The sequence below is a fragment of the Escherichia sp. 10290 genome (assembly GCF_030295155.1).
GTDB lineage: Bacteria > Pseudomonadota > Gammaproteobacteria > Enterobacterales > Enterobacteriaceae > Escherichia > Escherichia coli_F.
This window is the reverse complement of the sequence record NZ_AP025741.1, coordinates 173,015-230,685: the sequence shown is the minus strand read 5'-3', so window position 1 is coordinate 230,685 and position 57,671 is coordinate 173,015. Positions and strand designations below refer to the sequence as shown.

The 57,671-nt window shown below is 52.2% G+C and carries 54 protein-coding genes (2 of these 54 running past the window's edge); 19 read left to right on the top strand and 35 right to left on the bottom strand.

All coding sequences use genetic code 11. The features are described 5' to 3' along the window. The 8 genes from metN to QUE74_RS01005 form a co-directional block, all read left to right on the top strand. Window positions 1-191: the end of a methionine ABC transporter ATP-binding protein MetN gene (gene metN / locus QUE74_RS01040; protein ID WP_000593991.1), read on the top strand. It extends 841 nt beyond the left edge of the window; only the last 191 of its 1,032 coding nucleotides appear in the window; its start codon lies beyond the left edge, outside the window; its stop codon occupies window positions 189-191. After that, entirely contained in the window at window positions 184-837 is a 654-nt protein-coding gene (locus QUE74_RS01035; RefSeq protein ID WP_001294600.1) for a methionine ABC transporter permease MetI, read from the top strand. Before metN ends, QUE74_RS01035 begins: the two co-directional genes overlap by 8 nt. A gap of 39 nt (window positions 838-876) precedes the next feature. Continuing rightward, the gene (gene metQ, locus QUE74_RS01030) at window positions 877-1,692 is read left to right on the top strand and encodes a methionine ABC transporter substrate-binding lipoprotein MetQ (protein WP_000874226.1); all 816 of its coding nucleotides are present in this window, start codon (window positions 877-879) and stop codon (window positions 1,690-1,692) included. 117 nt (window positions 1,693-1,809) lie between these two features. Further along, complete coding sequence (gene rcsF, locus QUE74_RS01025) at window positions 1,810-2,214, top strand: envelope stress sensor lipoprotein RcsF (RefSeq protein ID WP_001202321.1); 405 nt, start codon at window positions 1,810-1,812, stop codon at window positions 2,212-2,214. After that, the gene (gene tsaA, locus QUE74_RS01020) at window positions 2,211-2,918 is read left to right on the top strand and encodes a tRNA (N6-threonylcarbamoyladenosine(37)-N6)-methyltransferase TrmO (protein ID WP_000094015.1); all 708 of its coding nucleotides are present in this window, start codon (window positions 2,211-2,213) and stop codon (window positions 2,916-2,918) included. Before rcsF ends, tsaA begins: the two co-directional genes overlap by 4 nt. A 110-nt stretch (window positions 2,919-3,028) precedes the next feature. Further along, on the top strand, window positions 3,029-4,747 hold the full coding sequence (gene proS / locus QUE74_RS01015; RefSeq protein ID WP_001260697.1) for a proline--tRNA ligase: 1,719 nt from the start codon (window positions 3,029-3,031) through the stop codon (window positions 4,745-4,747). 52 nt (window positions 4,748-4,799) lie between these two features. Further along, window positions 4,800-5,573 (top strand): YaeF family permuted papain-like enzyme, encoded by a 774-nt coding sequence (locus QUE74_RS01010; protein ID WP_286331885.1) that lies wholly within the window; start codon window positions 4,800-4,802, stop codon window positions 5,571-5,573. Between the two features lie 88 nt (window positions 5,574-5,661). Then, window positions 5,662-6,890 (top strand): IS3-like element IS2 family transposase gene (locus tag QUE74_RS01005; RefSeq protein ID WP_088895425.1). Its coding sequence is split into 2 segments (ribosomal slippage): window positions 5,662-5,977 and window positions 5,977-6,890, totalling 1,230 coding nucleotides; the frame shifts between segments, so codons are not numbered across the junction. A gap of 99 nt (window positions 6,891-6,989) precedes the next feature. Here QUE74_RS01005 and nlpE read toward each other — a convergent pair. From nlpE to QUE74_RS00990, 3 genes are read right to left on the bottom strand one after another with little or no spacing between them, the layout of a single operon-like run. After that, entirely contained in the window at window positions 6,990-7,700 is a 711-nt protein-coding gene (nlpE, locus tag QUE74_RS01000) for an envelope stress response activation lipoprotein NlpE (protein WP_000239158.1), read from the bottom strand. 13 nt (window positions 7,701-7,713) lie between these two features. Further along, complete coding sequence (arfB, locus tag QUE74_RS00995; RefSeq protein ID WP_000635561.1) at window positions 7,714-8,136, bottom strand: alternative ribosome rescue aminoacyl-tRNA hydrolase ArfB; 423 nt, start codon at window positions 8,134-8,136, stop codon at window positions 7,714-7,716. Then, window positions 8,133-8,678 (bottom strand): YaeQ family protein, encoded by a 546-nt coding sequence (locus tag QUE74_RS00990; RefSeq protein ID WP_001185283.1) that lies wholly within the window; start codon window positions 8,676-8,678, stop codon window positions 8,133-8,135. The genes arfB and QUE74_RS00990 overlap by 4 nt, the downstream gene beginning before the upstream one ends. Window positions 8,679-8,843: 165 nt before the next feature. On the opposite strand from QUE74_RS00990, the gene QUE74_RS00985 reads away from it, so the two are divergent. Then, the gene (locus QUE74_RS00985) at window positions 8,844-9,044 is read left to right on the top strand and encodes a YaeP family protein (RefSeq protein ID WP_000417058.1); all 201 of its coding nucleotides are present in this window, start codon (window positions 8,844-8,846) and stop codon (window positions 9,042-9,044) included. Then, entirely contained in the window at window positions 9,031-9,291 is a 261-nt protein-coding gene (gene rof / locus QUE74_RS00980) for a Rho-binding antiterminator (protein ID WP_000062315.1), read from the top strand. Before QUE74_RS00985 ends, rof begins: the two co-directional genes overlap by 14 nt. A gap of 52 nt (window positions 9,292-9,343) precedes the next feature. Here rof and tilS read toward each other — a convergent pair whose 3' ends face one another. The 20 genes from tilS to rpsB form a co-directional block, all read right to left on the bottom strand. Continuing rightward, window positions 9,344-10,639: a tRNA lysidine(34) synthetase TilS gene (gene tilS, locus QUE74_RS00975; protein ID WP_000176509.1), complete on the bottom strand. Its 1,296-nt coding sequence runs from the start codon at window positions 10,637-10,639 to the stop codon at window positions 9,344-9,346. Between the two features lie 64 nt (window positions 10,640-10,703). After that, the gene (locus QUE74_RS00970) at window positions 10,704-11,093 is read right to left on the bottom strand and encodes a VOC family protein (protein WP_000901098.1); all 390 of its coding nucleotides are present in this window, start codon (window positions 11,091-11,093) and stop codon (window positions 10,704-10,706) included. A gap of 56 nt (window positions 11,094-11,149) precedes the next feature. Beyond that, window positions 11,150-13,291, bottom strand: coding sequence for a lysine decarboxylase LdcC (gene ldcC / locus QUE74_RS00965; RefSeq protein WP_001021025.1), 2,142 nt, complete (start codon window positions 13,289-13,291; stop codon window positions 11,150-11,152). 97 nt (window positions 13,292-13,388) lie between these two features. Then, a complete protein-coding gene (gene accA, locus QUE74_RS00960) occupies window positions 13,389-14,348 on the bottom strand; it encodes an acetyl-CoA carboxylase carboxyl transferase subunit alpha (RefSeq protein WP_000055746.1) in 960 nt (319 codons plus the stop codon). Between the two features lie 12 nt (window positions 14,349-14,360). Continuing rightward, window positions 14,361-17,843, bottom strand: a complete 3,483-nt coding sequence (gene dnaE / locus QUE74_RS00955; protein WP_001294736.1) for a DNA polymerase III subunit alpha — start codon at window positions 17,841-17,843, stop codon at window positions 14,361-14,363. A gap of 36 nt (window positions 17,844-17,879) precedes the next feature. Next, window positions 17,880-18,476 (bottom strand): ribonuclease HII, encoded by a 597-nt coding sequence (gene rnhB, locus QUE74_RS00950; protein ID WP_000569442.1) that lies wholly within the window; start codon window positions 18,474-18,476, stop codon window positions 17,880-17,882. After that, on the bottom strand, window positions 18,473-19,621 hold the full coding sequence (gene lpxB, locus QUE74_RS00945) for a lipid-A-disaccharide synthase (RefSeq protein ID WP_000139668.1): 1,149 nt from the start codon (window positions 19,619-19,621) through the stop codon (window positions 18,473-18,475). The genes rnhB and lpxB overlap by 4 nt, the downstream gene beginning before the upstream one ends. After that, complete coding sequence (gene lpxA / locus QUE74_RS00940; protein ID WP_000565958.1) at window positions 19,621-20,409, bottom strand: acyl-ACP--UDP-N-acetylglucosamine O-acyltransferase; 789 nt, start codon at window positions 20,407-20,409, stop codon at window positions 19,621-19,623. Before lpxA ends, lpxB begins: the two co-directional genes overlap by 1 nt. Before the next feature lie 3 nt (window positions 20,410-20,412). Next, window positions 20,413-20,868 (bottom strand): 3-hydroxyacyl-ACP dehydratase FabZ, encoded by a 456-nt coding sequence (fabZ, locus tag QUE74_RS00935; RefSeq protein ID WP_000210739.1) that lies wholly within the window; start codon window positions 20,866-20,868, stop codon window positions 20,413-20,415. Between the two features lie 104 nt (window positions 20,869-20,972). After that, complete coding sequence (gene lpxD, locus QUE74_RS00930) at window positions 20,973-21,998, bottom strand: UDP-3-O-(3-hydroxymyristoyl)glucosamine N-acyltransferase (RefSeq protein WP_001139282.1); 1,026 nt, start codon at window positions 21,996-21,998, stop codon at window positions 20,973-20,975. 3 nt (window positions 21,999-22,001) lie between these two features. Continuing rightward, on the bottom strand, window positions 22,002-22,487 hold the full coding sequence (gene skp / locus QUE74_RS00925) for a molecular chaperone Skp (protein ID WP_000758956.1): 486 nt from the start codon (window positions 22,485-22,487) through the stop codon (window positions 22,002-22,004). 121 nt (window positions 22,488-22,608) lie between these two features. Beyond that, a complete protein-coding gene (bamA, locus tag QUE74_RS00920) occupies window positions 22,609-25,041 on the bottom strand; it encodes an outer membrane protein assembly factor BamA (protein WP_001240896.1) in 2,433 nt (810 codons plus the stop codon). 29 nt (window positions 25,042-25,070) lie between these two features. Then, the gene (gene rseP / locus QUE74_RS00915) at window positions 25,071-26,423 is read right to left on the bottom strand and encodes a sigma E protease regulator RseP (RefSeq protein WP_001295561.1); all 1,353 of its coding nucleotides are present in this window, start codon (window positions 26,421-26,423) and stop codon (window positions 25,071-25,073) included. A gap of 11 nt (window positions 26,424-26,434) precedes the next feature. Further along, the gene (gene cdsA, locus QUE74_RS00910; RefSeq protein WP_000922437.1) at window positions 26,435-27,292 is read right to left on the bottom strand and encodes a phosphatidate cytidylyltransferase; all 858 of its coding nucleotides are present in this window, start codon (window positions 27,290-27,292) and stop codon (window positions 26,435-26,437) included. 12 nt (window positions 27,293-27,304) lie between these two features. Further along, entirely contained in the window at window positions 27,305-28,063 is a 759-nt protein-coding gene (ispU, locus tag QUE74_RS00905) for a (2E,6E)-farnesyl-diphosphate-specific ditrans,polycis-undecaprenyl-diphosphate synthase (protein ID WP_001517776.1), read from the bottom strand. A 188-nt stretch (window positions 28,064-28,251) separates the two neighbouring features. After that, window positions 28,252-29,448 carry a 1-deoxy-D-xylulose-5-phosphate reductoisomerase gene (gene ispC / locus QUE74_RS00900; RefSeq protein WP_000811919.1) on the bottom strand — a complete coding sequence of 399 codons (1,197 nt, stop codon included), beginning with the start codon at window positions 29,446-29,448 and terminating at the stop codon, window positions 28,252-28,254. A gap of 92 nt (window positions 29,449-29,540) precedes the next feature. Further along, complete coding sequence (gene frr, locus QUE74_RS00895) at window positions 29,541-30,098, bottom strand: ribosome recycling factor (RefSeq protein WP_000622418.1); 558 nt, start codon at window positions 30,096-30,098, stop codon at window positions 29,541-29,543. Between the two features lie 291 nt (window positions 30,099-30,389). Then, the gene (gene pyrH / locus QUE74_RS00890; protein WP_000224573.1) at window positions 30,390-31,115 is read right to left on the bottom strand and encodes a UMP kinase; all 726 of its coding nucleotides are present in this window, start codon (window positions 31,113-31,115) and stop codon (window positions 30,390-30,392) included. Between the two features lie 146 nt (window positions 31,116-31,261). Then, the gene (tsf, locus tag QUE74_RS00885) at window positions 31,262-32,113 is read right to left on the bottom strand and encodes a translation elongation factor Ts (RefSeq protein WP_000818114.1); all 852 of its coding nucleotides are present in this window, start codon (window positions 32,111-32,113) and stop codon (window positions 31,262-31,264) included. A gap of 257 nt (window positions 32,114-32,370) precedes the next feature. Next, window positions 32,371-33,096: a 30S ribosomal protein S2 gene (rpsB, locus tag QUE74_RS00880; RefSeq protein WP_000246882.1), complete on the bottom strand. Its 726-nt coding sequence runs from the start codon at window positions 33,094-33,096 to the stop codon at window positions 32,371-32,373. A 367-nt stretch (window positions 33,097-33,463) separates the two neighbouring features. Between rpsB and map the strand changes: the two genes are divergently transcribed. From map to QUE74_RS00855, 5 genes are all read left to right on the top strand, one after another. Beyond that, window positions 33,464-34,258, top strand: coding sequence for a type I methionyl aminopeptidase (gene map / locus QUE74_RS00875; protein WP_001018199.1), 795 nt, complete (start codon window positions 33,464-33,466; stop codon window positions 34,256-34,258). Between the two features lie 61 nt (window positions 34,259-34,319). Then, entirely contained in the window at window positions 34,320-36,992 is a 2,673-nt protein-coding gene (gene glnD, locus QUE74_RS00870) for a bifunctional uridylyltransferase/uridylyl-removing protein GlnD (RefSeq protein WP_001094547.1), read from the top strand. Window positions 36,993-37,022: 30 nt separating this feature from the next. Next, entirely contained in the window at window positions 37,023-37,847 is an 825-nt protein-coding gene (dapD, locus tag QUE74_RS00865) for a 2,3,4,5-tetrahydropyridine-2,6-dicarboxylate N-succinyltransferase (protein ID WP_001186656.1), read from the top strand. 52 nt (window positions 37,848-37,899) lie between these two features. Next, window positions 37,900-38,712 carry a phosphodiesterase YaeI gene (gene yaeI / locus QUE74_RS00860; RefSeq protein WP_000633011.1) on the top strand — a complete coding sequence of 271 codons (813 nt, stop codon included), beginning with the start codon at window positions 37,900-37,902 and terminating at the stop codon, window positions 38,710-38,712. Between the two features lie 161 nt (window positions 38,713-38,873). Further along, window positions 38,874-39,260, top strand: a complete 387-nt coding sequence (locus QUE74_RS00855) for a DUF3461 family protein (protein ID WP_000272188.1) — start codon at window positions 38,874-38,876, stop codon at window positions 39,258-39,260. A 53-nt stretch (window positions 39,261-39,313) separates the two neighbouring features. Here QUE74_RS00855 and cdaR read toward each other — a convergent pair whose 3' ends face one another. The 3 genes from cdaR to dgt all read right to left on the bottom strand — a co-directional run bounded on the left by cdaR (window position 39,314) and on the right by dgt (window position 43,697). Then, window positions 39,314-40,471: a DNA-binding transcriptional regulator CdaR gene (gene cdaR / locus QUE74_RS00850; RefSeq protein WP_000929430.1), complete on the bottom strand. Its 1,158-nt coding sequence runs from the start codon at window positions 40,469-40,471 to the stop codon at window positions 39,314-39,316. A 154-nt stretch (window positions 40,472-40,625) separates the two neighbouring features. Further along, the gene (degP, locus tag QUE74_RS00845; RefSeq protein ID WP_000753942.1) at window positions 40,626-42,050 is read right to left on the bottom strand and encodes a serine endoprotease DegP; all 1,425 of its coding nucleotides are present in this window, start codon (window positions 42,048-42,050) and stop codon (window positions 40,626-40,628) included. 129 nt (window positions 42,051-42,179) lie between these two features. Then, complete coding sequence (gene dgt / locus QUE74_RS00840; protein WP_000057104.1) at window positions 42,180-43,697, bottom strand: dGTPase; 1,518 nt, start codon at window positions 43,695-43,697, stop codon at window positions 42,180-42,182. A gap of 83 nt (window positions 43,698-43,780) precedes the next feature. Here dgt and mtnN point away from each other — a divergent pair, with 83 nt between their 5' ends. Genes mtnN through QUE74_RS00825 form a run of 3 tightly spaced genes read left to right on the top strand, consistent with a single transcriptional unit; the run spans window position 43,781 to window position 45,933 of the window. Further along, on the top strand, window positions 43,781-44,479 hold the full coding sequence (gene mtnN, locus QUE74_RS00835) for a 5'-methylthioadenosine/S-adenosylhomocysteine nucleosidase (protein WP_000689844.1): 699 nt from the start codon (window positions 43,781-43,783) through the stop codon (window positions 44,477-44,479). Then, the gene (gene btuF, locus QUE74_RS00830) at window positions 44,472-45,272 is read left to right on the top strand and encodes a vitamin B12 ABC transporter substrate-binding protein BtuF (protein WP_001306218.1); all 801 of its coding nucleotides are present in this window, start codon (window positions 44,472-44,474) and stop codon (window positions 45,270-45,272) included. Before mtnN ends, btuF begins: the two co-directional genes overlap by 8 nt. A 37-nt stretch (window positions 45,273-45,309) precedes the next feature. Beyond that, window positions 45,310-45,933: a TRIC cation channel family protein gene (locus QUE74_RS00825; RefSeq protein ID WP_000964221.1), complete on the top strand. Its 624-nt coding sequence runs from the start codon at window positions 45,310-45,312 to the stop codon at window positions 45,931-45,933. 46 nt (window positions 45,934-45,979) lie between these two features. Here QUE74_RS00825 and erpA read toward each other — a convergent pair whose 3' ends face one another. Genes erpA through yadX form a run of 4 tightly spaced genes read right to left on the bottom strand, consistent with a single transcriptional unit; the run spans window position 45,980 to window position 47,886 of the window. Further along, the gene (gene erpA / locus QUE74_RS00820; protein ID WP_001295564.1) at window positions 45,980-46,324 is read right to left on the bottom strand and encodes an iron-sulfur cluster insertion protein ErpA; all 345 of its coding nucleotides are present in this window, start codon (window positions 46,322-46,324) and stop codon (window positions 45,980-45,982) included. After that, complete coding sequence (yadW, locus tag QUE74_RS00815; RefSeq protein WP_120795373.1) at window positions 46,317-46,382, bottom strand: small protein YadW; 66 nt, start codon at window positions 46,380-46,382, stop codon at window positions 46,317-46,319. The genes erpA and yadW overlap by 8 nt, the downstream gene beginning before the upstream one ends. Before the next feature lie 23 nt (window positions 46,383-46,405). Beyond that, window positions 46,406-47,827, bottom strand: a complete 1,422-nt coding sequence (gene clcA, locus QUE74_RS00810; protein WP_000845394.1) for a H(+)/Cl(-) exchange transporter ClcA — start codon at window positions 47,825-47,827, stop codon at window positions 46,406-46,408. Between the two features lie 11 nt (window positions 47,828-47,838). Further along, the gene (gene yadX / locus QUE74_RS00805) at window positions 47,839-47,886 is read right to left on the bottom strand and encodes a protein YadX (RefSeq protein WP_211180485.1); all 48 of its coding nucleotides are present in this window, start codon (window positions 47,884-47,886) and stop codon (window positions 47,839-47,841) included. A 165-nt stretch (window positions 47,887-48,051) separates the two neighbouring features. On the opposite strand from yadX, the gene hemL reads away from it, so the two are divergent. Further along, window positions 48,052-49,332 carry a glutamate-1-semialdehyde 2,1-aminomutase gene (hemL, locus tag QUE74_RS00800; RefSeq protein ID WP_000045287.1) on the top strand — a complete coding sequence of 427 codons (1,281 nt, stop codon included), beginning with the start codon at window positions 48,052-48,054 and terminating at the stop codon, window positions 49,330-49,332. 157 nt (window positions 49,333-49,489) lie between these two features. On the opposite strand, the gene fhuB is transcribed toward hemL, so the two are convergent. From fhuB to mrcB, 5 genes are all read right to left on the bottom strand, one after another. After that, complete coding sequence (fhuB, locus tag QUE74_RS00795) at window positions 49,490-51,472, bottom strand: Fe(3+)-hydroxamate ABC transporter permease FhuB (protein WP_000044020.1); 1,983 nt, start codon at window positions 51,470-51,472, stop codon at window positions 49,490-49,492. Beyond that, on the bottom strand, window positions 51,469-52,359 hold the full coding sequence (fhuD, locus tag QUE74_RS00790) for a Fe(3+)-hydroxamate ABC transporter substrate-binding protein FhuD (RefSeq protein WP_001355205.1): 891 nt from the start codon (window positions 52,357-52,359) through the stop codon (window positions 51,469-51,471). The genes fhuB and fhuD overlap by 4 nt, the downstream gene beginning before the upstream one ends. Beyond that, the gene (gene fhuC, locus QUE74_RS00785; protein ID WP_001158929.1) at window positions 52,359-53,156 is read right to left on the bottom strand and encodes a Fe3+-hydroxamate ABC transporter ATP-binding protein FhuC; all 798 of its coding nucleotides are present in this window, start codon (window positions 53,154-53,156) and stop codon (window positions 52,359-52,361) included. Before fhuC ends, fhuD begins: the two co-directional genes overlap by 1 nt. 50 nt (window positions 53,157-53,206) lie before the next feature. Further along, window positions 53,207-55,450 carry a ferrichrome porin FhuA gene (gene fhuA / locus QUE74_RS00780; RefSeq protein ID WP_000124406.1) on the bottom strand — a complete coding sequence of 748 codons (2,244 nt, stop codon included), beginning with the start codon at window positions 55,448-55,450 and terminating at the stop codon, window positions 53,207-53,209. A gap of 219 nt (window positions 55,451-55,669) precedes the next feature. Then, window positions 55,670-57,671 carry the 3' portion of a bifunctional glycosyl transferase/transpeptidase gene (mrcB, locus tag QUE74_RS00775; protein WP_000918155.1) on the bottom strand. The gene runs 533 nt beyond the window's last position, so only the last 2,002 of its 2,535 coding nucleotides appear in the window; its start codon lies off the right edge, out of view; its stop codon occupies window positions 55,670-55,672.

Below are 57,671 nucleotides of genomic sequence, written 5' to 3'. Positions count from 1 at the left end.
CGCTTCTTTCTGAAACCGCGCGTCGTTTCAACGTCAATAACAACATTATTAGCGCGCAGATGGATTACGCCGGTGGCGTTAAGTTCGGCATCATGCTGACTGAAATGCACGGCACACAACAAGATACGCAAGCCGCCATTGCCTGGCTGCAGGAACACCATGTAAAAGTAGAGGTACTGGGTTATGTCTGAGCCGATGATGTGGCTGCTGGTTCGTGGCGTATGGGAAACGCTGGCAATGACCTTCGTATCCGGTTTTTTTGGTTTTGTGATTGGTCTGCCGGTTGGCGTCCTGCTTTATGTCACGCGTCCGGGGCAAATTATTGCTAACGCGAAGCTGTATCGTACCGTTTCTGCGATTGTGAACATTTTCCGATCCATCCCGTTCATTATCTTGCTGGTATGGATGATTCCGTTTACTCGCGTTATTGTCGGTACATCGATTGGTTTGCAGGCAGCGATTGTTCCGCTGACAGTTGGTGCAGCACCGTTTATTGCCCGTATGGTCGAGAACGCTCTGCTGGAGATCCCAACCGGGTTAATTGAAGCTTCCCGCGCAATGGGTGCTACGCCGATGCAGATCGTGCGCAAAGTGCTGTTACCGGAGGCGTTGCCAGGTCTGGTGAATGCAGCAACTATCACCCTGATTACTCTGGTCGGTTATTCCGCAATGGGTGGCGCAGTCGGTGCCGGTGGTTTAGGTCAGATTGGCTATCAGTATGGCTACATCGGCTACAACGCGACGGTGATGAATACGGTACTGGTATTGCTGGTCATTCTGGTTTATTTAATTCAGTTCGCAGGCGACCGCATCGTCCGGGCTGTCACTCGCAAGTAACGTTCAACACAACATAAATAATTGAAGAAGGAATAAGGTATGGCGTTCAAATTCAAAACCTTTGCGGCAGTGGGAGCCCTGATTGGATCACTGGCACTGGTAGGCTGCGGTCAGGATGAAAAAGATCCAAACCACATTAAAGTCGGCGTGATTGTTGGTGCCGAACAGCAGGTTGCAGAAGTCGCGCAGAAAGTCGCGAAAGACAAATATGGCCTGGACGTTGAGCTGGTAACCTTCAACGACTATGTTCTGCCAAACGAAGCATTGAGCAAAGGCGATATCGACGCCAACGCCTTCCAGCATAAACCGTACCTTGATCAGCAACTGAAAGATCGTGGCTACAAACTGGTCGCAGTAGGCAACACTTTTGTTTATCCGATTGCTGGTTACTCCAAGAAAATCAAATCACTGGATGAACTGCAGGATGGTTCGCAGGTTGCCGTGCCAAACGACCCAACTAACCTTGGTCGTTCACTGCTGCTGCTGCAAAAAGTGGGCTTGATCAAACTGAAAGATGGCGTTGGCCTGTTGCCAACAGTTCTTGATGTTGTTGAGAACCCAAAAAACCTGAAAATTGTTGAGCTGGAAGCACCGCAGCTGCCGCGCTCTCTGGACGATGCGCAAATCGCTCTGGCGGTTATCAACACCACCTATGCCAGCCAGATTGGCCTGACTCCGGCGAAAGACGGTATCTTTGTCGAAGATAAAGAGTCTCCGTACGTAAACCTGATCGTGACGCGTGAAGATAATAAAGACGCAGAGAACGTGAAGAAATTCGTCCAGGCTTATCAGTCTGACGAAGTTTACGAAGCAGCGAACAAAGTGTTTAACGGTGGCGCTGTTAAAGGCTGGTAATTTTTAGGCTGTTTCCACAATTTGTAATATCATTCAGGACGGGCGCTTGCCCGTCTTGTCATTTTTACAAGCTCCTGATTCAATATTGACGTTTTGATCATACATTGAGGAAATACTATGCGTGCTTTACCGATCTGTTTAGTAGCACTCATGCTAAGCGGCTGTTCCATGTTAAGCAGATCCCCTGTCGAACCCGTTCAAAGCACTGCACCCCAGCCGAAAGCGGAGCCTGCAAAACCGAAAGCACCGCGCGCCGCGCCGGTCCGAATTTATACCAATGCAGAAGAATTAGTCGGCAAACCATTCCGCGATCTCGGTGAAGTCAGTGGCGATTCTTGCCAGGCCTCTAATCAGGACTCTCCGCCGAGCATTCCAACCGCGCGTAAGCGGATGCAAATCAATGCCTCTAAAATGAAAGCCAATGCGGTATTACTGCATAGCTGCGAAGTTACCAGCGGTACGCCAGGCTGCTATCGTCAGGCTGTATGTATCGGTTCTGCGCTTAACATTACGGCGAAATGAGCAGTTTCCAGTTCGAGCAAATAGGCGTTATTCGCTCGCCCTATAAAGAAAAATTCGCCGTTCCGCGCCAGCCAGGTCTGGTAAAAAGCGCCAACGGTGAACTGCATCTCATTGCTCCCTACAACCAGGCCGACGCCGTACGCGGCCTGGAGGCGTTCAGCCATTTATGGATACTTTTCGTCTTTCATCAAACGATGGAAGGCGGCTGGCGCCCAACTGTGCGTCCGCCTCGTCTTGGTGGTAATGCCAGAATGGGCGTTTTCGCCACACGCTCTACTTTCCGTCCTAATCCGATTGGTATGTCGCTGGTAGAGCTGAAAGAGGTTGTTTGCCATAAAGACAGCGTGATTCTGAAGCTTGGCAGTCTGGATCTGGTCGATGGGACGCCAGTGGTGGATATCAAACCGTATCTCCCCTTTGCCGAATCGCTTCCCGATGCCAGCGCCAGCTATGCGCAAAGTGCACCAGCGGCAGAGATGGCGGTGAGTTTTACCTTAGAGGTCGAAAAGCAGCTTTTGACACTGGAGAAGCGATATCCGCAGTTAACGCTGTTTATCCGCGAAGTACTGGCGCAGGACCCGCGTCCAGCCTATCGTAAAGGTGAGGATACGGGCAAAACCTATGCCGTCTGGCTGCATAATTTTAACGTTCGCTGGCGCGTCACCGACGCTGGTTTTGAAGTCTTTGCGCTGGAACCGCGTTAAATTCGCGCCCTTCTCTTTTGACATTTCTTTTGCACTGGTAAACTAAATCACTTTTTTTGTCCCAGGCTCGCCTTGAGCCTGCTCTACCTTCCAACTGGAACCGTAACAACATGCGTACTAGCCAATACCTGCTCTCCACTCTTAAGGAGACACCTGCCGACGCCGAGGTGATCAGCCATCAGCTGATGTTGCGCGCCGGGATGATCCGCAAGCTGGCCTCCGGGTTATACACCTGGCTGCCGACCGGCGTGCGCGTTCTGAAAAAAGTCGAAAACATCGTGCGTGAAGAGATGAACAACGCCGGTGCGATCGAGGTGTTAATGCCGGTGGTTCAGCCATCTGAACTGTGGCAAGAGAGTGGTCGTTGGGAACAGTATGGCCCGGAATTGCTGCGTATTGCTGACCGTGGTGACCGTCCGTTCGTACTTGGCCCAACTCATGAAGAAGTGATTACCGACCTGATTCGTAACGAGCTGAGCTCTTACAAACAGCTGCCGCTGAACTTCTATCAGATCCAGACCAAGTTCCGTGATGAAGTGCGCCCGCGTTTCGGCGTCATGCGTTCCCGCGAATTCCTGATGAAAGATGCTTACTCTTTCCATACCTCTCAGGAATCCCTGCAGGAAACCTACGATGCAATGTATGCGGCCTACAGCAAAATCTTCAGCCGCATGGGGCTGGATTTCCGCGCCGTACAGGCCGATACCGGTTCTATCGGCGGCAGCGCCTCTCACGAATTCCAGGTGCTGGCGCAGAGCGGTGAAGACGATGTGGTCTTCTCCGACACCTCTGACTATGCAGCGAACATTGAGCTGGCAGAAGCTATCGCGCCGAAAGAACCGCGCGCTGCTGCTACCCAGGAAATGACGCTGGTTGATACGCCGAACGCGAAAACCATCGCTGAACTGGTAGAACAATTCAATCTGCCGATTGAAAAAACGGTTAAGACTCTGCTGGTTAAAGCCGTTGAAGGCAGTAGCTTCCCGCTGGTTGCGCTGCTGGTTCGCGGTGACCACGAGCTGAACGAAGTTAAAGCTGAGAAACTGCCGCAGGTTGCAAGCCCGCTGACTTTCGCGACTGAAGAAGAAATTCGTGCCGTGGTTAAAGCCGGTCCGGGTTCACTGGGTCCGGTAAACATGCCGATTCCGGTAGTAATTGACCGTACTGTTGCGGCGATGAGTGATTTTGCTGCTGGTGCTAACATCGATGGCAAACACTACTTCGGTATCAACTGGGATCGCGATGTCGCAACCCCGGTAGTTGCGGATATCCGTAACGTAGTGGCTGGCGATCCAAGCCCGGATGGACAGGGTACGCTGCTGATCAAACGTGGTATCGAAGTCGGTCACATCTTCCAGCTGGGTACTAAGTACTCCGAAGCACTTAAAGCCTCCGTTCAGGGTGAAGATGGCCGTAATCAGATCCTGACTATGGGTTGCTACGGTATCGGCGTAACGCGCGTAGTAGCTGCGGCAATTGAGCAGAACTACGACGAACGCGGCATCGTATGGCCTGACGCTATCGCACCTTTCCAGGTGGCGATTCTGCCGATGAACATGCACAAATCCTTCCGCGTACAGGAGCTGGCTGAGAAACTGTATAGCGAACTGCGCGCACAGGGTATCGAAGTGCTGCTGGATGACCGCAAAGAACGTCCGGGCGTGATGTTTGCTGATATGGAACTGATCGGTATTCCGCACACTATCGTGTTGGGCGACCGTAACCTCGACAACGACGATATCGAATACAAATACCGTCGTAACGGTGAGAAACAGTTAATTAAGACCGGTGACATCGTCGATTATCTGGTGAAACAGATTAAAGGCTGATGCCAGAAAGGGTCCTGAATTTCAGGACCCTTTTTTACATGGATTGTATAAAATGGATAAACCAAAGGCGCACTGGTGCCTGCTTCTCCCCTGCTTTCTTTCACTTTCGGCCTGTACCGTTGACATCAGCCAGCCAGACTCATCAGCCACAGCGGTAGATGCCGCGGCAAAAACATGGGCAGTCAAATTCCAGCATCAAAGCTCTTTCACCGAACAATCAATAAAAGAAATAACAGAACCTGATCTCAAACCCGGCGATTTACTGTTCTCCTCAAGCCTTGGGGTAACCTCATTTGGTATCCGCGTCTTCAGCACTTCCTCTGTGAGCCACGTTGCAATCTTTTTGGGAGATAATAACGTTGCAGAAGCGACAGGAGATGGCGTCCAGATTGTTTCCCTTAAAAAAGCGATGAAGCATAGTGATAAGCTTTTCGTCTTACGAGTTCCGGATCTTACCCCGCAACAAGCCACAGAAATTACCGCGTTTGCCAATAAAATCAAAGATAGCGGTTATAACTATCGCGGCATTGTCGAATTTATTCCATTTATGGTGACTCGCCAGATGTGCTCACTGAATCCGTTCTCCGAGGATTTTCGCCAACAGTGCGTCAGCGGCCTGGCGAAAGCGCAGTTAAGCAGTGTGAGCGAAGGAGACAAAAAGTCGTGGTTTTGTTCGGAATTTGTCACTGATGCATTTGCCAAAGCCGGACATCCGCTTACGCTGGCACAGTCTGGCTGGATTAGCCCTGCCGATCTGATGCATATGCGTACTGGCGATGTCTCTGCGTTTAAGCCAGAAACGCAGTTAGAGTATGTCGGGCACTAGACTGGCCCCCTGAATCTCCAGACAACCAGTATCACTTAAATAAGTGATAGTCTTAATACTAGTTTTTAGACTAGTCATTGGAGAACAGATGATTGATGTCTTAGGGCCGGAGAAACGCAGACGGCGTACCACACAGGAAAAGATCGCAATTGTTCAGCAGAGCTTTGAACCGGGGATGACGGTCTCCCTCGTTGCCCGGCAACATGGTGTAGCAGCCAGCCAGTTATTTCTCTGGCGTAAGCAATACCAGGAAGGAAGTCTTACTGCTGTCGCCGCCGGAGAACAGGTTGTTCCTGCCTCTGAACTTGCTGCCGCCATGAAGCAGATTAAAGAACTCCAGCGCCTGCTCGGCAAGAAAACGATGGAAAATGAACTCCTCAAAGAAGCCGTTGAATATGGACGGGCAAAAAAGTGGATAGCGCACGCGCCCTTATTGCCCGGGGATGGGGAGTAAGCTTAGTCAGCCGTTGTCTCCGGGTGTCGCGTGCGCAGTTGCACGTCATTCTCAGACGAACCGATGACTGGATGGATGGCCGCCGCAGTCGTCACACTGATGATACGGATGTGCTTCTCCGTATACACCATGTTATCGGAGAGCTGCCCACGTATGGTTATCGTCGGGTATGGGCGCTGCTTCGCAGACAGGCAGAACTTGATGGTATGCCTGCGATCAATGCCAAACGTGTTTACCGGATCATGCGCCAGAATGCGCTGTTGCTTGAGCGAAAACCTGCTGTACCGCCATCGAAACGGGCACATACAGGCAGAGTGGCCGTGAAAGAAAGCAATCAGCGATGGTGCTCTGACGGGTTCGAGTTCTGCTGTGATAACGGAGAGAGACTGCGTGTCACGTTCGCGCTGGACTGCTGTGATCGTGAGGCACTGCACTGGGCGGTGACTACTGGCGGCTTCAACAGTGAAACAGTACAGGACGTCATGCTGGGAGCGGTGGAACGCCGCTTCGGCAACGATCTTCCGTCGTCTCCAGTGGAGTGGCTGACGGATAATGGTTCATGCTACCGGGCTAATGAAACACGCCAGTTCGCCCGGATGTTGGGACTTGAACCGAAGAACACGGCGGTGCGGAGTCCGGAGAGTAACGGAATAGCAGAGAGCTTCGTGAAAACGATAAAGCGTGACTACATCAGTATCATGCCCAAACCAGACGGGTTAACGGCAGCAAAGAACCTTGCAGAGGCGTTCGAGCATTATAACGAATGGCATCCGCATAGTGCGCTGGGTTATCGCTCGCCACGGGAATATCTGCGGCAGCGGGCTTGTAATGGGTTAAGTGATAACAGATGTCTGGAAATATAGGGGCAAATCCAGGCACTTGAAGCCAGGGATTTATATTAAAGCGAGTCGCTTTGTTGGTCTGACTCGGTGATAAAAGCCGGAGAATGCTCCGGCATTCAATTACTGCCCCAAACTACTGCAATCCTGGTTTGGGTAAAATTTACCTGCCGTATCGGGCGCTAATACTTTGGTTGGCGCACCGTTATCCGGATTAGTCTCAAGCGTAAAGTGACCTTCTACTGACAGTAACACCGGTTTTTCACTGTTACCGCGCGCAGCCAGGTAGCTACGCTCCAGCTCTGCATTATTCGCTACCATGAAACGTTTTCCGGTCGCACAATCAGTAAAGGTTGCCGCATCAGCCATATAAAAATACATGCCGCGTAGAGTCATCGGCGTCACTGGCAGGCTGGATTTTGCCGGTTCCAGTGTATAGTTGAACTGCGATTCGATCGGATTGCCTTCACGATCGAGCATCTCCAACGCATCTCCTTTCGCCCGATAATATGACTTTTCACCTTTACTGTCGGTTAATACCAGTTTGTCAGCGGTTCGCGCCCATGTACCGTAGGAGGCGAAAGAGAAAGGTTCTTCACGAGCCCCCAGATAACGCTCATTCATCACCCAGGTTCCATCTTTTTCGAGGAACAGAGAGGTTTCGATACCTTCGCAATCAGCACACGGCAGCACGCCGCGCCAGCTTTGCGGCATCGGCTTCAGTTCAGCGGCCTGCGCCGGAGAAAGCGTATCGACTTCGGCTCGATTATTACATCCCATCAGAGTAAAGAGGCTGATTACAGCCATCGCTGTCACTATCGCTTTTTTCACCATCCATTCCTTCTTTTTATTCCCGACCGCCGCGCACTTTGCCGCGCAACGCCTTCACGCTTGATTTTTGTGCTTTCGATACCAGCCTGCGCTCTTTTGATGCGCGGGTAGGTCGTGTCGGTCGTCGGGCTTTTTGTTCTGTTGTTAATTCTTTAATCACTGCCACCAACCGTGCCAGCGCCGCTTCGCGGTTCAGTTCCTGGCTACGGTATTCCTGTGCCTTGATGACTATCACTCCATCGCTGCTAATCAGATGATGGCTGGCAGCGAGCAGGCGCTCTTTGTAATACTCTGGCAGGCTGGACGCTCGAATGTCAAAACGCAGATGAATAGCCGTTGAGGTCTTATTAACATGCTGTCCGCCCGCGCCCTGTGCACGAATAGCAGTGATCTCAAACTCGCCATTGGGGATAGCAACATGTCGGGAAATCACAATCATGAAGGTTGTTGCCAGACGGTTAAGTTCACTTCCAGATTATTCTTGTCATCCGATAACCAGATCACGCCATCCTGAATCGTTGCCTGCAGCGTCATGGTACGATCGGCAAAGGCGCTCACTTTTGCCAGTTGCTCGTCGTCCAGATACCAGACGGAAAGATTGGCAAACTGCGCACATTTACTCTGATTTTGCTGCCACCAGATTTGCGCCGCCCGACTATTATAGGCAAACAGCGCCACTTCTGCGGCCTGGGTGCAGGCTTTCTTAATCCGCCGCTCATCCGGCAATCCCAGTTCAATCCACAAATCAATGCCCAGATGATCATTACGCAGCCACGCTTCCGGCTCATCATCGGCACACAAACCTCGGGTAAATTGCAGACGTTCATCAGCATATTTCAGCCACGCCAGCAGGCGCAGCATCATGCGCTCCTGGGTTTCTGAAGGATGGCGCGCCAGCGTCAGAGAGGCATCGAGAAACTGGTTGCGGTCGAGATCGGCCACATTAACCGTCGCTTTATAAATTGTCGCTTTAAGCGCCATAAGAAAACTCCTTTCGAATCAGGAGGCCATTGTAACGGAATACGTGCAGTTGCGACGCTGATATTGCAGAAATGAGTGTGGTATAGTCACCTTGCGAAACAGAGTTTATCTTCGTAGGCTTAGACTTGCATCCACGGTTAAGTCAGAGTGCTGACAGGAGGGCATGTGGAAAAATATTGTGAGTTAATACGCAAGCGGTACGCGGAAATCGCCAGCGGAGACTTAGGATACGTTCCGGACGCGCTGGGCTGCGTTTTGAAAGTGCTGAATGAAATGGCTGCCGACGATGCCCTTTCTGAGGCTGTCAGGGAAAAAGCAGCATACGCTGCGGCAAACTTACTGGTGAGCGATTATGTCAATGAATGATACGTATCAACCAATCAATTGTGATGATTACGATAATCTTGAGCTCGCCTGCCAGCATCATTTAATGCTGACACTTGAGCTGAAAGATGGCGAAAAATTGCAGGCGAAGGCCAGCGATTTAGTCTCCCGCAAAAATGTGGAGTATCTGGTCGTCGAGGCCGCTGGTACAACCCGCGAACTGCGTCTGGATAAAATTACCAGCTTTAGCCACCCGGAAATCGGTACGGTGGTGGTGAGCGAGTCCTGATTGACTTTCGCCGGATGCGACGTTTGATGCGTCTTATCCGGCTTTCACTTAACTAAGCGTTTCGCCGCCAGACAAAACTTACGCCATTCTCACCTTCAGCCACACCTTCTTGCGTCACAAATACCTCTGCCGCTGCAATCAGCGTTTCGCCATAAAACAGCAGTGGCGTGGTGTCACGCAACCACGGCGGTACGCCCAGTTCCTGCCAGATTTTCTTTAACTTACGCCCACCATTGCGCCCGACAATATGCAGCAATCCTGGCGCTTTGAAACGCACGCTGACCGCTTCGTCTGCACGCGGAGGGCGAATATCGCCTCCCGCAGTAAGCTGTACACTTCCCAGCGCCGCCGGTAATTCCAGCGGTTGTAACCACGTCTGCCACGGCACAATGGTTTCGCTTTGCCCAGTGACGGATTTAATCCACCACAGTTGCGATTGATAGCGGCGGATTTCAAACGCCCCCAAACGTAAACAGGGGGAAGCATCTTCTCGCGCCAGCGCCACTTCCTGCCAGATCCTCACCAACGCGTCGCGGGAAGGCATCGGTGCATTCTGCCCTGCAAGCCAGCGGCGAATAATCGCCGCGCGACGGGCATCACTCATCGCCAGCATTGGCGCAATCTGCAGCGTTCCCTGCGGCGTTTGACAGTGTGCTAAATCATCCACCAGCAGTTCATCCAACAGGCTCTCTTGCTCAGCACAAAGTGCGGCGCTGCGGGCCGTTGCTTCGGCAAAATGCGGCCAACGCTGCTGCAATAACGGCACAACGCGCAGGCGCAGGAAGTTACGATCGTATGAGTCGTCCTGATTACTTTCGTCTTCAATCCAACGTAAACCATGCGCCAACGCCCACTGCTCCAGTTCTCCCCGCGTGCGGGCGAGCAACGGGCGGATAAGCCGCGTTCCGGCAAACTCCGAGATTTCCGCCATAGCCGAAAGCCCTGCAGGACCGCTACCGCGTTTTAGCGCCAGCAGAAACGTTTCACATTGATCGTCGAGATGTTGCGCTGTAACCAGCACTTCACCAGGTAACAGGGTACGAGCAAATGCCTGATAACGTGCCTGCCGCGCCTGGGCCTCAATACCTAGCCCCTCTTGCGCAAGTTGCACACGCTCAACCACCAGCGGCACCTGCCACTGCTGGCAGATATTTTCACAATGTTTCACCCAAGCATCAGCGTTGGCACTTAAACCGTGATGCACATGAATAGCGCGCAGGATGACGCTCGGATTTTCCGTCCGCCACTGCACCAACTGATGCAGCAGAACGGTGGAGTCAAGCCCGCCGCTAAAGGCCACCAGAATCTGGCGTGAGATGAGAAGTTGTCTATTGAGAGTGAGTGTCATGATGGTGCGATTTTACAGTAGCAATGCCCGGCACGTTACCGGGCAAATATGGCGATGACAAGCCTTACTGCTCATACAGTTCCAACGGCAGTCCGTCCGGATCGTTAAAGAATGTGAAGCGCTTTTGCGTGTAGGGATCGACACGTATGGCTTCACATTTCACGTTATGGCTTTCAAGGTGCGCCACTGCCGCATCGATATCATCAACGCTAAAAGCCAGATGACGCAGGCCGCAAGCTTCCGGTCGGCTGGGGCGCTCCGGCGGGAACGGAAATGAGAAAAGCTCAATCACATATTGCCCATTAAGCGCCAAATCCCCTTTCCACGAATCGCGCGCTTCGCGATAGACTTCGCTTTGCAGCGTGAAACCGAGAATATCGCAGTAGAAAGCTTTGCTCACCGCATAATCCGTCGCAATAATCGCAATATGATGAACCTGTTTTAAACCCAGCATAACGTCTCCTTTATTTGTTAACAGCACGTTACTCGCCCGGAAGCCGCTCTGGCAAGTTATCCCGCCATTTTTAGGACTCGTACGCGGTAAACGCCATCTCCGTCCTGTTTCGCGCCGTGAATATCCGTTTCAAAGCCGGGGTAATGTTGCCCTACGGAACAAAGCATCAGTAGAAAATCGAGTACTGTGCGGCTCTCTTTGGTCAGCATTTCTCCAGGCATCAACAGCGGTACGCCCGGTGGATAAGGCAGGATCATATTTGCCGATACTCTACCGACCAGTTGTTCCAGCGCAATGGTTTCTACTTCACCTTTAATCTGCCGTTGCCATGCCTGATGTGGCGTCATGATCATCTCCGGCAAAGTATCAAATGCCCGCAACATCAAACCGGGAAGATCGTGTTTACGAATCAGCTTATGTATCCCTTGCGCGAGATCCTGAATACGCATATTGCGATAAAAATCGGGATCTTCTGCATAGAGATCGGGCAGCATATTTTTGATCCGCAGGTTGAGATCGTAAGAGCGCTTAAATTCCGTCAACCCACGCAATAATCCCATTGCTTTGGTTTTATCGATGCCAATACTAAAGAGAAACAGCAGGTTATAAGGGCCGGTTTTCTCTACTACGATCCCACGTTCGTCGAGGAATTTTGCCACCAGCGCCGCAGGGATCCCCTCATCGCTCATATTGCCCTGCTCGTCCATCCCCGGTGTCAAAATAGTGACTTTAACCGGATCGAGAAACATATGATCGGCATCCGCATCGTTAAAGCCGTGCCACTGTTCGCCAGGCGCAACGGGCCAGCATTCGGCTTCATCCACCTGCGGCGGTTGCCAGATATCGAAAAACCAGCCGTCAGACTCTTCCCGCAGCCGCTGGACCTCTTTGCGAAAATGCAGCGCTCGTTCTACTGAACGGTTAATCAGCCGTTTGCCCGGATTACCACGCAGCATCGCCGCCGCTGTCTCAACCGAAGCAACAATGGGATAACTGGGCGAAGTGGTGGTATGCATCATAAAGGCTTCATTAAACGCCTCTTCGTCGTACTCACCTTTAATGTGGATCAGTGATGCCTGCGACAACGCCGCCAGCATTTTGTGGGTCGATTGCGTTTCGAAGAAAACTTTTCCTGCCACCCGATCGCCACTCATACCACTTTTGCCCTGATAGATCGGATGAAAATGAGTATACGGGACCCAGGCGGAATCGAAGTGGATCGAGGGGACATCCAGCGTCTGTTTGATCCAGTCGGTGTTGTAGAGCAAGCCATCATAGGTGGAGTTGGTGATCACCGCATGAACCGGCCATTGTGCCTGCGTGGTAGCAGCGACTTTCTCTTCGATACTGTCGCGGGTAAATTCTCGTCGCGGGATCCCGCCCAGAATCCCCAACGCATTACGTGTTGGTTTTAGCCAGACCGGCACGACATCGTTCATCATCAACAGATGCGCCAGCGATTTATGACAATTGCGGTCAATTAACAGCGTACTGCCGGATGGCGCGGCGTACATACCCACAATTTTGTTCGACGTCGATGTTCCGTTGGTGACGATATAACTCTGTTCCGCGCCGAAAGTCCGTGAGATGTATTCTTCCGCTTCCAGATGTGGCCCGGTGTGGTCGAGCAACGAACCTAGCTCGGTTACCGAAATAGAGACGTCCGCCTTGAGGGTATTCCCGCCGAAAAAATCATAAAACAGACAGCCTACCGGGCTTTTCTGATACGCGGTGCCGCCCATATGCCCCGGCGTACAAAAGGTGTACTTCCGCTCTTTGACATAAGTAAACAAGGCTTTAGTGAATGGCGGGGTAATGTTATCGAGATATTCGTTGGTGTACTGACGCATACGAATGGCGATATCTTCTGCCTGCCCCAGCGCATATTCAAAGAACCAGAGCGCCATCCGCATATCCTGCACGCTGACATCCATCGTCGAGTGAGTATTGATGAAGGCATAAAGCGGGAGATATTCATTAAGTTGATTGATATCGCTACATAAATCGAGACTGTATTCATCCCAGTCAAAAATCACGCCGCATATTCGTGGGTTGTGTTCGATAAATTTCAGCAAATCAACGCTGTTTTGTGGCCAGATAATCTGAAAACCTTGCGCCACCAGCGCCGACTCCAGTTCTTTGATGGGCTCATCTTTATAAAAGACGCCATGCGGTCCCATAATGGCAATGATATTCATGTGTTCCTCCTGGAAAATCCTTCCTTAATCATAGCCCGCTCAAACCATGGCGATAAAAAAGGGCCACCGAAGTGACCCTTTTCAGAACATTTGCTGATTACGCGTAGCCGTAGCTCATCAGGCGCTGATAACGACGATTTTTTAAATCTTCAGTGCTTAACACGTCGAGATCGGCCAGATCCGCCAGCAGCTGCGCTTTCAGAGACGCCGCCATCGCTTCCGGGTTACGGTGAGCACCGCCCAGCGGTTCCGGGATGATGGAGTCAATCAGTTTCAGTTCTTTCAAACGCGGAGCGATGATCCCCATCGCTTCAGCCGCCAGCGGTGCTTTGTCGGCGCTCTTCCACAGAATGGACGCGCAACCTTCCGGCGAAATAACGGAATAGGTGCTGTATTGCAACATATTCACTTTATCGCCCACGCCAATCGCCAGTGCGCCGCCAGAACCACCTTCACCGATAACGGTACAAATAGTCGGTACGCTAAGGCGAGACATTTCACGCAGGTTGCGTGCAATGGCTTCAGACTGACCGCGCTCTTCTGCGCCCACGCCCGGATAAGCCCCCGGGGTGTCGATAAAGGTGATGATTGGCATCTTAAAGCGTTCAGCCATTTGCATCAGACGCAGTGCTTTGCGGTAACCTTCTGGCGCTGGCATACCAAAGTTACGGCGAATTTTTTCTTTGGTTTCACGACCTTTTTGATGACCAATGATCATCACCGGACGACCATCGAGACGGGCGATACCCCCGACGATAGCTTTATCGTCTGCATACGCGCGGTCGCCAGCCAGTTCGTCAAATTCATCAAAGGCCAGGCGAACGTAATCCAGGGTATAAGGACGCTGTGGATGGCGTGCCAGTTGCGCAATCTGCCATGCACCGAGATCGGCGAAGATTTTACGCGTCAGTTCTACGCTCTTTTCACGCAGACGATGCACTTCTTCATCGATATTAATATCCAGTTTCTCATCCTGGCGGCTAACCGCAGTCAGAGAATCGATTTTCGCTTCCAGCTCTGCAATCGGCTGTTCAAAATCAAGGAAATTCAGACTCATAGTATTCCTGTATTAGTCAAACTCCAGTTCCACCTGCTCCGAACCAATGAGGCCACGGAGATCGTTTAATAAACGATCGCTCGGAGAGACACGCCACGTCGCGCCAAAACGCAACCGCGCGCGTGCATCCGCCCTCTGATAGTAGAGATGTACTGGAATTGTCCCAGAGCGGTGGGGTTCCAGAGACTGACGGAGTCGGTTTAAAAGCTGGTCATCAATTTGCCTGTCCGTCAGCGAGATAGCAAGCCCGCGAGCATATTTTTCCCGGGCTTCGTCAATATCCATCACTTCGCGAGCGGTCATTTTAAGCCCACCGCTGAAGTCATCAAAGCTGACCTGTCCGCTGACGATAAGTATGCGGTCTTTTTCCAGCAATTGCTGGTATTTATCCAGGGCGTCAGTAAACAACATCACTTCCAGCCGCCCGGAACGGTCATCCAGCGTGCAGATACCGATACGATTGCCGCGCTTGGTGACCATAACCCGCGCAGCAACAACGAGCCCCGCAGCCGTGGTGACTTTACCACGTTCTGTCGGGTGCATGTCTTTCAGCCTTACGCCTCCGACATAACGCTCAATCTCTTTTAAATACTGGTTGATAGGGTGTCCCGTCAGGTACAGACCTAACGTTTCACGTTCCCCATCTAACACCACCTGCTCCGGCCACGGTTGGCAACTGGCGTAGGATTGTTCAATTTGTTCCGGCTCTTCTGCCAGCACGCCGAACATATCGGCCTGACCGATGGCTTCTGCTTTCGCGTGTTGATCAGCCGCCTTTAACGCATCGCCCAGCGAGTTCATCAGCGCCGCGCGGTGTGGCCCAAGACGGTCAAACGCCCCGGACATAATCAGTTTTTCCAGCACTCGCCGGTTTAACTTTTTGGTGTCTGTACGGGCGCAGAGATCAAACAATTCACGGAAATAGCCGCCTTTATTACGGGCTTCAATGATCGCCTCAATCGGACCTTCACCTACCCCTTTGATCGCGCCAATACCATACACGATTTCGCCGTCGTCGTTGACGTGGAAATGGTAAAGACCGGAGTTTATATCTGGTGGCAGGATTTTCAGCCCCATCCGCCAGCACTCATCCACCAGGCCCACCACCTTCTCGGTGTTGTCCATATCGGCGGTCATTACTGCCGCCATAAACTCCGCCGGATAGTGCGCTTTCAGCCATAACGTTTGATATGAAACCAAAGCATAGGCCGCAGAGTGCGATTTGTTAAATCCGTACCCAGCGAATTTCTCCACCAGGTCGAAGATTTTCATCGCCAGTTCGGCGTTGATCCCGTTCTTTTCTGCGCCTTCAGCAAATACAGAACGCTGCTTGGCCATCTCTTCCGGCTTTTTCTTACCCATCGCACGACGCAGCATATCCGCGCCACCGAGGGTATAACCAGAAAGCACCTGGGCAATCTGCATGACCTGTTCCTGATACAGGATGATGCCGTAGGTTGGCTCCAGTACCGGTTTCAGGCTTTCATGCTGCCACTGCACATCCGGATAGGAGATCTCTTCGCGACCATGTTTACGGTCGATAAAGTTATCCACCATCCCTGATTGCAACGGACCAGGGCGGAACAATGCCACCAGTGCGATCATATCTTCGAAGCAGTCAGGTTGCAGACGCTTGATCAGGTCCTTCATGCCGCGCGATTCAAGCTGGAATACCGCAGTGGTTTCCGAGCGTTGCAGCATGTCGAAACTTTTCTTGTCATCCAGCGGGATCGCGGCGATATCCAGCGGCGGCTCGCCATTCTTCGCCCGCCGCTTGTTGATCATCTCCAGCGCCCAGTTGATGATGGTGAGCGTACGCAAACCAAGGAAGTCGAACTTCACCAGCCCGGCGTATTCAACGTCGCTTTTATCAAACTGGGTAACCGGATGTTTGCCCTCTTCATCGCAATAAAGCGGCGCAAAATCGGTAATTTTGGTCGGCGCGATAACCACCCCACCGGCGTGCTTACCAGCGTTACGGGTGACCCCTTCCAGTTTGCGCGCCATGTCGATCAGCGCCTTAACTTCTTCGTCCGCTTCGTAGATTTCCGGCAGTTGCGGCTCGGCTTCAAACGCTTTCGCCAGCGTCATCCCCGGATCGGGCGGGATCAGTTTCGAGATACGATCGACAAAGCCGTACGGATGCCCCAGCACGCGGCCTACGTCGCGGATCACCGCTTTTGCCGCCATTGTACCGAAGGTGATGATCTGCGATACCGCATCACGGCCGTACATATCTGCCACGTGTTCGATAACCTGGTCGCGTTTTTCCATACAGAAGTCAACGTCGAAGTCAGGCATGGAGACACGTTCCGGGTTAAGGAAACGTTCGAACAGCAGGTCAAACTCCAGCGGATCGAGGTCGGTGATTTTTAACGCGTAAGCCACCAGTGACCCTGCACCAGAACCACGGCCTGGCCCTACCGGTACGCCGTTATCTTTCGACCACTGGATAAATTCCATAACGATGAGGAAGTAACCCGGGAAGCCCATCTGGTTGATAACCTGAAGTTCAGTATCCAGACGCTCGTCATACTCCGGGCGACGCTTAAGACGTTCTTCCTCGTCAGGGAATAAAAATGCCAGACGCTCTTCCAGGCCTTCTTTTGCACGCTTGACCAGATAATCTTCGGTGCTCATGTCCCCGGTCGGGAACTGCGGCAGGAAGTATTCACCCAGACGCACAGTCACGTTACAGCGTTTGGCGATCTCAACAGTGTTGGCAAGGGCTTCGGGGATGTCGGCAAACAGCTCGCACATCTCCTCTTCGCTGCGCATATATTGCTGCGGCGAATAATTACGCGGGCGTTTGGGATCGTCGAGAGTAAAGCCGTCATGGATCGCGACGCGGATTTCGTGCGCGTCAAAGTCGCTGCTGTCGATAAAGCGCACGTCATTGGTCGCCACGACGGGCAAACCGCGCGCTTCCGCCAGTTCCACTGCCGCGTGCAGATAACTTTCTTCGTCCGGCCTGCCGGTTCGGATCAGTTCGAGAAAATAGCGATCCGGGAAGTGCTCTTCATAAAACGCAACGCACTCATCTACCAGCGCGCTGTTACCACGCAAAAGACTGCGCCCGACGTCGCCCATGCGCCCGCCGGAAAGGAGGATCAGCCCTTCGTTTAATTCGATAAGCCAGTCGCGATCGATGATAGGCCCGGCGGCACCGTACCCGCGCTGATACGCTTTTGAGATCAGCAACGTCAGATTCTGATAGCCGATATTGTTCGCCGCCAGCACCGTCAGGTGGGTTAACTCATCACCCAGCAGGTCGCACTGGACATTAAAATCTGCCCCGACGATGGGCTTAATCCCTGCGCCATGTCCCGCTCCGTAGAACTTCACCAGACCGCAAAGGTTGGTGAAATCGGTGATCGCCAGTGCTGGCATACCCAACGCCGCCGCCTTTTTTACCAGCGGTGCGGTTTTGGCCAGGCCATCGATCATCGAGTAGTCGCTGTGCACCCGCAGGTGTACGAAACGTGGTTCAGACATCTTCAGATTCCGGTTTACTTAATCTCGACACAAGAATCAGGACGCAAGTCCCAGTGCGCGTTTGACAGGCCCAAAGCTGCGACGATGATGTTCAGTCGCGCCATATTCAGCCAGTTTTTCCAGATGAAAAGCGGTTGGATACCCTTTGTGCTGGGCAAAACCATATTGCGGGAAAACAATATCCAGCGCCGCCATTTCAGCGTCGCGCGTCACTTTCGCCAGGATAGACGCAGCACTGATTTCCGGTACGCGGCTATCGCCTTTCACCACTGCCATCGAAGGCATCGGTAATTTTGGGCAGCGGTTACCATCAATCAACACATATTCCGGCGCAATATGCAGCCCCGCGACGGCGCGCTGCATCGCCAGCATGGTCGCGTGTAAAATATTCAGTTCGTCGATTTCGTGGGGTTCCGCGCGGCCCAGACTCCAGCTTAACGCTTTCTCTTTGATCTCTTCACAGAGCGCCAGACGGCGTTTTTCGCTCAGCTTTTTGGAATCATTCAGCCCGGCAATCGGGCGCGTCGGGTCAAGGATTACAGCAGCGGTAACCACCGCGCCAACCAACGGCCCGCGTCCAACTTCATCCACACCCGCAACCAGCTGCGTGTGTGGATAAACAAATTCGATCATTGTGCTAACTCCAGAACGGCTTGTGCCGCCTGCTCATCGGCATTGCAGCGGATCTGCTGATGCAGCTCGCGGAAGGTGTCGTGCATCGCGTGGCTGGTTTTCCCGTTCGCCAACAGCGGTAACAGCGCCGCAGCCAGTTTTTGCGGCTCACACTCTTCCTGCAATAACTCTTTGACTAACTCTCTGCCCGCCAGCAAATTTGGCAGCGAGACATACTCGGTTTTCACCAGCCTCTTCGCCAGCCAGAAGGTAAAAGGCTTCATGCGATATCCCACCACCATCGGGCATTTCGCCAGCATGCACTCCAGGGCTGCCGTACCCGACGCCAGTAGCGCCGCATCACTGGCGACCATCGCCTCACGGCCCATTCCATCCAGCAGATGAACCGACAGGTCTGGCGCAACTTCAGCTTTGATACGCTCAAACTGCTCGCGGCGTTTGGCATTCACCAGCGGCACCACGATCTCGAGATCGGGATACGTCTGACGCAAAAGCTGGGCCGTTTTCAGGAAATCGGCACTCAGCATCTCCACTTCCGCACCACGACTTCCCGGCAGCAACGCAAGACAGTGAGCATCGTGAGGGATCCCCAGCACATCACGGGCGGCATTTTTATCTGGATCTAACGGCATGGCATCAGCCATGGTGTGACCGATAAAACGGCACGGCACGTTGTATTTGTCATAAAACGCTTTTTCGAAAGGCAGAAATGCGAGCACCAGATCGGTGGCTCTGCCTATTTTGAAAACGCGTTTCTGTCGCCACGCCCAGACGGACGGACTGACGTAATGAATGGTTTTGATACCCTGCTTTTTAAGATTACCTTCGAGGGTAATATTGAAGTCAGGTGCATCAATGCCGACAAAAACATCTGGCTTCAGTTCGCCAAAACGCTTTGTCAGATCGGCACGAATATGCAGTAAGCGACGCAGACGACCGAGCACTTCAACAATGCCCATCACCGCCAACTCTTCCATTTCGTACCAGGCTTCGCAGCCTTCGGCCTGCATTCGTGGCCCGGCAACGCCAACAAAGCGGGCGTTGGGCACTCGTTCTTTCAGAGCACGGATTAAACCGGCCCCCAGGATATCGCCGGAGGTTTCTCCGGCGACCAGGGCAATCGTTAATGGACGCTGTTCAGTCATTAACGAATCAGACCGCGCGTTGAGCGTGCAAAGAAATCGGTAAAGGCTTTTACTTCCGGATATGTTTCCGCCAGTTCGGCAATTTCCGGTTTCACTTCATCGAGCGTTTTACCGCTGCGATAAATCAGCTTATACGCATTGCGGATAGCGGTAATCGCCTCACGGCTGAATCCGCGGCGCTTCAGCCCTTCGATGTTGACACCGAACGGCGTTGCGTGGTTACCCTGCGCAATGACATAAGGAGGGACGTCCTGCGCCACACCGGAACAGCCGCCAACCATCACGTGCGCACCAATGATGCAGAACTGATGGACTGCGGTCATGCCGCCGATGATCGCGAAGTCGTCTACCGATACATGACCCGCCAGCGTTGCGTTGTTGGCGAGGATGCAGCGGTTACCTACCGTACAATCGTGCGCAATGTGCGCGTTGATCATCAGTAAGTTGTCGCTGCCCACCTTCGTCAATCCACCGCCCTGGACTGTGCCACGATGAATGGTGACGCTTTCGCGAATGCGGTTACGATCGCCGATTTCCACACGGGTCGGTTCGCCAGCATATTTAAGATCCTGGTTGACTTCGCCGATGGAGGCGAACTGATAAATCTCATTGTCGCGGCCAATTTTAGTATGACCATTCACAACAACGTGAGATTTCAGTACGGTACCCTCACCAATTTCGACATGGGGTCCAACGATACAAAAAGGACCAATGTGAGCGTTGGCGGCAATCGATGCGCCCTCTTCCACAATGGCGGTTGGATGCACAAAGGCGGATTTATCAATCACGTATCAGGCCTCCCGGCTACGAGCACACATCATCGTTGCTTCGCAAACTACTTTACCGTCGACCAGAGCAACCCCTTTAAAACGGGTCAGGCCGCGGCGCGTTTTTTCGAAAGTGACTTCCATGATCATTTGATCGCCAGGCACGACCGGGCGCTTGAAGCGCGCTTCGTCAATACCAGCGAAATAGTACAGCTCACCCGGTTCCAGTTTTCCTACGCTTTTAAACGCCAGAATACCTGTTGCCTGTGCCATTGCTTCCAGAATAAGCACACCCGGGAAAATCGGTTTTCCAGGGAAATGGCCCTGGAAGAATGGCTCATTGACAGAGACATTTTTTACTGCGCGCAGAAAACGACCTTCTTCAAAATCCAGCACGCGATCCACCAGTAAGAACGGGAAACGGTGCGGCAGAAGTTCTAAAATCTCTTCAATCTGCAGAGTATGAGTGTTAGTAGTCAAGATACTCTTCCTGTCAAAATATAAGAAACGACAATAATAACACGGCCTGCCGCAATCGTAAGAATGAGACAGGCCGTAAAGTTTGGCGAACAAAAGATGGAACGTTAGTCTTGTTGATTAACCTTGCGCTCAAGCGATTTCAAACGCTTGCTCATGTCATCAATGTTCATCACCAGTGCAGCGGTTTTGCGCCAGACTTTGTTGGGTTGCAGCGGAATGCCTGAGGAATAGACGCCTGGTTCAGTGATGGGACGCATCACCATACCCATGCCCGTAACCGTCACTTTGTCGCATATTTCCATATGCCCGTTGATTACGCTGGCTCCGCCGATCATGCAGTAACGACCAATTTTCAGGCTTCCCGCCATAATGACGCCACCGGCAACCGCCGTATTGTCACCAATCACGACGTTATGTGCAATCTGGCACTGGTTATCAATGATCACACCATTGCCAATAACAGTGTCATCCAGCGCGCCGCGATCGATGGTAGTACATGCGCCGATCTCCACGCGATCGCCAATAATTACGCGACCAATCTGCGGGATCTTCACCCAGTTACCCCGATCGTTGGCATAACCAAAGCCGTCTGCGCCTACCACTGTTCCAGACTGGATCAGGCAATTCTGACCGATCTGGATCTCATGGTAAATGGTTACGTTCGCCCAGAGACGCGAACCTGCACCTATTTTGCTGTTTTTACCTACGAAGCAACCGGCACCGATAATCACGTTATCGCCCAGTTCAACGCCGGACTCAATCACCGCGTTAGCGCCAATCGATACGTTGTTACCCAGCTTCGCCGTCGCGTCAATCACTGCACTGGGTGCAATGTTCTGCGCAGGCTGCGGCGTGGTATCTAAAATTTGCGCCATGCGCGCGTAAGTCAGGTAGGGGTTCTTCACTACCAGCGCGGCACTTTTCGCGAAAGGAAGATCGTCCTGGGTCATGACAACCGCGGACGCCTGGCACAAGCCTAAATGCTCACGGTATTTTGGGTTAACCATGAACGTGATGTGACCTGTTTGTGCAGATTGCATGGACGCAACGCCGGTGATGACGATATCGCCATCACCGTGTAGTTCTGCATCCAACTGCTGCGCTAAATCAGCCAGTCGAATTGAAGGCATTACTTATTTAACCTGTTTCAGTACGTCAGCAGTGATGTCTTTTACATCGCTGCTGTTGTAAGCAACGGCGTTTGCATCAACAACCAGATCGATATCCTGGCTGTTGGCAACGGATTTCACAGCAGTCTGGATACGAGTAACCAGTTTGCCGCGTTCTTCGTTGGAACGACGAGCGCGATCCTGCTCAAAAGCCTGCGCTTTCTGAGCAAAAGTCTGGCGCTGAGCCATCACGTCTTTTTCCAGTTTGGTACGATCGCTGCCCGCTTTCATGGACTGCAGCTTTTTCATTTTAGCCTGCAGATCGGTTTCCATACGCTGCAGTTCGCTGGCACGGCCTTTGAACTCATTTTCCAGCGTGTTAGAAACACCGGTTTTCTGCGCTACCTGCTGGAACAGGCTGCCCATATTGACGATTGCAATTTTGTCAGCCGCCTGAGCAGAAGTTGCCAGTGCTAAACCGAGACCTGCAGCTAATAACCACTTTTTCACAATAAACTCCTTACCATCCCATTTGCACCGGAGGGTGCAGTTCTTTGCGTGGCCCGGCGATCTTATATTGATCGCCTAAAGTCATCGCTACACTACCACTACATTCCTTTGTGGAGAACACTTACCAGGTTTTACCGATGTTAAACTGGAACTGTTCTGCCTTGTCTCCATCGTACTTTTTGAACGGCTGGGCGTAGGAGAACACCAACGGCCCCAATGGGGACATCCATTGTAATGCGATACCCGCAGACATACGGATATTGCTTGGATCACTATAGTCCGGATATCCAGAATATTGGCTGGAATCCCAGTTTGTATCCCAAACGGTACCCATATCCCAGAAGAAGGAAGTACGAACCGAGTTAGCATACTTGTCGCTAATGAACGGCGTCGGGGTGATGAACTCGAGGCTGGCAACCGCCATAGCGTTACCGCCTACAGCATCATCCGATTTACACAGGTCTTTCGCGCCGTCCTGAGTCGCACATTCGTAATCATAGTCCGGATCATAATTACTAGCCTGATGCGGGAAGTAAACTGCTTTCGGACCAATGGTATTGGACTGGAAGCCACGCACGGTGCTGGAACCACCGGCATAGAAGTTCTCGTAGAACGGCATCTCTTTGCCGCCTAAACCATCACCATAACCCCAGCGGGTACGACCCAGAACAACCCATTTGTGATCGTCATCGATCGGCACATAAGTCGCCGTGTCTAACGTCACTTTGTAGTATTCGTTATCCGATCCCGGAATGGTCACTTTACCGGTCAGGTTGACACGTGAACCATCTGTCGGGAAGTAACCACGGTCAAGCTTGTTATAGGTCCAACCATAGTTGAACGTGAAGTCGTCCGTTTTGAAGCTGTTATCCTGATCAGAGGTACTCGGATGTTCACCCATAGAGTACAGATAACGCCACATCGCAACCTGAGGCTGCATGTTGGACAGGGAGTTATGTACATAACCCAGACCTGCACGCAGCGAGTTATATTCGTTAATCGGGAAGCCCAACGTCACGTCTGTACCATAACTCTTGTTGGTATAGTCGGACAGGTCGGCGTCATCTGCCTGGAAGTCATTATAGAAGAGACGACCACCGAGGCTTACGCCATCTACGGTGAAGTACGGGTTGGTTACCGACAGTTCAGCATAGGTCTGGTAATCGTTTTTGGTCCCGTTGATACCAACAGCATAACCTGTACCTAACCAGTTATCCTGTTGCACACCAGCCTGGAAGCTCACGCCACTTTCAGTACCGTAACCAATCCCGAAGTTGAAGCTACCGGTATTACGTTCTTTCACCTTGTAGACTACATCAACCTGGTCCGGGCTACCCGGAACACGTTGGGTATCGGTATCGACAGTTTCAAAGAAGCCCAGACGATTCAGACGCTCCTTACCCTGATCGACCAGATCGCTCCCCAGCCATGCACCTTCCATCTGACGCATTTCGCGACGCAGAACGGCATCTTTCGAGGTATCGTTACCTTCAAAACGGATCTTACGCACGTAGAAACGGTTACCCGCATCAACGTTCACGCGTAATTTAACGGTTTTGTCGGCATCGTTAATTTCAGGCATCGACTGTACGCGCGGATAGGCATAACCATAGCGACCAAGAAGCTTTTTAATGTCATCTTCCATTTTGGTCACTTTGGTGCCGTTATACAGCTCGCCCGGCTCGATCTTAGTCAGCTGCTCAATTTCAGCGGAGTGCCCGGCAAGGTTGCCGCTCACTTCAACGCCAGAAAGCTTGTACTGATCGCCTTCGGTGATGTTCACCGTGACGTAAATACCTTTTTTATCTGGCGTCAGACTGACCTGGGTAGAGTCAATGTTGAAACGAGCATAACCGCGATCCAGATAGTAGCTGCGCAGGGTTTCAAGGTCGCCTGCCAGTTTCTGTTTCTGGTATTTACGATCGCCTACCACGTTCCACCACGGCACTTCGTCACGCAGTTGGAAATGAGAGATCAGTTCGTCGGTGGTGAAAGCATGGTTACCAACAATGTTAATTTGCTGGATTTCAGCTGATACACCTTCCTGGAACACTAGTTTGAGGTCAACACGGTTGCGCGGCAGCGGGGTCACGACAGCTTTAACGCTGGCGCTATATTTACCGACGCTGTAGTAGAAGTCTTCCAGACCTTTCTCGATATCGGCAATGGTGGTGCGATCGAGGGATTCGCCCACACGCACGCCAGAAGCCTCGAGGTTTTGCTTCAGCATGTCATCTTTCACCGATTTGTTACCGGAGAAAGTAATGCTGGCAATGGTCGGACGTTCTTTTACCTGAACCAGAAGGGTATCACCATCACGAAGGACGCGAACATCCTCAAAGTTGCCGGTAGCAAACAGAGCGCGAATGGTATTACTGATATCTTCATCATTAACCGTGTCGCCTGTGCGCACCGGCATACTGAGGAGGGCCGCACCAACGGCGACACGCTGAAGGCCTTCGAAATGAATATCTTTCACTACGAATCCTTCAGCACCGTATACGGTGGCGCTGCTAAACAGCAGCGACGCTATGAGCAACTTTTTCATCGCCATCGTTATTATGCGTTCTTCCTAACTAACTCTCATAACCGAGAGAAATCATTGAAAAGTGCAAGCCCCATTAACAGCACCAGCAAAATCGAGCCAATGCGATAACAAAAGTCTTGAACCCGCTCGGATACCGGTCCGCCCTTGATCTTTTCGATCGCAAGGAACAGCAGATGCCCCCCGTCAAGTACGGGCAACGGAAACAGGTTAATTATCCCTAAGTTCACGCTAATGAGCGCAAGAAACGGCAGGTAATAAACAACCCCGAGTTCCGCTGTCATCCCAGCCCCCTTGGCGATAGAGATCGGCCCACTGAGGTTGTTCAGTTTCACATCACCGGTGATCAATTTTCCCAGCATACTGACCGTCAGCTTCATCAGCTGCCACGTTTTGTCCGTGGCTTCGACGATAGCGTTGAACGGCCCATACTGGCGTACAACTTTATACTCATCTGGCAAAGGAATGACTTTCGGCTCAATACCGACAAAACCAATCGCTTTACCATTACCCGGTTTACTCTCCGGGATTAATGTCAAAGACAAGGGACTCCCCTGTCTTTCGATTTCTAACGCTAAGGATTTACCCGGGTTATCCCGGACAAGCATCACAAAGGTCACCCACTGCGTTAAGGGCTGACCATCGACTTTAACGATCCTGTCGCCTGCTTGCAAACCTGCCTTGCTTGCGGCCGAGTTTGGCTGCACATTTTCCAGTACAGGTTCAATTTGCGGGCCACGAGGACGAATCCCCAGCGAAGATACCGGATCTTCTTTATCAGGCTCAAACGCCCAGTGACGTAAATCGAGCTTTACATCCCGTCGTTGGTCGCTGCCAAATGGCGCTACCGTAATGGTGGTGCTTTCATCGCCAATTTTATCGACCAACTGCAAACGCACGGCATCCCAATCAGGCGTTTCGATACCATCTACGGCTTTTAGTTCCGTACCTGGTGCAATTTGTGCTTCCGCAGCTATCGAATTGGCTGCTATTTCGCCAACCACCGGACGTACGCCAGGCACACCAATAATAAAAACCAGCCAGTAGGCAAAGATAGCAAAAATGAAGTTTGCAACCGGACCTGCGGCAATAATCGCCGCACGTTGGCCGACAGATTTATTATTGAAGGCATGGTGGCGGAGTTCCGGAACAACCGGTTCTGCGCGCTCATCCAGCATTTTGACATAACCGCCCAACGGGATCAGGGCGATGACATATTCGGTGCCTAGCTTATCAGTTCGGCGCCAGAGCGCCTTGCCAAAACCTATTGAGAAACGCTCAACGCGAACACCACAACGCCGGGCAACCCAGAAATGACCAAATTCATGCACGGTGATAAGTACACCCAGTGCAACGATGAACGAAGCCAAATCCCAGAGAAAACTCAGCATATTACCTTCCGTTAAAGCGTCCTGAATACCAGTAACAACAAGCAAGCAAAGACCGGTACCGCAGCCGTCAGACTATCAATACGATCTAAAATACCACCGTGTCCTGGAATTAAATGACCGCTGTCCTTAATTCCTGCTTCACGCTTAAACATACTCTCGGTCAGATCGCCGAGCACTGAGGCTAACGCTGCGACAATAGAGCAAATGAGTAAGGTGACGGGAGCGACGTCGAGATTCGCCCACATGCCATAACCCCATGAGATTACCGCTGCAGTCGCGAGTCCACCGATAAAGCCTTGCCAGGTTTTACCCGGAGAAACCTTCGGTGCCAGCTTATGTTTACCAAACAATTTGCCAAACATATATGCGCCAGAGTCAGCGCCCCATACCAGGATCATGACATAGAGCAGCCATATTGCGCCACTGTAATGATTCTCGTCGTAGTGCCAGGCCCGTAACGCCAGCATGCCCCAGAAGAAGGGAACAATGGTTAGCACGCCAAAAATAATGCGCAATGTTTTAGAGTTACGCCAGATTGCTGCGGAACCTGGGTAAAACAGCACCAGCAATAGCGCGACAATCCACCAACCCAGCGAAGCCCAAAGTGAGATTTCAACCAGCGGTTGATGAATATTTCGGTGATATTCCGGCAACAGAAAAAGCATCAGCGCCAACAATAACCCACATAACACCGCCAACCATACTCGCTGCGAGCGAGTGGTAAAACCGCTAAGCTGTCCCCATTCCCACGCTGCCAGCATGCAGACCACCAGCGTTACAATGGCGAACCCCACCGGCGGCAACAGAAACAACGCCGCGATGACGACGGGTATTAACACAAAAGCAGATATCAGGCGATACTTCAGCAAAAGCGACCCCCATCAGGCTGTTTCATCACCGGGCTCGGTGCCGCCGAAACGACGCTCTCGATTAGCAAAGGCATTTAACGCCCCTTCAAAGTCTTGTTCATCGAAATCGGGCCAGAGAACATCTGTAAAGTAAAGTTCGGCATAGGCAATTTGCCAAAGCAAAAAGTTACTAATGCGATGCTCCCCCCCAGTCCTAATTACTAAATCTACAGGGGCCAGTTCATGCATACAGACATGCTGGTTTAGCATCTCTTCATCTATCTGATCTGGTTGCAGGTTTCCTTGCTGCACCTTTTCAGCCAGTTGCCTGACTCCCTGGACTATATCCCAACGTCCACCGTAGTTCGCCGCAATATTCAGCGTTAGACCGGTATTTCCGGCTGTTAGCGCTTCCGATTTACGAATACGTTCTTGCAAACGCGAGTTAAAGCGACTGGTATCGCCAATAATACGCAGACGTACGTTATGTCGGTGCAGGCTTTTTACTTCGCTATCGAGCGCCCAAACAAACAGTTCCATTAACGCACTGACTTCCTGCGCTGGTCGGTTCCAGTTTTCACTACTAAAGGCATACAGCGTTAACGCCTCAATACCGTTGTTGGCCGCAAAAGAGACAGCCCGGCGGACGGATTTTGCCCCGGCTTTATGCCCAAAGGCACGAATCTTCCCTTGCTTTTTTGCCCAGCGACCATTGCCGTCCATAATGATCGCAACATGACGACAGCCATGTACTGGCAATTTTTCGCTAAGTGGTTGAGTAGCAGACAACATCACGCGTTTCTTATTCCCTGACAGGGTTTACGGTACTCAGGAATACTGAAGCCTATACAAAAAAAAGCCGTGTAAAACCACGGCATACCTGACCTTATAAAGCCAACTACTTATGGTCAGATGGCGCAGACTATATCACTGAAGCCCTACGCTAACAAATAGCACGACTCTCTGTAGCCGGATTATCCTCAGCTTGCGAGACGCGTCACCTCTTTTCTGGCGACTTCACGCGCGTTCGTATCAACAGATAACACATCGTCCACGCATTGTGGTTCGCGCATATCCATTTTTTCCAGTACGGATAAATTCAACGCGGCGATATCCGTAAAGCGGATTTGTTGCGCAAGAAAGGCTGCAACGGTGATTTCGTTTGCGGCATTCAATGCAGTCGTCGCAGCCTGGCCTTGTTCGAACGCGTCCATTGCCAGTTTAAGGCATGGATAGCGATCATAATCCGGTGCGGCAAATGTCAACGCACTGAGTTTGCAAAAATCGAGCGGCTTCACACCAGAGTTCACGCGATTCGGCCAGGCCATGGTGTGGGCAATTGGCGTACGCATATCCGGTTCACCCAACTGCGCCAGAACGCTGCCGTCCTGGTAGCGCACCATTGAGTGAATCACTGACTGCGGGTGAATCAGCACTTCCATCTGGCTGGCACTGGCGTTAAACAACCAACGCGCTTCAATGTATTCCAGACCTTTGTTCATCATGGTAGCCGAATCGACAGAAATTTTACGCCCCATCGACCAGTTCGGATGACGGCAGGCTTGATCCGGCGTCATTATTGCCAAATCGCGCAATGGCGTCTCACGGAAAGGGCCACCAGACCCGGTAAGTAAAATGGACACCACGCCATTTTGCTCAAGGTCAGCGTATCCCAGATTATGCTGGATAGGTTGCGGTAAACTCTGAAAAATGGCGTTATGTTCGCTATCGACCGGTAACAATTGCGCTTTGCTCTGCTTTACGGCGTCCATAAACAGACGTCCGCAGGTAACCAGTGATTCTTTATTGGCCAGCAAAATGGTTTTACCCGCGCGGATCGCAGCAAGCGTAGGTAACAGCCCAGCAGCGCCAACAATGGCTGCCATCACCTGATCAACATCCTCAAGCGCTGCCATATCGCAAGCGGCTTGTTGCCCACTTAAGACTTCGGTGCGGCTACCCTGTTGCTGTAGCATCGTTTTAAGAAGTTTCGCACTCGCTTCATCGTCCATTACGGCATAGCGGGGAGAGAATTCCAGGCACTGCTCTACCATGCGAGTGACATTTTTGCCTGCCACCAGCGCAACTACGCGGAAGTGTTCGGGATTATGGCGCACCACGTCCAGCGTGCTGCAACCAATCGAGCCGGTCGAGCCCAGAATGGTGAGTTGCTTCATGAAACATCCAGAGTTGAGACAGAGTAAAAAGCAAAACGCCGCCAGCCGATCCGCAAGGATCTACTGAGCGGCGTTTTTTGTCGTTCAAGAAATCAGAACTGCATCAGTTCTGCTTCTTTGTCTGCCAGCGCCGCTTCAATTTTCTTGATTGCAGCATCAGTCAGTTTCTGTACATCGTCCTGAGAACGGCGATCGTCGTCTTCGCTGATCTCTTTATCTTTCAACAGTGCTTTCACTTTGTCGTTCGCGTCACGACGCACGTTGCGTACTGCAACACGCGCTTGCTCTGCTTCACCACGAACGATTTTGGTCAGATCTTTACGACGTTCTTCCGTCAGCGGCGGCAGCGGAACACGGATGTCGCTACCCGCAGAGTTCGGGTTCAGGCCAAGATCGGACGCCATAATCGCTTTTTCAACGGCCGGAGACATTGAACGATCAAACACGTTGATTTTCAGAGTACGGGAATCTTCTACCGTTACGCTTGCCAGCTGACGCAGCGGCGTCGGCGTGCCGTAATATTCCACGACAATGCCATCCAGCAGGCTGGGAGAAGCACGACCCGTGCGTATTTTGCTGATTTGGGTTTTGAACGCTTCTACGCATTTGTCCATGCGTACTTCAGCATCTTTTCTGATATCGCTAATCACGTTACGAATCCTTGAAAACTTGTCTCAGTCAGACCAGACAGTCACACACAGTGGAAGTGTGCTAAGTATAGCCCTGATTAAACATATTACGGGTAATCGTCTGGATTATTAGGCTATTTTATTTGCCATTTTGGCCCCGGGCAGTGCTCGCCATCCTCACGTACTTGTGTACGCTCCGGTTGCTGCGCGCTGGCCGTGACCAAACTGCCTGCAACAATAACGCCTTATAACCAGACTTACGCCCCCGCGATACTTGTGCGGAATCTTACCCTTATTTATCCATCACGGGAATTATTCCGTGATTAAAGTCCCTTCTTTTTCACCCATTACCACACGGCGCAGCGCACCCGGTTTGTTCATGTTGAAAACACGAATCGGTAATTTATGGTCACGAGCCAGCGTGAAGGCCGCCAGGTCCATGACTTTCAGCTCTTTTTCCAGCACTTCGCTGTAAGTCAGTTGCTCGTACATGGTTGCGGTTGGATCTTTCGCCGGATCAGCGGTAAACACGCCGTCAACTTTGGTTGCTTTCAGCACCACATCAGCTTCAATTTCGATACCACGCAGGCAAGCTGCTGAGTCGGTGGTAAAGAACGGGTTACCTGTACCGGCGGAGAGGATCACCACACGGTTGTTGCGCAACAAGCTGATAGCTTCTGCCCAGCTGTAGCTGTCGCACACGCCATTCAATGGAATAGCGGACATCAGACGAGCGTTCACATAGGCGCGGTGCAGTGCATCACGCATTGCCAGGCCGTTCATTACGGTCGCCAGCATTCCCATGTGGTCGCCCACAACGCGGTTCATACCCGCTTTCGCCAGACCAGCGCCACGGAACAGGTTACCCCCACCAATCACCACACCAACCTGAATACCCAGTTCAACCAGTTCTTTGATTTCCTGAGCCATGCGATCCAGTATGCTTGCATCAATACCGAAGCCTTCCGTGCCCTGCAGAGCTTCGCCACTCAACTTAAGCAGAATGCGTTTATAGACGGGTTTTGCATTGGTAGCCATGTTTCTTTCCTGAGACTGTCAACGATTGAAATGAATTAATACCGGCGACATTGTACGTCGCTTTTCAGCGCAGCCCCATAAGGGTTAGCTGAATTTACAAGATGGGCGCAAAAAGAAGCCGCCCTCAGGCGGCTCCTTTTCGATAATTAAGACTGCTTGGACATCGCAGCAACTTCTGCTGCAAAGTCAGTCTCAACTTTCTCGATGCCTTCACCTACTTCGAAGCGGATGAAGCCAGTCACTTCAGCGTTATGCTCTTTCAGCAGCTGACCAACAGTTTTGCTTGGTTCCATAACGAACGGCTGACCGGTCAGAGAAACTTCGCCGGTGAATTTCTTCATGCGGCCTTCAACCATTTTCTCTGCGATTTCTTTCGGCTTACCAGACTGCATCGCGATATCCAGCTGAACCTGGTATTCTTTCTCTACCACTTCAGCGGAAACATCTTCCGGTTTGATGAATTCTGGTTTGCTTGCAGCAACGTGCATAGCGATGTGTTTAACCAGCTCTTCGTCAGCGCCTTTAGCAGCAACCAGAACGCCGATACGCGCACCGTGCTGATAAGAACCCAGAACGTCGCCTTCCAGCGCAGCAACGCGGCGAATGTTGATGTTTTCACCAATTTTCGCTACCAGCGCAACACGTTCTTCTTCGAACTGTGCTTTCAGAACTTCAACGTCAGTGATTTTGCCAGCAACAGCTGCGTCCAGAACTTTGTCTGCGAACGCCTGGAAACCAGCGTCTTTTGCAACGAAGTCAGTCTGGCAGTTAACTTCCAGAATGATGCCGTAGTTGCCGTCGATTTTGGTTTTGATCACGCCGTCAGCAGCAACGTTGCCTGCTTTTTTCGCTGCTTTGATAGCACCGGACTTACGCATGTTTTCGATTGCCAGCTCGATGTCGCCGTTAGCTTCAGTCAGTGCTTTTTTGCAATCCATCATGCCTGCGCCAGTACGCTCACGCAGCTCTTTTACCAGGGATGCGGTAATTTCAGCCATTCTAAAATCCTCGGAGATGTGATCTGCCCGGCATTAAACCGCACAGATATAAAAGTGAAAAAGGGGGCCATATGCAGGCCCCCTAACCAAACGTGTACTACCTGGTCTATAAGGGCTCTCCCCCTTCATATTTCGCGCCGCAGATGCGTTGTCTTCGCTCGCTCATCCCGGTCACTTACTGATGTAAGCTCCCGGGAATTCTCGAGCTTGCCGCCTTTCTGCAACTCGAACTATTTTGGGGGAGTTATCAAGCCTTATTACTCAGCTTCTACGAAGCTTTCTTCCGCCTGGGAAGCCAGATCCTGAGAACGGCCTTCACGTACGGTTGCAGCAACAGCGCCCAGGTACAGGGTCACAGCACGGATTGCGTCGTCGTTACCCGGGATAACGAAGTCAACACCGTCCGGATCAGAGTTGGTATCAACGATAGCAAATACCGGAATACCCAGGTTGTTTGCTTCTTTGATAGCAATGTGTTCGTGGTCAGCATCGATTACAAACAGAGCGTCCGGCAGACCGCCCATGTCTTTGATACCGCCCAGGCTGTTTTCCAGTTTCTCCAGCTCACGAGTGCGCATCAGCGCTTCTTTCTTGGTCAGCTTGTCGAAAGTACCGTCCTGAGACTGAGTTTCCAGGTCTTTCAGACGTTTGATGGACTGACGAACGGTTTTCCAGTTAGTCAGCATACCGCCCAGCCAACGATGGTTCACGAAGAACTGGTCGCAGCTCAGAGCAGCGTCTTTCACCGCTTCGCTTGCAGCGCGTTTAGTACCAACGAAAAGGATTTTACCTTTGCGAGAAGCAATCTTGTTCAGTTCAGCCAGAGCTTCGTTGAACATCGGTACAGTTTTCTCAAGGTTGATGATGTGAACTTTGTTACGCGCACCGAAGATGAACGGCTTCATTTTCGGGTTCCAGTAACGGGTCTGGTGACCGAAGTGAACACCAGCCTTGAGCATGTCGCGCATGGAAACAGTTGCCATGATTAAAACCTCTATATAAAAGTTGGGGTTATGCCTCCACGTATCCCATATTACCGACCCCAAAGGGCACCCCGGAATATGTGCCGATACGTGTGTGTTGTTACACAAAGTGAGATTGTCGCTTCCGTCCAGTCTGTGTATACGAAATGGATCGGAAGTCCGGCGCGCTTTATACCACAAATACGTCGTGGACACCAATAATTGTTGGCGCTGTGTACAGCATCAGACGATGAATTTTCTATTATAGAAAACGTTCAGTGGCACGTTTGGCGAAATTCAGAATGATTCTCAATTTGCCCGGGTGTGATACCATTGACGACACTTACATATATATTGTCGGTATCACCGACGCTGATGGACAGAATTAATGGCTATCTCAATCAAGACCCCAGAAGATATCGAAAAAATGCGCGTCGCTGGCCGACTGGCTGCCGAAGTGCTGGAAATGATCGAACCGTATGTTAAACCGGGCGTCAGCACCGGCGAGCTGGATCGCATCTGTAATGATTACATTGTTAATGAACAACACGCGGTTTCTGCCTGCCTCGGCTATCACGGCTATCCGAAATCCGTTTGCATCTCTATTAATGAAGTGGTGTGCCACGGTATCCCGGACGACGCCAAGCTGCTGAAAGATGGCGATATCGTTAACATTGATGTCACCGTAATCAAAGATGGTTTCCACGGCGACACCTCGAAAATGTTTATCGTCGGTAAGCCGACCATCATGGGCGAACGTCTGTGCCGCGTAACGCAAGAGAGTCTTTACCTGGCGCTACGCATGGTAAAACCGGGCATTAATCTGCGCGAAATCGGCGCGGCGATTCAGAAATTTGTCGAAGCAGAAGGCTTCTCCGTCGTTCGTGAATATTGCGGACACGGTATTGGTCGCGGCTTCCATGAAGAACCGCAGGTGCTGCATTATGACTCCCGTGAAACCAACGTCGTGCTGAAGCCGGGAATGACCTTCACCATCGAGCCAATGGTCAACGCGGGTAAAAAAGAGATCCGCACCATGAAAGATGGCTGGACGGTAAAAACCAAAGATCGCAGCTTGTCTGCACAATATGAGCATACTATTGTGGTGACTGATAACGGCTGCGAAATTCTGACGTTACGCAAGGATGACACCATCCCGGCGATAATCTCGCACGACGAATAAGATGAAGCCGGCGAATGCCGGCTTTTTTAATGCGATAATTTAATCTTATGGGTGGCGCACAATGAATACCCTTCCAGAACAGTACGCAAACACCGCTCTCCCCACCCTGCCTGGTCAACCGCAAAATCCATGCGCCTGGCCCCGTGATGAATTAACCGTTTGTGGGATAAAAGCCCATATTGATACTTTCCAGCGTTGGCTGGGTGATGCCTTTGACAATGGGATCTCTGCAGAACAGTTGATTGAGGCGCGTACCGAGTTTATCGACCAGCTCCTGCAACGGTTATGGATTGAAGCGGGATTCAGCCAGATTGCCGACCTGGCATTGGTCGCCGTCGGTGGCTACGGTCGTGGCGAGCTGCATCCACTTTCTGACATCGATTTACTGATTTTAAGCCGTAAAAAGCTCCCGGACGATCAGGCGCAAAAAGTGGGCGAGCTGTTAACGCTGCTCTGGGATGTAAAGCTGGAAGTGGGTCATAGCGTGCGCACGCTTGAAGAGTGCATGCTGGAAGGATTATCGGATTTAACCGTCGCCACCAATTTAATCGAATCCCGCTTATTAATTGGCGATGTTGCGCTGTTCCTCGAACTGCAAAAACATATTTTTAGCGAAGGATTCTGGCCTTCCGACAAGTTCTACGCGGCGAAAGTTGAAGAACAGAACCAGCGCCATCAGCGTTACCACGGCACCAGCTACAACCTTGAACCAGACATCAAAAGTAGCCCCGGCGGCTTGCGCGATATCCACACTCTGCAATGGGTGGCCCGCCGTCATTTTGGCGCGACTTCACTGGATGAAATGGTAGGGTTTGGCTTCTTGACCTCAGCGGAGCGGGCGGAATTAAACGAATGTCTGCATATATTGTGGCGTATTCGCTTTGCCCTGCATCTGGTCGTCAGCCGTTACGATAATCGCCTGCTGTTTGATCGCCAGCTTAGCGTCGCCCAGCGTCTGAATTACAGTGGCGAAGGTAACGAACCCGTCGAGCGGATGATGAAGGATTACTTCCGCGTTACACGCCGCGTCAGCGAACTCAACCAGATGCTGCTGCAACTGTTCGATGAAGCCATCCTCGCCCTGCCCGCCGACGAAAAACCACGTCCAATCGACGATGAGTTTCAGCTACGCGGTACGCTAATCGACCTGCGCGATGAAACACTATTTATGCGCCAGCCAGAAGCCATCTTGCGTATGTTCTACACCATGGTGCGCAACAGTGCGATCACCGGCATTTACTCCACCACACTACGCCAGTTACGCCACGCCCGTCGCCACCTGCAACAACCTCTGTGTAATATTCCGGAAGCGCGAAAACTGTTTTTGAGCATTCTGCGTCACCCCGGAGCGGTGCGGCGCGGGCTATTGCCAATGCATCGCCATAGCGTGCTCGGCGCGTATATGCCGCAATGGTCGCATATCGTCGGGCAGATGCAGTTTGACCTGTTCCACGCCTACACGGTGGATGAACATACTATCCGCGTGATGTTGAAACTGGAGAGTTTTGCCAGTGAAGAAACGCGCCAGCGCCATCCGTTGTGTGTGGACGTCTGGCCGCGCCTGCCGTCAACTGAGCTGATTTTCATCGCCGCGCTGTTTCACGATATCGCCAAAGGACGCGGCGGCGACCACTCCATTCTCGGTGCTCAGGATGTAGTGCATTTTGCCGAACTCCACGGGCTGAACTCACGCGAAACACAGCTGGTCGCCTGGCTGGTTCGCCAGCACTTGCTGATGTCGGTGACAGCTCAGCGCCGCGATATTCAGGACCCGGAAGTCATCAAGCAGTTTGCCGAAGAAGTGCAAACAGAAAATCGTCTGCGTTATCTGGTATGCCTGACAGTGGCAGACATTTGCGCCACCAACGAAACACTGTGGAACAGCTGGAAGCAAAGTCTGTTGCGTGAGCTCTACTTTGCCACCGAAAAGCAGCTACGGCGCGGAATGCAAAACACGCCGGATATGCGCGAACGCGTTCGCCATCACCAGCTACAGGCGCTGGCGCTACTGCGTATGGACAATATTGACGAAGAGGCACTGCACCATATCTGGTCACGCTGTCGCGCTAACTATTTTGTCCGCCATAGCCCAAATCAACTGGCCTGGCATGCGCGCCATTTATTACAGCATGATTTAAGCAAACCGCTGGTCTTGCTTAGCCCGCAGGCTACGCGTGGTGGCACGGAGATTTTTATCTGGAGCCCGGACCGCCCATATCTGTTTGCCGCCGTGTGTGCCGAGTTAGACCGCCGCAATTTAAGCGTTCACGACGCACAAATTTTCACCACTCGCGACGGTATGGCAATGGATACCTTCATCGTGCTGGAACCCGATGGCAGCCCGCTGTCCGCAGATCGCCATGACGTTATTCGATTTGGTCTGGAACAGGTGCTGACACAAAGTAGCTGGCAGCCACCGCAGCCACGTCGCCAACCCGCCAAATTGCGCCATTTTACTGTTGAAACCGAAGTGACGTTTTTGCCGACCCATACCGACCGAAAATCATTCCTCGAATTGATTGCCCTCGACCAACCTGGCTTGCTGGCGCGAGTCGGGAAAATTTTTGCCGATCTGGGAATTTCGCTTCATGGCGCCCGAATTACAACCATTGGCGAGCGAGTAGAAGATTTATTCATAATTGCCACCGCTGACCGGCGTGCGCTTAATAACGAGTTGCAGCAGGAAGTGCATCAGCGGTTGACAGAGGCCCTCAATCCAAACGATAAAGGGTGATGTGTTTACTGATATGAAAAGAGTTTAACAATGCAGCAGTTACAGAACATTATTGAAACCGCTTTTGAACGCCGTGCCGAGATCACCCCAGCCAATGCAGACACCGTTACCCGCGAAGCGGTAAATCAGGTGATCGCCCTGCTGGATTCCGGCGCACTGCGTGTTGCGGAAAAAATTGACGGTCAGTGGGTGACGCATCAGTGGTTGAAAAAAGCGGTGCTGCTCTCTTTCCGTATTAATGATAATCAGGTGATCGAAGGGGCAGAAAGCCGCTACTTCGACAAAGTGCCGATGAAATTCGCTAACTACGATGAAGCACGTTTCCAGAAAGAAGGCTTCCGCGTCGTGCCACCAGCGGCAGTGCGTCAGGGCGCGTTCATTGCCCGTAACACCGTGCTGATGCCGTCTTACGTCAACATCGGCGCATATGTTGATGAAGGCACCATGGTTGATACCTGGGCGACCGTCGGTTCCTGTGCGCAGATTGGTAAAAACGTCCACCTTTCCGGTGGCGTGGGTATCGGCGGCGTGCTGGAGCCGCTGCAGGCTAACCCGACCATTATTGAAGATAACTGCTTCATCGGCGCACGCTCTGAAGTGGTTGAAGGGGTGATTGTCGAAGAAGGTTCCGTCATCTCTATGGGCGTATACATTGGTCAGAGCACCCGTATTTACGACCGTGAAACCGGCGAAATCCACTACGGTCGCGTTCCGGCTGGTTCGGTGGTTGTGTCAGGTAATCTGCCGTCGAAAGATGGCAAATACAGCCTCTACTGTGCGGTTATCGTTAAGAAAGTTGACGCGAAAACTCGCGGCAAAGTCGGCATTAACGAACTGCTACGCACCATCGACTAAAAGTCAGTACACGGGCAGCATGAAGCTGCCCGTTTTTTTACAGGGATGAATGATGATCACACGCAGGCGTTTTTTACAGGCTGCCGCCGCGACGTTAACGGTGAGTTCAGGTTTCGGTTATATGCATTACCTGGAACCCGGCTGGCTTGAATTAAGCCATCACCGCTTCGCCTTTTTTGAAGAAAAAGCCGCACCATTCAAAATTCTGTTTCTGGCCGATCTCCATTACTCTCGTTTTGTTCCTTTAAGCCTGATTTCTGACGCTATTGTCCTTGGCGTAGCGCAAAAACCTGATTTGATTTTGCTGGGTGGCGATTATGTTTTATTTGATATGCCGCTGAATTTTTCGGCGTTCAGTGACGTACTCTCTCCCCTTGCCAAATGTGCACCGACATTTGCCTGTTTTGGCAATCACGATCACCCCGTGGGTACAGAGAAAAATCGCTTAATTGGCGAGGCGTTAAAATCGGCGGGGATCACTGTGTTGTTTAACCAGGCAACGGTAATCGCCACATCAAAACGGCAATTTGAACTGGTTGGCACTGGTGATTTATGGGCCGGACAATGCAAACCACCTCCCGCCAGCGAAGCAAATCTGCCTCGTCTGGTGCTGGCACATAATCCCGACAGCAAAGAAGTCATACGTGATGAACCCTGGGATCTGATGCTGTGCGGCCATACTCACGGCGGGCAACTGCGCGTACCGTTGGTTGGTGAACCTTTTGCCCCTGTCGAAGATAAACGTTACGTCGCCGGATTAAATGCCTTTGGCGAACGACACATCTACACAACCCGTGGCGTGGGCAGTTTGTATGGTTTGCGTCTGAACTGCCGCCCGGAAGTAACGATGCTGGAACTGGTGTAGAACGTGAATTTTATCGCCAGAATAAAGCAGGTAATTTTTTGATTTTTACGCCATGATAGAAGTCTGGAAGAAAAAGGCTTTCTGCGATCACAGTCGAGCCGGGCGGGCCAGGCCAAATGCTAAAATAAGCACAATTTACTGACTCATTTTGAGGTAACGCTATGTACGACAATCTGAAAAGTCTGGGTATTACCAATCCTGAAGAAATTGATCGTTACAGCCTCCGGCAGGAAGCCAACAACGATATTCTGAAAATCTATTTCCAGAAAGACAAAGGCGAGTTTTTCGCCAAGAGCGTGAAATTTAAATATCCACGTCAGCGCAAAACGGTAGTCGCTGATGGTGTGGGTCAAGGTTATAAAGAAGTACAGGAAATCAGCCCGAACCTGCGGTATATCATTGATGAACTTGATCAAATCTGCCAGCGTGACCGCAGCGAAGTTGATCTTAAGCGTAAGATCCTCGACGACTTACGTCACCTGGAGTCAGTAGTAACCAATAAGATCAGCGAGATTGAAGCCGATCTGGAAAAACTGACGCGTAAATAATGTCATTCTGTGGGCCGGGTAAAGTCTCACCCGGCTGTAATTTTGTAATCGACCTACCGCTCTTCATCCAGTTGTAACGCCACATACAGCAGCAACCTGTCATCAAAATTGCCCAAATCAAGCCCGGTCAGTTCCGATATACGATTAAGCCGATACTCAAGAGTATTACGATGAATAAACAACGCCTTTGACGTTGCCAGCGGTTGCACATTGTGGCGAAACCACGCCGCCAGCGTTCGCCGCAGCAAGCCGTTATTGTCCATCGCTTTCAGCCGCGCCAGCGGTCGCGCCAGTTCGTTGGCCTGCCAGTCGCCACGCAAACTGTCGAGCAACACAGGCAACATCAGATCCTGATAAAAATAGCAGCGACTTTCGGGCATCCGCTGTTTACCCACCACCATCGTCGTTTTCGCCGTACGATAAGAGCGGGCAATACTGCCTGGTCCGGTAAAATAGTTACCCAGCGAAACGCGAAAACGTAGCTGACCATACTCTTTCATGCGGGCAATCAGTTGTTCAACTCGCTTACGATGATCTTCTGCATCCCAGCGCCCAAACGAATTCAACGCCGGTTTCAACACCACCATTTCGGTCAGTGAAACAATCGCCACCAGATTATTACGCTCGGGTGTAGTCAGCGCGTTTTGCAGTTGCTGTAACTCCGCCATTGCGCTGTCCACGCCAAGTTGACCGCTATCGACCTCAACAATAGCCACCACTCGCGGTTGATTGAGATCGATCCCCAGCCGTTGCGCCCATTCAGTGAGTGCAGGAGTATTCTCCTCCGCCTGAATCAGGTTCATCACCAGTTCTTCCCGCAAACGGCTATCCTGCGCCAACAGATGCATCAACCGCGACTGTTCCAGCATCATTTCAGCCGTCATGCAGACCAGTTCGCCATATTTACGCAGATTCTCTGGTTCACCAGTCAGGCCGATTACGCCGACAATTTCACCTTCCAGCCGTAATGGTAGATTAATCCCCTGCCGCACACCGTGCAGATGACGTGCCACCGCGTCATCGATATCAACTACTCGTCCCTGTGAAAGTACCAGCAATGCACCTTCGTGCAATTCACCAATACGCTCACGATCGCCGCTGCCGATAATACGCCCGCGGGCATCCATTACGTTAATATTGGTATCAATGATGCGCATGGTGCGCGCCACGATATCCTGCGCCATTTTGGTATCAAGATGCCAGCCAGCCATAAGTCCTCCGTTATGCACGGCTTAGCATAAGGAAGTACGTAACGTACGGCATTGTGCAAATGCCCAAAGGATGAGGAAGATGTATGGAGTTGTGGTGAAGTTCACAGATTGTAAGGAGAACCCCTTCCCGTTTTCAGGAAGGGGTTGAGGAAGATTACTGCATTAACAGATAGATGGTGCTGTCGCCGCGCTGAATATTCAGTGCCAGCACAGACGGTTTGCTGTCGAGAACTTTACGCAGTTCAGCGATGTTTTTCACTGCCTGCTGGTTCGCACCAATAATCACATCACCTTTCTTCAGGCCGATCTGCGCAGCCGGAGTGCCCGTTTTCACGTTGTTCACCACCACGCCCTGATCTTTGCCTTTGTTGCTCATCTCAGCGCCTTCAATGCCGTTGAAGATGGTGCTGGAATCAACCTGATTCTGGCTGCTCTGCTGCAGTTCCAGGTTCACGTTAACCTGCTTCCCGTCGCGCAGTAAGCCCAGGGTCAGTTTGCTGCCTACCGGCATAGTGCCCACCTGAGCACGCAGTGCGGCAAAGCTGCTGATTGGCTTACCGTTCAGTGAGGTGATCACATCACCCGCTTTAATGCCCGCTTTCGCGGCGGAAGAGTTCGGCAGAACCTGGCTTACGAAAGCACCGCGCTGGGCGTCAACTTTCATCGCTTTCGCCAGATCGGAGTTCAGCTCAGTGCCCATAATACCCAGCTCACCACGTTTCACCTGGCCGTATTCCACCATCTGCGAGGTCAGGTTTTTCACCATGTTGCTCGGGATAGCAAAACCGATACCGATGTTTCCGCCGTCCGGTGCGAGGATCGCGGTGTTGATACCAATCAGTTCGCCGTTCAGGTTAACCAGCGCGCCACCAGAGTTACCCCGGTTGATCGCAGCATCGGTCTGGATGAAGTTTTCATAGTTTTCGGCATTCAGACCGCTACGCCCCAGCGCAGAGACAATCCCGGAAGTTACCGTCTCGCCCAGACCAAACGGGTTACCAATTGCTACGGTGTAATCACCCACGCGCAGTGCATCAGAATCCGCCATCTTAATTGCGGTCAGATTTTTCGGGTTCTGGATCTGGATCAGCGCGATATCAGAGCGCGGATCTTTGCCAACCATCTTCGCGTCGAACTTACGACCATCGCTCAGCTGGACTTTAATCACCGTCGCGTTATCAACAACGTGGTTGTTGGTGACGACATAGCCTTTATCGGCATCAATGATGACGCCGGAACCCAGCGCCATGAATTTCTGTTGTTGGCCGCCGCCATTACCGCCCTGGCCCCCCTGGCAGAACGGAGAGCTCTGGAACGGAGAACCTTCCTGGCAGAACGGAGAATCATCACCGAAGAACTGCTGGAAATTACGCGGCATACGCGGCGTATTAACGGTTGTGCTACCTTCTACGTTAATGCTGACCACTGAAGGCATCACCTTTTCGAGCATCGGTGCAAGGCTTGGCATCTGCTGGGCTGTCGTTGCTGAAGAAGTCTCAGCCGCCGTTGCAGAGAGCGGAGATAACGCCAAACCTAAACTCAGAGCCAGTGCACTCAGTGCTAATGTGGTTTTTTTCATGTATTTCAGTCTCGATTAACAGATAACGCAAAATTGCTGTGTTCTTCAGATTCGTTTTATAGCGCGAAGTTCCGAACTAAAGTTTCTGCAAAAGGTAAAAATTTATTGTTCGTCTTTACAAAAGCCTGGTTATTGTTCTACGGCCATCAGACGTCGGTATTCATCCCAGGCATAGAGGTCGGTCATACCGCTGATATAATCCTGCAGCAGGCGGCAACGGTAATAATATTCCCATAGCGGAAACTCAGGAGAATCTGACGGTAATTTACTGACAGCCTCGACATAGGCCAGCCGATGGCGCGTCGAGAGTTTGTGGAATAAGCGCGATTCAATAGGGAAACGTTTCACCCGTTCTTTTTCTACCAGTTCAGTAAAGTCTGATAACGACAGGCTTAATAAAGGGCGATAAATCTCTAATAATCCGCTAATGACCCGATAGCCCTGCAATTCAAGCTGCTCGACATCTGGATGGCTAAACACATGTTTTACAGCGACATTTTTATATAGCTTTAGAAGATCGCTGCATTCGCTGGCATCTTCCAATAATGCATGATTAAACGTTCCGGCGAAAATCGCAGGCAGATTATCAATAAATCGTTGTGCTGCGTAGGGTACCAGTTTATTTAGGGTGTTTACCCGTAAATACATAAAAAACTGATCTTCCGTACTGCGGCTTAAACTATTTGAGCGTGATTTTTCCCAGGCATTTTCAACCACCAGCGAAAAGAGCGAACCTTTCTCATGCTGGCCCCACGCTTCGTGCAAATGATGATAAAGCTGCTCAACGCTGAATATTCTTTTCTCTACCGCATCTTCAAGATCTGCCACACAATAGGAGATGTCGTCGGCAGCTTCCATAATCCACGTTAATGGAAAACGACTGTAAAGCGCCAAATTAAGTTCTTTACGCAACCGGGCAATATAAGCTTCTTCAGAAAGATAATAACCCGGCTTTTTCATTAAATAGTGATGTGTCTCAGGCGTTTCGCCACGCCACCACGCCGGACGGGTATATTTTAAAATACCGCCAACCTGTGCCCAGGTGAGATTCATCCGCATCAATGTATGCACCAGACGAATACCTTGTGCATTCCCCTCAAAATGGCATAAGTCCTGACGAATTTTGCGCCGCAGTTCGTTAAGCGGTTCTTCCCCTTCCCGTAAACGTAATGCCACCACGCAGCAGCGATCGTCAGTCAGAGGCTGGCTTTCGGCATCAGCCGGAAACAAACGCTGGCGAAACCAGTCATTTATCGCCGCTTCACCAAAATGGCCAAACGGCGGATTGCCGATATCGTGCATCAGGCATGACATCTCAACAATACTTTCAAAGGGGCCGGTCAGTTCATCCAGACCATACTCTTCCAGTAATTTAAGTTCTTTCAGACGGCTTAAAATTTCTTTGGCGATGTAGCGCCCCACCTGCTGGACTTCCATTGAATGGGTTAGACGCGTGCGCACGGCGGCATTTCGCTCCAGCGGAAAAACCTGGGTCTTTTGTTGCAGACGACGAATTGCCGGAGAGTTAATAATACGCCCGCGATCGCTCTCAAAGATTCGCAGGATCTCATGTTCGGTTTTAACGCCCTGTGGTGAACGGTAACGACGATGCCAGTTTATTTTTTTTCGGAAATCAATCTGTGCCATGTCCTCTCCCGCGTGAGAAATACGCTTCCCCGTAAGCGCATGGTAAACTATGCCTTCAAATCGGGCTTATCGCGAGTAAATCTATGAAAATCGGCATCATTGGTGCAATGGAAGAAGAAGTTACGCTGCTGCGTGACAAAATCGAAAACCGCCAAACTATCAGTCTGGGCGGTTGCGAAATCTATACCGGCCAACTGAATGGAACCGAAGTTGCGCTTCTGAAATCGGGCATCGGTAAAGTTGCTGCGGCACTGGGTGCAACTCTGCTGTTGGAACACTGCAAGCCAGATGTGATTATTAACACCGGTTCTGCTGGTGGCCTGGCGCCAACGCTGAAAGTGGGCGATATCGTTGTCTCGGACGAAGCACGTTATCACGACGCGGATGTCACGGCATTTGGTTACGAATACGGTCAGTTACCTGGCTGCCCGGCTGGCTTCAAAGCTGACGATAAACTGATCGCTGCCGCTGAGGCCTGCATTGCCGAACTGAATCTTAACGCTGTACGTGGCCTGATTGTCAGCGGCGACGCTTTCATCAACGGTTCTGTTGGCCTGGCGAAAATCCGCCACAACTTCCCGCAGGCCATTGCTGTAGAGATGGAAGCGACGGCAATCGCTCATGTCTGCCACAATTTCAACGTCCCGTTTGTTGTCGTACGCGCCATCTCCGACGTGGCCGATCAACAGTCTCATCTTAGCTTCGATGAGTTCCTGGCTGTTGCTGCTAAACAGTCCAGCCTGATGGTTGAGTCACTGGTGCAGAAACTGGCACATGGCTAAGTCACTGTTCAGGGCGCTGGTCGCCCTGTCTTTTCTCGCCCCTCTGTGGCTCAACGCCGCACCGCGCGTCATCACGCTTTCACCCGCCAACACTGAACTTGCTTTTGCCGCCGGGATCACGCCGGTTGGGGTCAGCAGTTATTCCGACTACCCTCCACAAGCGCAAAAGATTGAGCAGGTTTCAACCTGGCAGGGGATGAATCTCGAACGCATTGTGGCCCTTAAACCCGATCTGGTGATTGCCTGGCGTGGAGGTAATGCCGAGCGGCAGGTTGACCAGTTAGCTTCGCTGGGAATAAAAGTGATGTGGGTCGATGCGACAAGCATTGAACAAATTGCCAATGCGTTACGTCAACTGGCCCCCTGGAGCCCACAACCGGACAAGGCTGAACAAGCCGCGCAATCCCTGCTGGACCAGTACGCACAATTGAAAGCGCAATATGCTGATAAACCTAAAAAACGTGTTTTTCTGCAATTCGGCATTAATCCGCCATTTACCAGTGGAAAAGAGTCGATTCAAAACCAGGTACTCGAAGTTTGTGGCGGAGAAAACATCTTTAAAGACAGCCGGGTTCCCTGGCCGCAAGTTAGCCGCGAACAGGTGTTAGCACGCGCGCCACAGGCGATTGTCATTACAGGTGGACCGGACCAAATTCCTAAAATCAAACAATACTGGGGTGAACAGCTCAAAATTCCCGTTATTCCTCTCACGAGTGACTGGTTTGAACGTGCAAGCCCACGTATTATCCTCGCTGCACAACAGCTCTGTAATGCGCTTTCACAGGTAGATTAGCGCCTGATCTTTTCAGGTGCTCAGTGGGGATAGAACAATGCTCGTCTATTGGCTGGATATAGTCGGCACAGCGGTATTTGCCATCTCCGGCGTTTTGTTAGCCGGAAAATTGCGTATGGACCCTTTTGGTGTCCTGGTATTAGGCGTGGTTACCGCAGTAGGCGGCGGGACAATTCGCGACATGGCGCTGGATCACGGCCCGGTCTTTTGGGTGAAAGATCCCACCGATCTGGTTGTTGCAATGGTGACCAGCATGCTGACGATCGTGCTGGTGCGCCAGCCAAGACGCTTACCGAAATGGATGTTGCCGGTGCTGGATGCCGTTGGTCTGGCGGTGTTTGTCGGCATTGGCGTGAATAAAGCCTTTAATGCGGAAGCCGGTCCGTTGATCGCGGTTTGTATGGGCGTCATTACTGGCGTTGGCGGCGGGATCATTCGTGATGTACTGGCCCGCGAAATCCCCATGATTTTACGCACAGAAATCTACGCAACGGCCTGTATTATCGGCGGTATTGTCCACGCTACGGCTTATTACACATTTTCCGTGCCCCTGGAAACAGCCAGTATGATGGGCATGGTCGTGACGCTATTGATTCGACTGGCGGCTATTCGTTGGCATCTTAAGCTACCGACGTTTGCGCTGGATGAGAATGGGCGTTGAAGAGAGGAGATGTGCCGGATAGCTTATCCGGCACACGAATAAGAGATTAGATGCTGAAGGAAGAACCGCAACCGCAGGTGCTTTTCGCGTTCGGGTTGGTCACGATGAAACGAGAACCTTCCAGACCTTCGGTATAGTCAACGGAACCGCCGACCAGATATTGCAGGCTCATCGGGTCAACCACCAGGCCTACGCCCTGTTTTTCGATGGTCATATCGCCTTCATTCACCTGATCATCAAAGGTGAAACCATACTGGAAGCCGCTACAACCGCCACCGGTGATATACACGCGTAATTTCAGATTCGGGTTATCTTCGTCAGCGATCAGGCTTTTAACTTTGTTGGCTGCTGCGTCGGTAAACTCCAGCGGCAGTGCTACGTCATCACTCATATTTTGCTCCAAACGACATCGGCAATTGGGCAAATTCTAACCCAATAATAATCGCCATTATCTAATACCCTGGTATTTCGTTCAAGTATTCTCGCTGGCTGATGCGGCCTTGCTTCGCGCCAGTTGTTCCGCTTCCTGTTTTGCCAGCGTGCGCGCAAGAATCGCCGAGTATAGCGGTTTCCCGCCGGTAAATTGTGCTAATAGTGTTGCGCCAAGACCGGTAATAATCATTGGCAAAATGAGCTGATAGTTATCGGTCATCTCCAGAACCAGAATGATCCCCGTTAACGGCGCGCGAATAGATGCCGCCAGTAACGCCCCCATTCCGGCAATAGCAAACGTCCCCGCCTCAAGGTGATATTGCGGAAACAGCTCAACGGCAACCATTCCGAAAGCAGTACCCAGCACAGTACCCAGCGCCAACATCGGGGCAAAAATACCGCCCGGCGCACCGGAAGAGAAGCAAAGTAAGGTAGTAATGACTCGCGCGACGAAGATAAACACCAGCATTCCCATGCTGAAGTTCCCCGCCGTGGCGATAGGAATCAGGTTAAAACCGCCGCCCGAAGTTGCTGGTGCCACAAACCCCAGCAATCCACACAGACCGCCAATCGCACCGCCCATCAGTACCCATTTGGTAATATTGCCGCCGTGCACACGGTGCAGCAAATCCTGCATCCCCAGCACCCATTTATTAAAAATAGGGCCGAAAATGCCAAAAATAATACCGAGGATCAGATAAAGCCACAGTGTATTAAGCGGCGCGTCAGAAAGTTTACCGACGTCAATCAACGCAACTTCATGATTAAAAATCCGGTACATAATGGTCGACATAATGACACCAATAAATACCGCTTTAATCGAAATTAACGTATAGCGAAACTGCGGACGCATCTCTTCGATAATAAATAAAATACCCGCCAGCGGCGCATTAAAGGCCGCAGCCAGACCCGCTGCTGCACCGGTTGCCAGCAGCGTATGGCGCGCTTCATCACCTTTCAGGCGGAATATATCAAGCACCATCCGACCGATATTACCGCCGATCTGCACGGTTGGTCCTTCACGCCCCAACACCATGCCGCCGCCGAGTGTCCCCAGCCCGCCAAAGAATTTCACCGGCAATACACGCCACCAGCGAACGGGACGTTGATCTTCCAACGCCCCTTCAATTTCCGGGATCCCCGAGCCACCGGCTTCCGGCGCGTATTTGCGCACCAAAAAGTAGCCGAACATCGCCAGCACTGCCGAACAGAGAAAAGCGACGGTTAACAGTAGCGGATAATTATCGGCCGTATGGACCAGCGCCCCCATGCGTTGGTTCTGTAACCAGGCGACGCCTTTGTCAAAAGCAACAGCAGCCAGCCCGACAAGCGTGCCGACGACGGCAGCCATAAACAAAATGGCTAACGGGGTTTTATCGCGCTCAAGAAGTTGGCGAATCAGTTGTCTGCGTCGCAGGCGCGCAGCCTGCGGTGTTTCTAAAGAGGGAGTATCAGTTTTCATCCAATGATCACTTATTGGTCATACAAATAAGATGACGGCATTTTACTCGCACGTTCCATGAAAATCCTTTGCAAAGCGTAATGTTTCAAATGCACAAAACTTTTATACTCTAAGAAATCAGGATTGTACCAGTACAAGCAACCTGACGTTTGACGAGTATTTAACTTGTTATGAATAACATAGAATAGCAGCCATTCACTTTTTCTACGAATCAGGAACCCTCCATGAGTAAGTCTGAAAATCTATACAGCGCAGCGCGCGAGCTGATCCCTGGCGGTGTGAACTCCCCTGTTCGCGCCTTTACCGGCGTGGGCGGCACTCCACTGTTTATCGAAAAAGCGGACGGCGCTTATCTGTACGATGTTGATGGCAAAGCCTATATCGATTATGTCGGTTCCTGGGGGCCGATGGTGCTGGGCCATAACCATCCGGCGATCCGCAATGCCGTGATTGAAGCCGCCGAACGCGGTCTGAGCTTTGGCGCACCGACCGAAATGGAAGTGAAAATGGCGCAACTGGTGACCGAACTGGTCCCGACCATGGATATGGTGCGCATGGTGAACTCCGGCACCGAAGCGACGATGAGCGCCATCCGCCTGGCCCGTGGTTTTACCGGTCGCGACAAAATCATTAAATTCGAAGGTTGCTACCACGGTCACGCTGACTGTCTGCTGGTAAAAGCCGGTTCTGGCGCACTCACTTTAGGCCAGCCAAACTCGCCGGGCGTTCCGGCAGATTTCGCCAAACATACATTAACCTGTACTTATAACGATCTGGCCTCGGTACGCGCCGCGTTTGAGCAATACCCGCAAGAGATTGCCTGTATTATTGTCGAGCCAGTAGCAGGCAACATGAACTGTGTTCCGCCGCTGCCAGAGTTCCTGCCGGGTCTGCGCGCACTGTGCGACGAATTTGGCGCATTGCTGATCATCGATGAAGTGATGACCGGTTTCCGCGTGGCGCTGGCTGGCGCGCAGGATTATTACGACGTGGTGCCAGACCTCACCTGCCTGGGCAAAATCATCGGCGGTGGAATGCCGGTAGGCGCATTCGGTGGTCGTCGTGATGTGATGGATGCGCTGGCCCCAACCGGTCCGGTCTATCAGGCGGGTACGCTTTCCGGTAACCCGATTGCGATGGCAGCCGGTTTCGCCTGTCTGAATGAAGTCGCGCAGCCGGGCGTTCACGAGACGCTGGATGAGCTGACAACACGTCTGGCAGAAGGTCTGCTGGAAGCGGCAGAAGAAGCGGGAATTCCATTGGTCGTTAACCACGTTGGCGGCATGTTCGGTATTTTCTTTACCGACGCCGAGTCCGTGACGTGCTATCAGGATGTGATGGCCTGTGACGTGGAACGCTTTAAGCGTTTCTTCCATATGATGCTGGACGAAGGTGTTTACCTGGCACCGTCAGCGTTTGAAGCGGGCTTTATGTCTGTGGCGCACAGCATGGAAGATATCAATAACACCATCGATGCTGCACGTCGGGTGTTTGCGAAGTTGTGATCCAGCATGGTTTGTCGGATGCGGCGTAAACGCCTTATCCGACCTACAGATCAGGACCGTTTGTAGGCCCGATAAGACGCCACAGCGTCGCATCGGGTATCCGTTGCCGCGTAAAAGCTTTATCCATCCAGGAGTTAAGGGCCGTTATATGGAAAAATTAACGGCTCTGCTTTCTCAACAAATAGATAAAATACGGCGCGCCGATAAAGGTCGACAGCAGCCCCGCTGGGATCTGGAATGGAAACAGCACCATCCGCCCACACCAGTCAGCGAACACCAGCAGTAAACCACCCACCAGCGCCGAAATCACAATATGCGGCATCGTCCGTCGAAAGCCCATCATCCGCGCGATATGCGGTGCCATCAGACCAACAAAACTCAACGGTCCAATGGTCATTGTCGCGGTCGCCGTCAGGCAAGCCGCCAGCAGCAGTAGCGCAATTCGCGTCGGCGTCAGCGCCATTCCCACTGCTCGTGCGGTATCACCGCCCAGCGGTAAAATGGTCAGCCAGCGGCGGCACAGCGGGGTAATCGCCAGCAAAATTACCATCACAATTCCCGTGCGCCAGACCTGCGCCTCGGTCGCGTTGTAGGTCGAACCGGAAATCCACGTCAGCACTTGCGCCATTCGCGGGTCACCACTTGCCTGCAACATCATCAAAAGCATGGTGAACGCGGTACTTAAGGCCATCCCCGCCAGTAACATGCGGTGTGGGGAAAATCCACCGCGTCCGGCAGCGATCATAATGATCAACAGCGTCACCGCCGCGCCGAGACTGCCCGCGGGTAACAGCCAGCCAAAGGCATTACCCGGCACCAAAAACAGCATCAATACCACACCAAACGCCGCGCCGGAACTAATCCCCAGCACTTCCGGGCTTGCCATCGGGTTTCCGGTCAGCCGCTGAATAATACAGCCCGCCACTGCCAGCATGATGCCCGCAAACAGTGCCGCCATAATTCGCGGCCAGCGCCAGGGCATTAAATCATCGAGCAGCGCCCCGCTCGCCCACGTCCAGCCGTGCGCATCACGACCAAACGACAGCGCCACCACCACAGCAATTATCAGCAGCACACCGCCAGCAAGGGCAAACGCCAGCACATGTTGGCGTTCAGTCGCGACACGATCGTTGGCCTTCATATCCGGCGCACTGATGCTGCGTAAACGCGGCAGCAGCCACAGCAGCAGCGGCGCACCGATGAGCGCAGTGACCGAACCGGTAGAAACTTCCATCCACACGCGAGTCAGCCAGAGGATGATTTGATCGGAAAGCCAGAGGATCAGCGCACCAATCAGTGACGCCAGCAGCAGTCTTGGCAGCAGACGCCGCGCCCCCAGCATTTTTGCCAGCAGCGGCGCGAACAACCCGATAAAGCCGATAATCCCCACCGCGTTCACCAGCAGCGCACTGATGACTATCGCCAGCGACAGCGCCGCCAGACGCGCGAGCGACAAGGCCAGCCCGAGATTGCGCGCCACGCCATCATCAAGCCCCATCAGGGTTAACGGACGAAGTAGCAGTAACGTCAGCATCACGCCGCCCAGCAACTGCGGCCATAAACGCTCAACGCCGCCCCAGTCGGTTTGCGTCAGCGTTCCGGTGCTCCACAGGAACATGCTTTGTAGCTGGTCGTGATGGAAGATAACCAGTAACTGATTGATTGCCCCGCAATAAAGGCTCACCACAAGCCCCGCGAGGATCAGCGTTACCGGAGAAAGCCGTTTCCCCCACGCGACGCCAAAGACAATTAAGCCAACCACACAAGCCCCTGCCAATGCAGCAAACTGGCTCGCCATCGCACCAGGGATCGCCCAGAGCGTGGTGACGGTAATCCCCAGTTGCGCGCCTGTAGCAACGCCCAACGTCGTCGGTTCCGCCAGCGGGTTACGCAGCACTTGCTGAAACAGCACGCCCACCAGCCCCAGGCCCGCGCCCACCAGCAGCAAAATCGCCAGACGCGGTAACAAGCTGTAGTGAAAAATCATCTGCTCGATGACATCGATATCCGGCGACCAGGTGGCCTGCACCCACTGGCTACGCGGCAGCGCCTGCGAGAAGTTCATCCAGGTGAGCATCGCTGCGGCAATCACCAGCAGCGCCAACAATAACGCCGGGAAAAGCGCAATACGTTTACTCACGCTTTACCTCCAATGGCGTTATCCAGAATACGCACAAAGTGCATTGCCGAGAGCGTCGCACCATAAAACCAGACTGCAGGTACGCGCTGAAAGCGTCCGGCGCGGACAAACGGCATAGCCTGCCACAGCGGGGTTGCCATTAGGGTATCCATGTCTTTGCTGTTGTCGTGATCAAAACAGAGCACATCAACGTCTTTATACGCTGCCAGACGATCGATACTGACGGCGGTACTGCCCCAGAAGTTGGTTTCCCCTTGCCAGGCATTTGGGATGCCGTACTCATCAAGAATTTCCTGGAACAAGCTGTTTGGACCGAAGACCAGCATATGGCGCGGATCGATAAGTGTCGTCAGCAATAACGGGCGCGCACCACGCTTCACAAAGCGGGGTTTCATGCTGCGGATAAAGTCTTCATAGTGCGCTAAATGCGTTTCCGCTGCGCTTTGCAGGTTAAGTAAATCTGCCATTTCCGTCAGTGACTTACGCGCCATCGCCAGCGGCTGTTTGCCGTCGCTGAAGTTAAATCCGCGCCCAGGCGCAATGCGTGCCAGCATTTCTGGTGAAGGGCCATACCCTGCCGACCAGACCATAAACGACGGTTTCATTTCGGTCAGCAGTTCAAGGTTAGGTTCTGTACGCAAACCAACGTCAATCACTGAATCCGGCAATGGTGGCTCGCTGACCCACAGGCGATAGTTGATGGTATCCGCCACGCCGTAAGGCACGATGCCGAGCGCCAGCAGTAATTCCACCGGCAACCACTCCAGCGCCACAATACGCTTTGGATCAATAGCCGCCGCGCGGGCGGTATTCATCTGCCATAACAACGGAGAAAGCGCCATCGCCGTTAACAGTCGACGGCGCGAAATAAGAGGTAAGCCGCTCATCAATAAACAAAACTCACAGGTGCAGCACCCGCCGGATGCGGCAAAATACCCATCGGGATGCCATAAATCATTTCGAGGGTTTCGCCGCGCATAATTTCCGCAGGCGTTCCCTGAGCAATCATTTCACCGCCGCGCAGGGCGACCAGATAATCACAGTAACGCGCAGCCATATTGATATCGTGCAGCACGGCAATGACCGTCAGGCCACGCTCCTGACTTAAACGGTGCACCAGCGCCAGCACATCAACCTGGTGGGCGATATCCAGCGCCGAGGTCGGTTCGTCCAGCAACAGACAACGGCTATCCTGCGCCACCAGCATGGCGATCCACGCCCGTTGACGTTCGCCGCCAGAGAGGCTATCGACCAGCCGATGCGCCAGCGGTTTTAAGCCAACCAGCGAGATAGCCTCTTCGACCTTTTCGCGATCTGCCGCGCCAAAGCGCCCCAGCGCGCCATGCCACGGGTAACGACCAATCGCCACCAGTTCACGCACCGTCATCCCTTCTGCCGGAGGAAGCTGCTGCGGCAAATAAGCCACTTTGCGAGCAAACGCTTTGCTGCTCCAGCTTTCCAGCGGCTGGGCATCAAGAAGAATCTCCCCTTCCGACGGCGGTTGGTGACGGCCAAGCATTTTGAGCAGAGTGGATTTACCAGAACCGTTGTGACCAATCAGACCGGTCACTTTCCCGGCAGGAAAGGTTAACGACAGCGGATGCAAAAGCGTGCGCCCGGGCACACGAAAGGAGATATTACGCAGTGCAAAAGTGGTATCGGAATGATTCGTGTATTCCTGCATAACAGCCAACTTGTGAAACGGGCACGGAAATCCGTGCCCCAAAAGAGAAATTAGAAACGGAAGGTTGCGGTTGCAACGACCTGACGTTCTGCGCCCCAGAAGCAGCCATAGGTATTAAAGCAGCTGGCGACGTATTCACGATCGAACAGGTTGTTGACATGCAGCGCCACGTTGGAGCCCGCCATGCCGACTCGCGCCAGATCATAACGCACTAACGCATCCACGACCGTATAACTTCCCACTTTAAAGGAGTTAGCCGGATCACCATAGCTGGAGCCTGTAAAGCGACCGCCAGTACCGAGCGTCAGGCCGGAGAGCGGGCCTTCAAAGAAGGTGTAGTCAGCCCACAGAGAAGCCATGTGTTTTGGCACCTGCGCAGGCGTGTTGCCTTTGTAGGTAGTATCGGTGGTGTATTCTGCATCGGTGTAAGTATAAGAACCAACTACGTTAACACTCGCCGACAGCGCCGCTTTCGCTTCGATTTCTACGCCACGCGCGCGGATTTCACCACCTTCAACCGAGAAGAAGGAACCCTCAGGGTCCGCCATCAGGTTGTTGGTTTTAGTGAGATTATACACAGCACCAGTAACCACAATTGGGCGATCTTCCGGTACATATTTCACGCCGACCTCATACTGCTTACCTTTAGACGGCGCAAAAATATTACCATCCTTCCCAACTTGTGAAGAAGGTTCAAACGATTCGCTATAGCTGAAGTAAGGTGTTACACCATTATCAAACAGGTAGTTAACACCACCACGCCAGGTAAACTGTTTGTCATCACGTTTATCGGTCGTCCCTTCAACGCGGTTATGAGACTCTTGATCCGCCCAGTCATAACGACCGCCCAGGGTGACCAGCACTTTATCCCACTGCGCCTGATCCTGAACATAAACACCCGTTTGTTTCTGCTTATTCAGAATGCGGTAAGGGCCGGAGTTTGCCGGATCTTTCGCATTGAAGTCGAAATCGGTATTCACCGGATTGTACAGATCGAGCAGCGGTACGGAGTCGTCGTAACCAAACCAGGCGTTGATGTCATTACGCATACGCATAAAGTCGACACCGGTCAGCAGAGTGTGGTCGATATCGCCAGTGGCAAACTTGCTCTGCAACTGGGTATCAACGGAGAAGTTTTGCAGCTTCTCATCATCAACGACGTATTTACGTGCCAGGTAGTGACCTTTATCGGCTGGCGCTAAAGCGGCACACTGTTTGCTGTAAGCATTCGCCGGATCGGAGCAGACGCCGTAACCATAAACGCTGTTTTGCGAGGTTTTGTTTTCAGCAAAGCGCAGGTTCTGACGCACCGTAAAGGTGTCGTTAAATTCGTGATCGAAGCTGTAGCCCACCATCTTCTCATTACGAGAATAGGTGTTGTTCTTCGCCCCTTCGTTAAAATCTGTCGGCAGACGCTTACCGTTCGGCAGCGGCTCAACGGTTCCCTCTTTCGGCAGCCAGCCGTAATAACCGGTTTCCGGCTCGTTCTGGAAGTAAGAAAGGAAGGTGAAATTGGTTTTATCATCCGGGCGCCAGGTGAACGCTGGAGCAATAGCATAACGCTGCTCTTCTGCCCCCTTCTGCTGAGCATTGGCTGAACGCGCAATACCAGTCAGACGATAAGAGTAAACGCCGTCATCATCCAGCGCATCACTGAAGTCAAAACCAGTCTGGAACAGGCTGTCAGTACCGGCTTTAAACTGAATTTCTTTCAGCGGTTCTGTAGTCGGGCGCTTGCTGACCATGTTCAACAGGCCGCCAGGACTGCTTTTACCGTAAAGCACTGAAACCGGACCACGCATAATTTCAGCGCGTTCCAGCATATACGGGTCAATAACTGCATCGTTATAGAAGTTGCCTTGCAACTTCAGACCGTTGAGATAGTTATTCTGGCTTTGGCCTTCTGCTGCAAAACCACGAATAATCAAATGATCATAAGTGTTTGATGCACCACGCGTACCGACCGAAACGCCTGGCGTATAGCTAAGAGCTTCTTTTACCGACTTCGGCTGATGCAGCGCCATCTCTTCGGCGGTCACAACAGAAATAGACTGTGGCACTTTTTGAATCGGTGTATCGGTTTTGGTGCCGGTAGCGGACTGTCGCGCCGCAATAGTTGCAGCTGGCCCCCATGCGCTTTCTTGCGGCGCTGGTGCAGCGGTAACGGTGATAGTGTCTTCTTTCGGTTCAACCGCTGCCTGTGCGTAAACAGACATGCCGCTAACCGCTGTGGCTACTACAACTGCGATTTTACGCAGTGAGTGTTTTGGCTGAGCAGTTTTGGAACGCGCCATTGGTATATCTCTGATGTAAAGTGAATGATAACGTAAACGAGAATGATTATTATAAAGATAAGATAATATTCGAAACGCTGGCGGGTTCGCAAGCGGTACGCAATCTGAGCGTTCCTGAAGGGTTAATAAACAACCAGATGAAAAGAAAGGGTTAATACTTTAGGTGGGATGTTATTTTACCGGATGGCAACTCGCCATCCGGTATGTCACGCTTAGACGTTAATTACTACCAAACATATCCTTGATCCAACCTGCTACGCCGTCACTGTCTTTCTGCTCTTGCTGAGCAGGTTGCTGTTGCGGCTGTTGCTGCGGCTGAGAAGACTGATCAAACGGATTGCCTGACGGTTGCTGCTGCATCTCACTCTGCTGGCACAGCGATTGCGGATCGCTGGTCCAGACCGGTAAGACACGCATGCCCCCGCTGCAGACAAAGTTGCCGTCGTAGTCCACGCCCATATCAGCAATGTCTTCTGGCGGAACAAGATTCAGCGGTGTTGGTGTCTGGTTAGCCAGATAACGCTGATAAATCGACATTGCCCCACTGGCACCATACAGTTTGGTCGGCTGGTTGTTATCACGGCCTACCCAGGTGATGGTCACCGTGCTGCCGTCAATGCCCGCAAACCAGGTATCCACGTTGTTGTTGGTAGTCCCGGTTTTGCCCGCCAGATGCAGGTTCGGGTATTTCGCCCCAAGCTGACGACCCGTACCGCGTTGTACCACCTGCTGCATGGTCCATAGTGTCAGATACGCCGCCTGCGCCGGAACCGCGCGTTCCGCCTGCGGGAAGCTCTGATACAACACCTTGCCATCTTCCGCGATTACCGAACGCAGCGCAGAAAGCGGTGCTCGATTACCACCACTAGCGATGGTCTGGAACGCCTGCGCCACTTCAATTGGCGTTAAGTTCAACGCCCCCAGCAGCATTGCCGGAACCGGATGCAGCTGATCTTTCGGTACGCCCAGTTTAATCCAGGTATCCGTAACCGCAGGCAGACCCAGCGCCATCCCCAGATTCACCGTCGGCACGTTCATCGAACGTGTCAACGCATCCACCAGCATCACTCTGCCACTTTCGCTATAACGACGATCATCGTTCTGCGGTGACCAGACCTGGCCATTCGGCTGACGCAGCGCGATTGGCGCATCGGCAATCCACGTGTTCAGGCGATAGATTTTCGGCTGGCTTAAGGCCGTCAGATAAGTCGCTGGTTTTGCAAGGGAACCAATCGAACGACGCGCCTGCATCGCACGGTTGTAACCTGCAAACTGCGGCTCAGAACCACCAACCATCGCGCGAACTTCACCGCTAAAGCGGTCGACAACCACAATTGCCGTTTCCAGATCGCTCAGCTTTCGCTGTTTCTTCAGCGCCGGAATACCTTCCACGGCGGCTTTTTCTGCCGCGTCCTGGGCCACCGAGTCAAAGGTAGTGAAGATCTTCACGCCGGAGAGATCTTTCACTTTATCGCCCAGTTTCGCCTGTAGCTCCTGACGCACCAGTTGCATAAAGGCTGGCTGTGGAGAGATTACCCCGCCGCGCGGCTGAACCCCCAGCGGACGTGCACTCAACATGTCATAGAGCTCTTGATCAATAATCTGCTGTTGTTGCAGCAGACGCAGCACCAGGTTACGTCGCTCCAGCGCCAGTTTCGGGTTACGCCACGGGTTGTAGATGGACGCTCCTTTCACCATACCCACCAACAGCGCCTGCTGATCGAGGCTCAATTCTTCTACCGGGCGACCAAAGTAATACAAGCTCGCCAGCGGGAAGCCGCGGATTTCGTTGTCGCCGCTCTGACCGAGATACACCTCGTTCATATACAGCTCAAGAATGCGGTCTTTGCTGTAACGCGCATCCATGATCAGCGCCATGTAGGCTTCGTTCGCTTTACGCCAGTAAGAACGTTCGCTGGAGAGGAACAGGTTTTTCACCAACTGTTGCGTCAGCGTACTCGCTCCCTGCACCGTGCGTCCGGCGGTCAGGTTTGCCAGCACCGCACGTCCGATGGAGTAGAGACTGATCCCATCATGCTCGTAGAAATGACGGTCTTCTGTCGCCAGCAAAGTATCCACCAGCAAATCCGGGAAACCACTGCGCGGCACAAACAGACGTTGCTCACCGTTTGGTGAAGAGATCATAGTGATCAGGCGCGGATCAAGACGGAAGAAACCGAACTGACGGTTGTTCTCCATATTGACGATCGTCGCCAGATGA

Coding starts and splice junctions, on each gene's coding strand:
- rof (WP_000062315.1), top strand. CDS start 9,031: ATGTCAATGAATGATACGTATCAACCAATCAATTGTGATGATTACGAT.
- rseP (WP_001295561.1), bottom strand. CDS start 26,423: ATGCTGAGTTTTCTCTGGGATTTGGCTTCGTTCATCGTTGCACTGGGT.
- erpA (WP_001295564.1), bottom strand. CDS start 46,324: ATGAGTGATGACGTAGCACTGCCGCTGGAGTTTACCGACGCAGCAGCC.
- clcA (WP_000845394.1), bottom strand. CDS start 47,827: ATGAAAACTGATACTCCCTCTTTAGAAACACCGCAGGCTGCGCGCCTG.
- tsf (WP_000818114.1), bottom strand. CDS start 32,113: ATGGCTGAAATTACCGCATCCCTGGTAAAAGAGCTGCGTGAGCGTACT.
- glnD (WP_001094547.1), top strand. CDS start 34,320: ATGAATACCCTTCCAGAACAGTACGCAAACACCGCTCTCCCCACCCTG.
- degP (WP_000753942.1), bottom strand. CDS start 42,050: ATGAAAAAAACCACATTAGCACTGAGTGCACTGGCTCTGAGTTTAGGT.
- map (WP_001018199.1), top strand. CDS start 33,464: ATGGCTATCTCAATCAAGACCCCAGAAGATATCGAAAAAATGCGCGTC.
- nlpE (WP_000239158.1), bottom strand. CDS start 7,700: ATGGTGAAAAAAGCGATAGTGACAGCGATGGCTGTAATCAGCCTCTTT.
- mtnN (WP_000689844.1), top strand. CDS start 43,781: ATGAAAATCGGCATCATTGGTGCAATGGAAGAAGAAGTTACGCTGCTG.
- rnhB (WP_000569442.1), bottom strand. CDS start 18,476: ATGATCGAATTTGTTTATCCACACACGCAGCTGGTTGCGGGTGTGGAT.
- btuF (WP_001306218.1), top strand. CDS start 44,472: ATGGCTAAGTCACTGTTCAGGGCGCTGGTCGCCCTGTCTTTTCTCGCC.
- fhuC (WP_001158929.1), bottom strand. CDS start 53,156: ATGCAGGAATACACGAATCATTCCGATACCACTTTTGCACTGCGTAAT.
- accA (WP_000055746.1), bottom strand. CDS start 14,348: ATGAGTCTGAATTTCCTTGATTTTGAACAGCCGATTGCAGAGCTGGAA.
- metQ (WP_000874226.1), top strand. CDS start 877: ATGGCGTTCAAATTCAAAACCTTTGCGGCAGTGGGAGCCCTGATTGGA.
- QUE74_RS00990 (WP_001185283.1), bottom strand. CDS start 8,678: ATGGCGCTTAAAGCGACAATTTATAAAGCGACGGTTAATGTGGCCGAT.
- dnaE (WP_001294736.1), bottom strand. CDS start 17,843: ATGTCTGAACCACGTTTCGTACACCTGCGGGTGCACAGCGACTACTCG.
- tilS (WP_000176509.1), bottom strand. CDS start 10,639: ATGACACTCACTCTCAATAGACAACTTCTCATCTCACGCCAGATTCTG.
- bamA (WP_001240896.1), bottom strand. CDS start 25,041: ATGGCGATGAAAAAGTTGCTCATAGCGTCGCTGCTGTTTAGCAGCGCC.
- proS (WP_001260697.1), top strand. CDS start 3,029: ATGCGTACTAGCCAATACCTGCTCTCCACTCTTAAGGAGACACCTGCC.
- cdaR (WP_000929430.1), bottom strand. CDS start 40,471: ATGGCTGGCTGGCATCTTGATACCAAAATGGCGCAGGATATCGTGGCG.
- arfB (WP_000635561.1), bottom strand. CDS start 8,136: ATGATTGTGATTTCCCGACATGTTGCTATCCCCAATGGCGAGTTTGAG.
- QUE74_RS00855 (WP_000272188.1), top strand. CDS start 38,874: ATGTACGACAATCTGAAAAGTCTGGGTATTACCAATCCTGAAGAAATT.
- QUE74_RS01035 (WP_001294600.1), top strand. CDS start 184: ATGTCTGAGCCGATGATGTGGCTGCTGGTTCGTGGCGTATGGGAAACG.
- ispU (WP_001517776.1), bottom strand. CDS start 28,063: ATGTTGTCTGCTACTCAACCACTTAGCGAAAAATTGCCAGTACATGGC.
- rpsB (WP_000246882.1), bottom strand. CDS start 33,096: ATGGCAACTGTTTCCATGCGCGACATGCTCAAGGCTGGTGTTCACTTC.
- pyrH (WP_000224573.1), bottom strand. CDS start 31,115: ATGGCTACCAATGCAAAACCCGTCTATAAACGCATTCTGCTTAAGTTG.
- lpxB (WP_000139668.1), bottom strand. CDS start 19,621: ATGACTGAACAGCGTCCATTAACGATTGCCCTGGTCGCCGGAGAAACC.
- dgt (WP_000057104.1), bottom strand. CDS start 43,697: ATGGCACAGATTGATTTCCGAAAAAAAATAAACTGGCATCGTCGTTAC.
- yaeI (WP_000633011.1), top strand. CDS start 37,900: ATGATCACACGCAGGCGTTTTTTACAGGCTGCCGCCGCGACGTTAACG.
- dapD (WP_001186656.1), top strand. CDS start 37,023: ATGCAGCAGTTACAGAACATTATTGAAACCGCTTTTGAACGCCGTGCC.
- hemL (WP_000045287.1), top strand. CDS start 48,052: ATGAGTAAGTCTGAAAATCTATACAGCGCAGCGCGCGAGCTGATCCCT.
- QUE74_RS00825 (WP_000964221.1), top strand. CDS start 45,310: ATGCTCGTCTATTGGCTGGATATAGTCGGCACAGCGGTATTTGCCATC.
- ldcC (WP_001021025.1), bottom strand. CDS start 13,291: ATGAATATCATTGCCATTATGGGACCGCATGGCGTCTTTTATAAAGAT.
- fhuA (WP_000124406.1), bottom strand. CDS start 55,450: ATGGCGCGTTCCAAAACTGCTCAGCCAAAACACTCACTGCGTAAAATC.
- QUE74_RS00970 (WP_000901098.1), bottom strand. CDS start 11,093: ATGCTGGGTTTAAAACAGGTTCATCATATTGCGATTATTGCGACGGAT.
- rcsF (WP_001202321.1), top strand. CDS start 1,810: ATGCGTGCTTTACCGATCTGTTTAGTAGCACTCATGCTAAGCGGCTGT.
- tsaA (WP_000094015.1), top strand. CDS start 2,211: ATGAGCAGTTTCCAGTTCGAGCAAATAGGCGTTATTCGCTCGCCCTAT.
- fhuD (WP_001355205.1), bottom strand. CDS start 52,359: ATGAGCGGCTTACCTCTTATTTCGCGCCGTCGACTGTTAACGGCGATG.
- lpxD (WP_001139282.1), bottom strand. CDS start 21,998: ATGCCTTCAATTCGACTGGCTGATTTAGCGCAGCAGTTGGATGCAGAA.
- QUE74_RS01010 (WP_286331885.1), top strand. CDS start 4,800: ATGGATAAACCAAAGGCGCACTGGTGCCTGCTTCTCCCCTGCTTTCTT.
- ispC (WP_000811919.1), bottom strand. CDS start 29,448: ATGAAGCAACTCACCATTCTGGGCTCGACCGGCTCGATTGGTTGCAGC.